General features: G+C 63.9%; 44 protein-coding genes and 1 pseudogene. 24 read left to right on the plus strand and 21 right to left on the minus strand.

The genetic code is table 11. The features are described from left to right. Nucleotides 1-107: 107 nt before the first annotated feature. The 4 genes from NCS58_RS24825 to NCS58_RS24840 all read right to left on the minus strand — a co-directional run bounded on the left by NCS58_RS24825 (nt 108) and on the right by NCS58_RS24840 (nt 3,155). Nucleotides 108-431 (minus strand): outer membrane protein assembly factor BamE, encoded by a 324-nt coding sequence (locus tag NCS58_RS24825; protein WP_250477749.1) that lies wholly within the window; start codon nt 429-431, stop codon nt 108-110. A 59-nt stretch (nt 432-490) separates the two neighbouring features. Continuing rightward, entirely contained in the window at nt 491-1,252 is a 762-nt protein-coding gene (locus NCS58_RS24830; protein WP_061119223.1) for a phosphatase PAP2 family protein, read from the minus strand. A gap of 41 nt (nt 1,253-1,293) precedes the next feature. After that, nucleotides 1,294-1,986, minus strand: coding sequence for a hypothetical protein (locus NCS58_RS24835; RefSeq protein WP_061119224.1), 693 nt, complete (start codon nt 1,984-1,986; stop codon nt 1,294-1,296). 275 nt (nt 1,987-2,261) lie between these two features. Continuing rightward, nucleotides 2,262-3,155, minus strand: a complete 894-nt coding sequence (locus tag NCS58_RS24840) for a DUF2167 domain-containing protein (protein ID WP_250477750.1) — start codon at nt 3,153-3,155, stop codon at nt 2,262-2,264. Between the two features lie 646 nt (nt 3,156-3,801). On the opposite strand from NCS58_RS24840, the gene cyoA reads away from it, so the two are divergent. From cyoA to NCS58_RS24880, 8 genes are all read left to right on the plus strand, one after another. Then, nucleotides 3,802-4,689: a ubiquinol oxidase subunit II gene (cyoA, locus tag NCS58_RS24845; RefSeq protein ID WP_061119226.1), complete on the plus strand. Its 888-nt coding sequence runs from the start codon at nt 3,802-3,804 to the stop codon at nt 4,687-4,689. 3 nt (nt 4,690-4,692) lie between these two features. Further along, a complete protein-coding gene (gene cyoB / locus NCS58_RS24850; RefSeq protein WP_061119227.1) occupies nt 4,693-6,702 on the plus strand; it encodes a cytochrome o ubiquinol oxidase subunit I in 2,010 nt (669 codons plus the stop codon). Continuing rightward, nucleotides 6,702-7,310 carry a cytochrome o ubiquinol oxidase subunit III gene (cyoC, locus tag NCS58_RS24855; RefSeq protein WP_250538902.1) on the plus strand — a complete coding sequence of 203 codons (609 nt, stop codon included), beginning with the start codon at nt 6,702-6,704 and terminating at the stop codon, nt 7,308-7,310. Before cyoB ends, cyoC begins: the two co-directional genes overlap by 1 nt. Beyond that, complete coding sequence (gene cyoD / locus NCS58_RS24860; protein ID WP_061119229.1) at nt 7,310-7,642, plus strand: cytochrome o ubiquinol oxidase subunit IV; 333 nt, start codon at nt 7,310-7,312, stop codon at nt 7,640-7,642. Before cyoC ends, cyoD begins: the two co-directional genes overlap by 1 nt. A gap of 189 nt (nt 7,643-7,831) precedes the next feature. Beyond that, nucleotides 7,832-8,359 (plus strand): 2,4'-dihydroxyacetophenone dioxygenase family protein, encoded by a 528-nt coding sequence (locus NCS58_RS24865; RefSeq protein WP_061119230.1) that lies wholly within the window; start codon nt 7,832-7,834, stop codon nt 8,357-8,359. 51 nt (nt 8,360-8,410) lie between these two features. Beyond that, the gene (locus NCS58_RS24870) at nt 8,411-9,712 is read left to right on the plus strand and encodes an MFS transporter (protein WP_061119231.1); all 1,302 of its coding nucleotides are present in this window, start codon (nt 8,411-8,413) and stop codon (nt 9,710-9,712) included. Between the two features lie 10 nt (nt 9,713-9,722). After that, complete coding sequence (locus tag NCS58_RS24875; protein ID WP_061119232.1) at nt 9,723-10,451, plus strand: SDR family NAD(P)-dependent oxidoreductase; 729 nt, start codon at nt 9,723-9,725, stop codon at nt 10,449-10,451. A 10-nt stretch (nt 10,452-10,461) separates the two neighbouring features. Further along, the gene (locus tag NCS58_RS24880; RefSeq protein ID WP_061119233.1) at nt 10,462-11,259 is read left to right on the plus strand and encodes an IclR family transcriptional regulator; all 798 of its coding nucleotides are present in this window, start codon (nt 10,462-10,464) and stop codon (nt 11,257-11,259) included. Here NCS58_RS24880 and NCS58_RS24885 read toward each other — a convergent pair. Beyond that, nucleotides 11,256-12,710: an AarF/UbiB family protein gene (locus NCS58_RS24885; protein WP_061119234.1), complete on the minus strand. Its 1,455-nt coding sequence runs from the start codon at nt 12,708-12,710 to the stop codon at nt 11,256-11,258. The genes NCS58_RS24880 and NCS58_RS24885 overlap by 4 nt on opposite strands. A 150-nt stretch (nt 12,711-12,860) precedes the next feature. Between NCS58_RS24885 and NCS58_RS24890 the strand changes: the two genes are divergently transcribed. Together NCS58_RS24890 and NCS58_RS24895 are read left to right on the plus strand one after the other, a co-directional pair. Beyond that, a complete protein-coding gene (locus NCS58_RS24890) occupies nt 12,861-13,784 on the plus strand; it encodes a serine hydrolase (RefSeq protein ID WP_250538903.1) in 924 nt (307 codons plus the stop codon). Between the two features lie 363 nt (nt 13,785-14,147). Next, the gene (locus tag NCS58_RS24895; protein WP_061119236.1) at nt 14,148-14,558 is read left to right on the plus strand and encodes a hypothetical protein; all 411 of its coding nucleotides are present in this window, start codon (nt 14,148-14,150) and stop codon (nt 14,556-14,558) included. On the opposite strand, the gene NCS58_RS24900 is transcribed toward NCS58_RS24895, so the two are convergent. Further along, nucleotides 14,534-15,001: a response regulator gene (locus NCS58_RS24900; RefSeq protein WP_250477751.1), complete on the minus strand. Its 468-nt coding sequence runs from the start codon at nt 14,999-15,001 to the stop codon at nt 14,534-14,536. The genes NCS58_RS24895 and NCS58_RS24900 overlap by 25 nt on opposite strands. Before the next feature lie 214 nt (nt 15,002-15,215). Between NCS58_RS24900 and NCS58_RS24905 the strand changes: the two genes are divergently transcribed. After that, complete coding sequence (locus NCS58_RS24905) at nt 15,216-15,455, plus strand: hypothetical protein (RefSeq protein WP_061119238.1); 240 nt, start codon at nt 15,216-15,218, stop codon at nt 15,453-15,455. Here NCS58_RS24905 and NCS58_RS24910 read toward each other — a convergent pair. Further along, entirely contained in the window at nt 15,452-15,613 is a 162-nt protein-coding gene (locus NCS58_RS24910; protein ID WP_250477757.1) for a hypothetical protein, read from the minus strand. The two genes, NCS58_RS24905 and NCS58_RS24910, sit on opposite strands and share 4 nt — an antisense overlap. A gap of 80 nt (nt 15,614-15,693) precedes the next feature. Between NCS58_RS24910 and NCS58_RS24915 the strand changes: the two genes are divergently transcribed. Further along, nucleotides 15,694-16,248 (plus strand): universal stress protein, encoded by a 555-nt coding sequence (locus NCS58_RS24915; RefSeq protein WP_061119240.1) that lies wholly within the window; start codon nt 15,694-15,696, stop codon nt 16,246-16,248. Here the strand turns inward: NCS58_RS24915 and NCS58_RS24920 are convergent. Beyond that, the gene (locus NCS58_RS24920; protein WP_061119241.1) at nt 16,227-16,973 is read right to left on the minus strand and encodes an IclR family transcriptional regulator; all 747 of its coding nucleotides are present in this window, start codon (nt 16,971-16,973) and stop codon (nt 16,227-16,229) included. The two genes, NCS58_RS24915 and NCS58_RS24920, sit on opposite strands and share 22 nt — an antisense overlap. Before the next feature lie 122 nt (nt 16,974-17,095). On the opposite strand from NCS58_RS24920, the gene NCS58_RS24925 reads away from it, so the two are divergent. Further along, a complete protein-coding gene (locus tag NCS58_RS24925; RefSeq protein ID WP_061119242.1) occupies nt 17,096-18,280 on the plus strand; it encodes a fumarylacetoacetate hydrolase family protein in 1,185 nt (394 codons plus the stop codon). Nucleotides 18,281-18,296: 16 nt separating this feature from the next. Here NCS58_RS24925 and NCS58_RS24930 read toward each other — a convergent pair whose 3' ends face one another. The 3 genes from NCS58_RS24930 to NCS58_RS24940 form a co-directional block, all read right to left on the minus strand. Beyond that, on the minus strand, nt 18,297-19,280 hold the full coding sequence (locus tag NCS58_RS24930; protein ID WP_061119243.1) for a substrate-binding domain-containing protein: 984 nt from the start codon (nt 19,278-19,280) through the stop codon (nt 18,297-18,299). A gap of 87 nt (nt 19,281-19,367) precedes the next feature. After that, nucleotides 19,368-19,772: a DUF302 domain-containing protein gene (locus tag NCS58_RS24935; protein ID WP_061119274.1), complete on the minus strand. Its 405-nt coding sequence runs from the start codon at nt 19,770-19,772 to the stop codon at nt 19,368-19,370. A gap of 2 nt (nt 19,773-19,774) precedes the next feature. Then, a complete protein-coding gene (locus NCS58_RS24940; RefSeq protein WP_061119244.1) occupies nt 19,775-20,281 on the minus strand; it encodes a GAF domain-containing protein in 507 nt (168 codons plus the stop codon). Nucleotides 20,282-20,631: 350 nt separating this feature from the next. Here NCS58_RS24940 and NCS58_RS24945 point away from each other — a divergent pair, with 350 nt between their 5' ends. From NCS58_RS24945 to lpdA, 7 genes and pseudogenes are all read left to right on the plus strand, one after another. Continuing rightward, entirely contained in the window at nt 20,632-21,873 is a 1,242-nt protein-coding gene (locus tag NCS58_RS24945; RefSeq protein WP_250477752.1) for an ROK family transcriptional regulator, read from the plus strand. Continuing rightward, complete coding sequence (locus NCS58_RS24950) at nt 21,863-23,407, plus strand: sugar ABC transporter ATP-binding protein (protein ID WP_061119246.1); 1,545 nt, start codon at nt 21,863-21,865, stop codon at nt 23,405-23,407. Before NCS58_RS24945 ends, NCS58_RS24950 begins: the two co-directional genes overlap by 11 nt. 25 nt (nt 23,408-23,432) lie before the next feature. Then, nucleotides 23,433-24,470 carry an ABC transporter permease subunit gene (locus NCS58_RS24955; RefSeq protein ID WP_061119247.1) on the plus strand — a complete coding sequence of 346 codons (1,038 nt, stop codon included), beginning with the start codon at nt 23,433-23,435 and terminating at the stop codon, nt 24,468-24,470. A 73-nt stretch (nt 24,471-24,543) separates the two neighbouring features. Then, a complete protein-coding gene (locus NCS58_RS24960; RefSeq protein WP_061119248.1) occupies nt 24,544-25,491 on the plus strand; it encodes an ABC transporter substrate-binding protein in 948 nt (315 codons plus the stop codon). Between the two features lie 270 nt (nt 25,492-25,761). After that, nucleotides 25,762-25,935, plus strand: a pseudogene (locus NCS58_RS24965) (nitrogen fixation protein NifQ); the annotation flags it as partial. A 57-nt stretch (nt 25,936-25,992) separates the two neighbouring features. Continuing rightward, complete coding sequence (locus NCS58_RS24970; protein ID WP_061119249.1) at nt 25,993-26,394, plus strand: winged helix-turn-helix domain-containing protein; 402 nt, start codon at nt 25,993-25,995, stop codon at nt 26,392-26,394. A gap of 225 nt (nt 26,395-26,619) precedes the next feature. After that, nucleotides 26,620-28,392 carry a dihydrolipoyl dehydrogenase gene (lpdA, locus tag NCS58_RS24975; RefSeq protein ID WP_086961242.1) on the plus strand — a complete coding sequence of 591 codons (1,773 nt, stop codon included), beginning with the start codon at nt 26,620-26,622 and terminating at the stop codon, nt 28,390-28,392. Here lpdA and NCS58_RS24980 read toward each other — a convergent pair. Continuing rightward, nucleotides 28,389-31,844 (minus strand): response regulator, encoded by a 3,456-nt coding sequence (locus tag NCS58_RS24980; RefSeq protein WP_061119250.1) that lies wholly within the window; start codon nt 31,842-31,844, stop codon nt 28,389-28,391. The genes lpdA and NCS58_RS24980 overlap by 4 nt on opposite strands. A gap of 345 nt (nt 31,845-32,189) precedes the next feature. Here NCS58_RS24980 and NCS58_RS24985 point away from each other — a divergent pair, with 345 nt between their 5' ends. After that, nucleotides 32,190-32,498: a DUF4148 domain-containing protein gene (locus NCS58_RS24985; RefSeq protein WP_061119251.1), complete on the plus strand. Its 309-nt coding sequence runs from the start codon at nt 32,190-32,192 to the stop codon at nt 32,496-32,498. A 96-nt stretch (nt 32,499-32,594) separates the two neighbouring features. Here NCS58_RS24985 and NCS58_RS24990 read toward each other — a convergent pair whose 3' ends face one another. The 4 genes from NCS58_RS24990 to NCS58_RS25005 all read right to left on the minus strand — a co-directional run bounded on the left by NCS58_RS24990 (nt 32,595) and on the right by NCS58_RS25005 (nt 36,707). Next, the gene (locus NCS58_RS24990; protein WP_061119252.1) at nt 32,595-32,981 is read right to left on the minus strand and encodes an META domain-containing protein; all 387 of its coding nucleotides are present in this window, start codon (nt 32,979-32,981) and stop codon (nt 32,595-32,597) included. A gap of 75 nt (nt 32,982-33,056) precedes the next feature. Continuing rightward, nucleotides 33,057-34,172, minus strand: coding sequence for a trypsin-like serine protease (locus tag NCS58_RS24995; RefSeq protein WP_250477753.1), 1,116 nt, complete (start codon nt 34,170-34,172; stop codon nt 33,057-33,059). An 827-nt stretch (nt 34,173-34,999) separates the two neighbouring features. Beyond that, nucleotides 35,000-35,356 carry a hypothetical protein gene (locus NCS58_RS25000; protein WP_250477754.1) on the minus strand — a complete coding sequence of 119 codons (357 nt, stop codon included), beginning with the start codon at nt 35,354-35,356 and terminating at the stop codon, nt 35,000-35,002. After that, nucleotides 35,331-36,707 (minus strand): hypothetical protein, encoded by a 1,377-nt coding sequence (locus NCS58_RS25005; RefSeq protein ID WP_250538904.1) that lies wholly within the window; start codon nt 36,705-36,707, stop codon nt 35,331-35,333. The genes NCS58_RS25000 and NCS58_RS25005 overlap by 26 nt, the downstream gene beginning before the upstream one ends. A 170-nt stretch (nt 36,708-36,877) precedes the next feature. Here NCS58_RS25005 and NCS58_RS25010 point away from each other — a divergent pair, with 170 nt between their 5' ends. Next, nucleotides 36,878-37,624, plus strand: coding sequence for an SDR family NAD(P)-dependent oxidoreductase (locus NCS58_RS25010; protein ID WP_061121955.1), 747 nt, complete (start codon nt 36,878-36,880; stop codon nt 37,622-37,624). 124 nt (nt 37,625-37,748) lie between these two features. Here NCS58_RS25010 and NCS58_RS25015 read toward each other — a convergent pair whose 3' ends face one another. After that, nucleotides 37,749-38,426: a CBS domain-containing protein gene (locus NCS58_RS25015; RefSeq protein WP_250490601.1), complete on the minus strand. Its 678-nt coding sequence runs from the start codon at nt 38,424-38,426 to the stop codon at nt 37,749-37,751. A gap of 751 nt (nt 38,427-39,177) precedes the next feature. On the opposite strand from NCS58_RS25015, the gene NCS58_RS25020 reads away from it, so the two are divergent. Further along, a complete protein-coding gene (locus tag NCS58_RS25020; protein ID WP_061121956.1) occupies nt 39,178-40,272 on the plus strand; it encodes a glycosyl hydrolase in 1,095 nt (364 codons plus the stop codon). Nucleotides 40,273-40,585: 313 nt separating this feature from the next. Then, nucleotides 40,586-41,032: a hypothetical protein gene (locus tag NCS58_RS25025; protein ID WP_250490602.1), complete on the plus strand. Its 447-nt coding sequence runs from the start codon at nt 40,586-40,588 to the stop codon at nt 41,030-41,032. Here the strand turns inward: NCS58_RS25025 and NCS58_RS25030 are convergent. The 4 genes from NCS58_RS25030 to phbB form a co-directional block, all read right to left on the minus strand. After that, nucleotides 41,029-41,688: an HAD family phosphatase gene (locus NCS58_RS25030; RefSeq protein ID WP_061121957.1), complete on the minus strand. Its 660-nt coding sequence runs from the start codon at nt 41,686-41,688 to the stop codon at nt 41,029-41,031. The genes NCS58_RS25025 and NCS58_RS25030 overlap by 4 nt on opposite strands. A 146-nt stretch (nt 41,689-41,834) precedes the next feature. After that, nucleotides 41,835-42,164 carry a hypothetical protein gene (locus tag NCS58_RS25035; protein ID WP_061121958.1) on the minus strand — a complete coding sequence of 110 codons (330 nt, stop codon included), beginning with the start codon at nt 42,162-42,164 and terminating at the stop codon, nt 41,835-41,837. Between the two features lie 169 nt (nt 42,165-42,333). Continuing rightward, nucleotides 42,334-42,552: a hypothetical protein gene (locus tag NCS58_RS25040; protein WP_061121959.1), complete on the minus strand. Its 219-nt coding sequence runs from the start codon at nt 42,550-42,552 to the stop codon at nt 42,334-42,336. A gap of 113 nt (nt 42,553-42,665) precedes the next feature. Further along, nucleotides 42,666-43,409, minus strand: coding sequence for an acetoacetyl-CoA reductase (phbB, locus tag NCS58_RS25045; RefSeq protein WP_061121960.1), 744 nt, complete (start codon nt 43,407-43,409; stop codon nt 42,666-42,668). Nucleotides 43,410-43,621 lie beyond the last annotated feature (212 nt).

A 43,621-nucleotide genomic window follows, 5' to 3' on the forward strand; every position in this document is an offset into this window, starting at 1 on the left:
GCGACCGGGTCGTCAAATCCCGCCCTAAACGGTACACCGTTCGTTATCTAAGAAAAGACCTTAACTGAACGGCATTACCACGCGTGGGGTTTTTTCATTCCTGGGGTTCAGCGAAGGCCGACTTGCTTGGCGCGCTGCACGTTGCACGCCGCGTGTTCCGTGAATACGACGCGGTTCTGATTGTTGTAATAGACCGACCACCGGTCGGTGCCATGCTTCTGGAAGGCATATTCGGTGCACGGCGAATACCAAGGCCCCCAGTTTCCGTCGGGCGGCCCGAGACTGTCTTCGACGTCCGCGCGCGTCATGCCGATTTTCACGCGGCTCATGTATTGCTGCGGATCGGGATCCTTGCTGAGGACGGAACATCCGTTCAGGCCGACCACGATCAGGACCAGCCCCACTGCGCCACACGCCTTCGATTTGAGCATCGCTTCAGTCCTCGCAAAAGGTCTGAAGCTACCGACATCGCTCTGGCGGAACAATCGACTTAATCTGAAAGTGCGGGCGAGCGTCGCCGCGCCAGTTCCGCCACGCCGATGCACGCCGCCAGCCACGCGCCGCCCGACGCGAAACCGCCGATCACATCGCCGGGAAAGTGCACGCCGATCACGACGCGGCTCGTGCCGATCGCGAGCACGATGAAGCACGCCAGCGCGACGATGAGCGGATCGCGGCGCGTGGGCGCAAGGCGTAGCAGCACGTACGCGCACATGCCGTAGCAGACGATCGATCCGAACGTGTGGCCGCTCGGGAACGCGAAGCTTTCGGGCAGCGGCACCGTGGAGCCGGTGGGGCGGCCGCGGCGCATCATCGCCTTGAGCGCATGGTTGAGCAGGCCGCCCGCGCTCGTAACCGCGGCGAAATACACGGCGAGACCGAAGCGGCGCGTGAAAATCAGCGCCACGCACATGAGCGCGCACAGCAGCGTGAGAAACCAGGGATCGCCGAGATGCGTGAGACTGGCGAACCATCGCGCGGCGAGTGCGGGCGTGCCGTCGCGCACGGCGTCGAGCACACGCTGATCCGCCGATGAAAACGCCGTGCCGTGCGCAATGCGCATTGCAATGGCGACGAACACCGCCGCGCCCAGTGCGGCCGTCACGGACGCCGCGACCGCGACGGTGGTGCCCGACGCCCGCCTGTCCCGCGCGGCATAGGCCGAGGCGCAGGCCGCGATGGAAGGAACGACGAAGAGCACGATCGCGATGATCGCGACCGCATGGCGTTGCGCGAGCGCCGTGTAATCCATGATGTCCTGTTTCTCCCGAATTGCCCGGCGCTCGTGCGGATTCAGGACGCGGCTGCGCTCCCCTCCGCCTCGAACGGCCTTTCCCACCCGAACGCCTGCACACGCGCGACGGGTTGGTCGACGACAAGCACGCCGCAAATTCCGCCGGGCATCGGCAGCGTGAGGCCGCGCCAGTCGGGCGGCGAGGCGTCGTCGTGCATTGTGCCGTGTGCCGCGCGCAGTCTGCCGATCCGCGCCGCTTCGCCCCACATGAGCTGTCTGGCGTCCGTGTCGTGGGCGCCGGTCGTCTCGACGGTCAGGCCGAGCCCTATTCTCGTCGATGCCACCGCGATCACGATCCAGATGCCCGAGTACGCGACATCGACATGAATCGTGCCCTCGACGAGCGGGTGCGTGACGACGATGCGTTCGCCGGGTTCGTCCTCCACGCCCACCTGGTCGGGCTCGCAGTGCAGCATGTGCGAGAGGACGAGACGCAGCGTCGCGCGCGCGACGCCGAAGCGCCGCCCGAGCGCCGAGTTCGGATGCAGGCGCGCGCGTTTGCGCTCGGCCGGACTGAGCCAGTTCCCAATATTCGACGCCGACGCAAAGCGGAATTCGCTCGGCACCAGCCATAGACAGACCTCGCCGGGCGCCGGCGGTTCGTGGGCCTGCACGCGCGACTTGGCGAGATCGTAATAGCGCCACGGAACTTCCGCGGCGTGAAGCTGGGAGATTCGGTCGGTGGAGGGCATGCGCGCCAGCGGAGACCGCGGCGCGCAAAACGCGCCGGAACGCTCCGCATTCAGGAACGAAACTTACATTTTCGGCGCCTGAAGCTTATGGGACGCTTAGGTGACGGATATCACCGCGGCTGGGGTGCACGCGGAATATTGTCAGACGCAGGCTCCGAATGGTAAGGAGCGTCGCACGAAACGCCTATCCGCCGTGAGGATGAAGCGACGATGTGCCGCTAGTCGAAACGGCCTAGCTCGAGCGTGCGCCGCCGCGGAGCGCGCATGACTGCCCGCTACGCATCCGGCGTCGTGTGCGAATCAGGCTTCGGCTTGCGCTTGAACCACTTCACGAGACCGCCGCCCAGTGCGACGACCGCCAGCGCGATGACCTTGAAGAACTTCGCGGCGAACGCAGCGATCAGCGCGAAGAGGCCCAATTTCTTCATCGCAACACCGCCTATCAGCGCCGCGAGGCCGTATTCCGCCAGCTTGTCGGTCTTCGCGTCGAAGTCGGCATAACGCTTGCCGCTGTTGAAATCGAGGCCCGCGAGCAATGCCTGCACGGCGCGCTTGTCCTTGTCGATCGTGGTCTTGTCGGTGATCAGATCCAGACTTATGTAACCTTCGCGCCCGAGCGCGTACGTGTTGTAGTTGATCGTCTGCGGCGCGCCGGCGGGCTCGTCTTTCGAGCGCGACGCCATCGACCAGATCAGGTGGCGCTTCGCGGCGTCATAATGCGGGCGTTCCACCCATCCGATGATTTCGACCGGAGCAATACCTCGCTCCTCACGGTCCGCATTCGCCGCCTCGGTGCCTTTCTTCAGGGACTTGTAGAGATCGTCGACGTTCCAGTCCCTAGCCTCGTCGTCCCTGATATAGCCCGAGGCGATGTAATCGACATCGACGATCCATTCGTCATCGTTGGTCGGCACGACCAGACCAATGCGATCCGGGTCCTCGCTGTTGCCGTTCGCTTTCATCAGCCGGTCGGCCTGGGCCTTGGGGATGAACACCTCGCCGTTCCCGATCTTGAGTTTGGCCTGGTCTCTCAGAGGAATGTCGGCAGGTCCTACGATTGCCGCAGCCTGCGCCGCCTTCCACGCCATTTCCAGTTCGCGTTTATTGTTGGCCGAACTATCCGCGTGCGCGGATGCGACCGTCCACTGCAATGCGATTCCAAGGAGCATGCTTGCTCCGAACGACTTCATGCGTTGAATTTTTGCGTCCATATATTTATAACGATTGCAGTCCTCAATCTTTCTCGTGTGCAACGGCGCTGCGCGGATCTTTCGGCATGGACGCGCGTACACGGCGGGGCGTTCGCCACGCCATGTGGGTACGCATGGCAGTCGTTCGCAGATAGCGGGAGGCGTTCCCTCTTGAGGTAGCTTCGCTGGCGCAGGCATTCTGATGCCGGGCTCAGGCAATAAAAATCAGCACATTCCGAGTCGAAGGCTTGGAGGACCTGACTCGGATACCGCTCGCGTCGCGGTGCGGCTTGCGAGCCGAGCGCGCGCCCGCACGCACGAAGAGAATTGGCTTGCCGCATAAGCGTCGGCATGGCGTATTGCGGCGGGTCGCCGCGCGCTCCCACGCCACGCTTTATGACACCCGCGACCTCATCCGTTCGTTGTAGACTCCCCTACCCTCTTCCGGACACACCGGCAAGGCCCCATCCTGCGCGACACCCTGTCGCATCGGTTTGATCTGAAACAATTTTCCAAACATTCGCGCCATCGCGAAAAATCGCGCGTGGCATGATCTTGACGCGGCGCAAAGCCGTGCAGTGGCGTTCTTCCCGGGACGCTTCGATCATAGAAACCAGCGAATGCAATGAATGAAAATACCCAACGTTTAGCAGTGCCATTGTTATCGGGGTTGATAGCCAGTCTCTGTCTTTCGGGATGCAAGCTGGAGGTGTTGGACTCGAAAGGCGTGATTGGCGCAGCGGAATCTTCGCTGATCGCCACCGCGACTTACGCCATGCTTCTGGTCGTCGTCCCGGTGATTCTGCTCACCCTGTTCGTCGCATGGCGCTATCGGGCGTCCAACAAGAACGCCACCTACGCGCCGAAGTGGGCGCACTCCACGGCCATCGAAGTCGTCGTCTGGATCATCCCCGCGATCATCATCCTGTATCTCGGCATCCTGACGTGGAAGACCTCGCACGAGCTGGATCCTTATAAGCCGCTCGAATCGAACGTCAAGCCGATCAACGTCGAAGTCGTGGCGCTGGACTGGAAGTGGCTGTTCATCTATCCGGATCTGGGCGTCGCGTCGGTGAACCAGCTCGCGTTTCCGGTGGGCACGCCGGTGAACTTCCGCATCACGTCGGATTCGGTGATGAACTCGTTCTTCATCCCGCAACTCGGCAGCCAGATCTACGCCATGGCGGGCATGCAGACGCGTCTGCATCTGCTGGCCGATCACGCGGGCGACTATGCGGGGATCTCGGCGAACTACAGCGGCAAGGGCTTCTCCGACATGAAGTTCCGCGCGCTGGCGATGTCCAACGCCGACTTCGACGCGTGGCTCAAGCAAGTCAAGAGCGCGCCCGAGGCGTTGAGCATGGACGTCTACGCCGGCGTCGCACGCCCGAGCGAGAAGGTTGCGGTACGCTACTTCTCGACCGTTGATCCGAAGCTTTTCAAAAACATCGTCGCCAAATACAACAATGGCCGCTTCGATGTGAATGGCGAAAATTGTGTAACAAAGGGGTAAGCCATGTTCGGCAAATTAACGCTTGAGGCGATCCCGTACCACGAGCCCATCATCATGGGGGCGACCGTCTTCATGGCGATCCTCGCACTCGGTACCGTCGCCCTTATCACCAAACTCGGAAAGTGGAGCTGGCTCTGGCGCGAGTATCTGACTTCGGTCGATCACAAGCGCATCGGCGTCATGTATCTGATCGTCGCCGGGCTGATGCTCGTACGCGGTTTCGCCGACGCCGTCATGATGCGCATTCAGCAGGCCATTGCGCTCGATGCACCGGGCTATCTGCCGCCGCATCACTACGACCAGATCTTCTCGGCGCACGGCACCATCATGATCTTCTTCATGGCCATGGCGCTGCTGGTCGCGTTCTTCAACCTCGTCGTGCCCCTGCAGATCGGCGCGCGCGACGTGGCCTTCCCGTTCATCAACTCGCTCTCGTTCTGGATGACGGCCGTGGCCGCCATCCTGATCAACCTGTCGCTTTTCATCGGTGAGTTCTCGTCGACGGGCTGGCTCGCGTATCCGCCGCTTTCCGAGACGCAGTTCAGTCCGGGCGTCGGGGTCGACTACTACATCTGGGCGTTGCAGTTGTCCGGCGTCGGCACGCTGCTGACCGGAGTGAACTTCTTCGTCACGATCGTGAAGATGCGCGCGCCCGGCATGACGTGGATGAAGCTGCCCGTCTTCACCTGGACGGCCTTCTGCTCCAACGTGCTGATCATGGCGACGTTCCCGATCCTGACCGTGGCGCTCGCGCTGCTGGCGCTGGACCGCTACATGGGCATGCACTTCTTCTCGAACGACGGCGGCGGCAATCCGATGGTCTACCTGAACCTGATCTGGGCCTGGGGTCACCCTGAGGTCTACATCCTGGTTCTGCCCGCTTTCGGCATCTACTCCGAAGTGGTCGCCACTTTCTCGAAGAAGCCGCTCTTCGGCTACAAGACGATGGTCTGGGCGACGTGCTGCATCATGGTGCTGTCGTTCCTCGTGTGGCTGCACCACTTCTTCACGATGGGCTCGGGCGCGAACGTCAATGCCTTCTTCGGCATCATGACGATGATCATCTCCATCCCGACCGGCGTGAAGATTTTCAACTGGCTCTTCACGATGTACCGCGGCCGCGTGCAGTTCACCACGCCGGTGCTGTGGACCATCGGCTTCGTCATCACCTTCACGCTCGGCGGCATGACCGGCGTGATGCTGGCCATTCCCGGCGCGGACTTCGTGCTGCACAACTCGCTGTTCCTGATCGCGCACTTCCATAACGCGATCATCGGCGGCGTGGTGTTCGGTTACTTCGCAGGCGTGCAGTACTGGTGGCCGAAGGTGTTCGGCTTCAAGCTCGACGAAAAGCTCGGCCGCAACGCGTTCATCTGCTGGTTCGTGGGCTTCTTCGTCGCGTTCGTGCCGATCTACATCCTCGGCTTCATGGGCGCGACGCGCCGCCTGAATCACTACGACAACCCGGCATGGCAGCCGTTCTTCATCGTCGCCGCTATCGGTGTCGGGATCATCGCGCTGGGCGTCGTGTTCCAGGTCTTGCAGATCGTGGTGAGCATCATCCGCCGCAATCAGCCTGCCTATCGCGACATCACCGGCGATCCGTGGAACGGCCGCACGCTCGAGTGGACGATCAGCTCGCCGCCGCCCGTCTACAACTTCGCCAATATCCCGGCTGTGCGCGCACTCGACGATTTCGCCGATGCCAAGGAACATGGCCGCGTCGACACGCGTCCGTACCGCGACATCCACATGCCGTCGAACACGAGCGCGGGTCTCGCAATCGGTCTCTTCGCCCTCGCATTCGGCTTTGCCGCGATCTGGCACATCTGGTGGCTGGCGGTCGTGGGTCTCGTTGGCGTCGTCGCGACGGCGATCGGCTATAGCTTCCGTGAGAACGCGGGCTTCATCATCCCGGCTGCGACCGTGAAGTCGACCGAAGAGCGCAATCGCCCGCCGAAGTCGCCTGTGAAGGCCGGCGCGGAGCGCGAACTCGAACTGGAGGCAATGTAATGTCGCAATCGACACTTTCCGCGCAGCACGCGCACGGCCATGAGCACGAGCACCAGTCGCATTCGGTGTTCGGCTTCTGGGCCTACCTGATGACCGACTGCGTGCTGTTCGCGTCACTCTTCGCGGCCTTCGCAATGTTCGCGATGCAGACAGCAGGCGGCCCGACGGGCAAGGATCTTTTCAACCTCACGGACGTCGCGTACGAAACGGCGCTGCTTCTCACGAGCAGCCTGACCTTCGGTCTCGCGATGATCTCGGCGACTCGCAGAAAGTCGGGCGCAGCGCTCGCGTGGCTCTTCGTCACGTTCGTGCTGGGCGCGGGCTTCCTGTGGCTGGAAGTGCACGAGTTCGCGCATCTGATCGCTGAAGGCGTGGGTCCGCAACGCAGCGCGTTCTGGTCGTCGTTCTTCACGCTGGTCGGCACGCACGGCTTGCACGTCACCATCGGCCTGATCTGGCTGGTCGTGCTGGCGGTGCAGATCGCGAGCAATCCGGAGATGAACGAGCGCGAGTTGCGTCGTCTCGCCTGCCTGAGCCTCTTCTGGCACTTCCTCGACATCGTCTGGATTTGCGTGTTTTCCTTCGTCTATCTCGGGAGCGTCGTCTGATGGCACATGCTCATACCAACTCGAGCGATGTCCCGCACGTCACCGTGCGCGGGTATCTCATCGGCTTCGTGCTGGCCGTGGTGCTGACCGTGGCGTCGTTCTGGGCCGCAACGTCGGGCGCATTCAAGGGCGAGAGCGGCATCGTCGCGCTCGCGGTGCTGGCCGCGGTGCAGGTCATCGTGCATGTGGTGTTCTTCCTGCACGTGAACGCGTCGAAGGGACAGCGCTGGCATGCGATGTCGTTTGCTTACACCATTCTCATGTCGTTCATCCTGATCGTCGGCACTGTCTGGGTGATGCATAACGTGCATATGTTGATGATGGCGCGATAAGCCTCTCGGACTCACCGAGCGAATCGAAAGGCGGGCCCGCTTGCGGGTCCGCTTTTTTTTCGTTTGCGATCCGGCCGTCATCCTGCACGAATTCAGCATCCGGTGAAGAATCTTGACAATCTTCCCGACGAGGCCGATTATTTGTCCATAATTTGAATCTATGATCCACATTATGGACAAGGAGACGCGATGACCGCGCCAAAACCCACGGCGGACGCCATGACGCCGTATCAACTGCCCTTCCCGAAAGAAGCTCAAAAGGAAATCGTCGTCCCCTGCGCGATTCCCGCCGACGAGCGCGAATGGGTCCCGCAAGCGGAAAACGTCTGGTTCCGTCCGCTGTGCCTGAACGTATCGACCGGCTACTGGATGAACCTCCTGCGCGTGCGCAAATCCGGCGTGCTGTCGCGCCACCGTCACCCGCAAGCCGTTCACGGCATGGTGCTGAAAGGCCGCTGGCGCTATCTCGAGCATGACTGGGAAGCGACCGAAGGCAGCTACGTCTTCGAGCCGCCCGGCGAAACGCACACGCTCTACGTGCCGGAAGACGTGGAAGAGATGATCACCTACTTCCAGGTGAACGGCGTGATGTTCTATTGCGACCCGTACGGCAACTACACCGGTTACGAAGACGTGTTCACCAAAGTCGACATGTGCCGCAAGCACTATGAGTCGGTTGGTCTCGGCGCGGATTTCGTCGACCAGTTCATTCGCTAATTTCCCGAACCACCTCTCGCAGACTCAAAAGAGCATCCGGAGGAGACAACAATGCTGGAAAAATCACCGCGCCTGAAGCGCATTCAGGTCGTCGCGATCGCCTTTCTGATGCTCGCGGGCATCGTGAATTATCTCGATCGCAGCACGCTTTCGATTGCCAATCACTCGGTTACGCAGGAGCTCGGCCTCTCTGCCTCGCAGATGGGCTTGCTGCTCTCCGCGTTCTCGTTCGCCTATGCATTCTCGCAGTTGCCCATCGGCGTGATGCTCGACCGCTTCGGCGCGCGCATCATGCTCGGCCTCGGCATGTTCGTGTGGTCGGTCGCGCAGTTGTTCGGCGGCCTCGTGACGAACCTGCATCAATTCCTCGCGGCGCGCATTGCGCTCGGTATCGGCGAGGCGCCGCAGTTTCCGGCGGGCGCTAAGGTGGTGTCGGAATGGTTTGCGCAACGCGAACGCGGCAAACCGACGGGGATCTTCGTCACGTCATCGACGATCGGCCCCGCGCTCGCGCCGCCGATCCTTACCGTGCTGCTGCTGTCGTTCGGCTGGCGCAACATGTTCGTCATCATGGGCGCGCTCGGCATCGCGGTGTCTATCGGCTGGTACATCGTCTATCGCAATCGCCGCGACGTGAAGCTCGACTCGGACGAACTCGCGCATCTGACCGAAGGCGAGCCGACGCAGCGCAAGGAACGCAACATGACGTTCGCGGAATGGCGCGGCCTCTTCGGAAAGGCGACCACGTGGGGCATGATTTTCGGCTTCATGGGCGTGATCTACATGGTGTGGCTCTATCTGACGTGGCTGCCCGCATACCTCGAACATGAGCGTCATCTGACGATCGCGAAGACGGGCTGGATCGTGACGATTCCGTATCTCGCGGGCACGCTCGGCATGCTGTCGTCGGGCTTCATCGCCGATGGACTGATGGCGCGCGGCGTCGCCCCGATCCGCAGCCGCAAGTGGCCGATCTGCTCGGGTCTCATCGGCGGTGCGCTCTTCACAGTGCCGGCCGCGTTCACGCCGAACCTCACGCTCGCGATCGTCTATCTCTCGGCTGCGATGTTCTTCGTCAACATGGCGAGCGGCGCGGCCTGGGCGCTCGTTTCCGTCGCGGCGCCGCGCCACATGGTCGCGTCGCTCGGCAGCATCCAGAACTTCGGCGGCTATTTCGGCGGCTCGTTCGCGCCGTTCATCACCGGTCTCGTGGTCGACAAGACGCACTCGTTCGTGAACGCGTTCCTGATCAGCGCGGGCGTCGCGTTCGCCGCCGCGCTCGTCTACATGTTCGTCGTGCGTTCGCCGATCGAAGATACCGAGCAGCAGGCCGAACCCATTCCCGCCGTCTGACCTTCACGATATGACTTTTCAATCTGATCTCTTCAAGGGCAAGACCGTCGTCGTGACCGGCGGCACCCAGGGCATCGGCGCGGGCATCGCGCAACAGTTCGCGGCGCTCGGCGCGCGCGTGGTTGCAGCCGGTCTCGCGCCGACCGATGCCCAGCGCGACGCGTTGGGCAACGGCATCGAAGTGGCCGCGCTCGATGTCGCCGATGCCGCCAGCACCGCCGCGCTCTTCGCCACGCTCGACACGCTCGACGTGCTCGTCAATTGCGCCGGCATGATCCGTCGCGGCGACGAGCACGATATCGAAACGTTCGAGCGCGTGATCGCCGTGAACCTCAACGGCACGATGCGCATGTGCTCGGCCGCGCGCCCGCTGCTCGCGAAGACCCGTGGCGCTATCGTCAACACGGCGTCGATGCTGACGTTCTTCGGCGGCGGCCTCGTGCCCGCGTACAGCGCGAGCAAGGGCGGCGTCGCGCAACTGACGAAGTCGCTCGCGATCGCCTACGCCGCCGACGGCATCCGCGTGAACGCGGTCGCGCCCGGCTGGATCGCGACACCGCTCACCCAGGCGCTCCAGGACGACGACGGCCGCGCGCAAGCGATCCTCGAACGCACGCCGATGAAGCGCTGGGGCTTGCCCGAAGACGTCGCGCGGGTGACGGCGTTTCTCGCGTCGCCGGGGGCGTCGTTCATGACGGGCGCGGTCGTTCCCGTCGACGGCGGCTATCTCGTGGCATGATTCGCGGATCATGCCATCAGACACCACTTCCCTCGACGCCGCCAGGGCAACCGGCACCGCCGCCTTTTCGAAGTTCATGGCGGTGCTGCAACTCATCGCCGATGCCGACGAGCCGCCGACCATCGCGCGTCTGACGGCCGCGAGCGGCTATCCCCGCCCGACGGTGTATCGCATCGTCGGCGCGTTGCTTGCCGAAGGGCTGGTCGTCGAGAACGCGCGCGCCGGATGCTACGCGCTCGGCCCGCGTCTGATGTCGCTCGCAAGCCGAAGCTGGGAGCGCTCGGATCTGCGCATCGCCGCCGCCGACGCATTGCAGACCCTGCGCGACGCGACGCAGGAAACCGTGCATCTGGCGGTGCGCAGCGGCTCGGAGATGGTGTACGTCGAGAAGCTCGAAAGCCCGCACGCGGTGCGCATGGCTTCGCGCATCGGCACGCGCGTGACGCTTTATTCGAGTTCCGTCGGCAAGGCGTATCTGTCGACACAATCGCCCGCTGAACGTGACGCGCTCCTGCAAGGCATCGCGTTCGCGCGCTTCACCCCGAACACGATCGTCGAGCGCCAGGCACTCGACGCCGAACTCGACGCGACCCGAATGCGCGGCTACGCCGAAGACCGCGAAGAAAACGAAGCGCAGATTTTCTGCTACGGCAGTGCGATCGTCGGTGCGAACGGCGCGACGCTCGGCTGCGTGAGCGTCAGCATTCCGCTGTTCAGAAAGAGCGCGACCCCGCTCGAAACCTACATCGCGCCGCTGAAAGAAGCATGCCGCGCGATCGCGGAGCGCATGAGCCCCGGCACGCGCTAACGAGACGTCGTGCCGCGCGTGCGTTGCGCGGCCGCCGCGCGATTCGCGATGAGCGACGGCAGACGCGGCAGCGTATGCGGCCAGTGCGTCGCTTCATGCGCGAGGCGCGCCGCCAGACTTCTGAAGCTCAACTGATCGGCGGCAAGCCGCACGATGACCTTGCGCGCGATCTTCCACACATCGACATTCGGCGCGACGTCCTGCGCGACGCGCTCGATCCTTTCCGCCGCTCTCGAGAGCAACACCGCCCGCGATGCAATGCGCCCGTGCGCCGCGCTGAACATGTGCTCGGCAGGCGCCTGGCCGACCGCGGCAAACAGATGCGCGACGCCGGCGCTGCGCCTTGCATGCGGCGAGGCGAAACGCTCCGCCTCACGCCGATACGTCGCCTCGACGCGCACTTCGTGAGTCGTCGCGTTCGCCTCGGGCCGGCCGTGCTCGAGATGGGCGCGGGCGGCCGCCTTGTGATCGCCTGCCATGAGCGCATGCGACACGCCGACGAGAAAATCGCGTTCGTGGGCGGCGAAGATCGTCATCGGGTTATCGGCTTCGAGAACGATCTGGCCGCGCGTGTCGGGCTCGACGCTCACGCGCGCGCCCACCGCATCCAGCCCCGCGTGATACAGCCCGACGCCTAACGCCATGTCGAAGAAGGCTTCGATGAGCGTCGCGAGGGCATCGGCCTGATCGAGCCCACATGATGCGAGCGCATCCGCATCCGACAGCGCCGCCGTTTCGATCGCGCGCGTGGTCAGCACCACATCGTTGCAATAGTCCCAGAGCACTTCGGGCACGGCGAGGCGATTGTCGTCGCGCAGGCGGAAGCGCAAGTAGCTCTGATCGGCCGCGCGCTGACGCAGGTCGATCATGGCATCGACGCTCTCTCGCGCGCGGCTCACCCACTCCACCGGACGCAGGTCGCGCGCCTTCGCCGAGCGCCGCTGCGCGAAACGCGCCGCCGCGAGCGCCAAATCCAGATCGTCTTCGAGTTCGCCATAAGCGTCCGCGCGCAATAGCGTGACGCGCACGGGCAACGCGCCGATGCGCGCGACGTGCGTCTGCTCCGCGACACCCGAGCGCAAAGGCATGTCGCAGAGCGCCGTGAGTTCGAAAGCGAGCGTGGCGGGAAACGCCGCTTTGCAAGCCGCGCGAAAGCGGGCTGCATCGTAGGGCGTGAACAGTCCATCGAGCTCGGAAAGCGCGACGCGCACCGCCGTTTCAGCGAGCGCGGGATGACGCGCGAGCGCGCCCGATGCGTTTTCCAGCACGCGCGAAAGCTGCGAGAGCGCGGGCACACCGGCGCCGAGCGGCGCGGCGCGCGCGCCATGCGACGCGAAGAAGCGCGCGACGCGCGTCATTGCGGCGCCGTCATCGGTCAGATGCGTCTGCTGGCTTTCGTGGACGAACGCCCGGCCAAGGCGCCAGAGCGTCGCGAGTCGTCGGACGAACAAATTGAGGGCTCGCTGAAAGTGAGTTGAAACCGCTGGAAGAGGGCAATACCGTCGTGCCTGGCATCCGGATTGCTCAATGTGTAACACGATTCGTTTGCACCTGCACGACGATCGGTATTTGATTCGACATCCTTTTTATTCTTTTGGCTCATGAACGTTGCTAACGATTCATTGCAACGCGCGCTGAGTGCGCAAAGCGGCGTGCGCAGCTTCGTCGTCGCGCACGATGATCGCATCGTGTTCGAGCATTATCGGCGGGACGTTGCGCCCGAATGTCTGCAAGACATCAATTCCGTCACGAAGACTGTCGTGGGACTCGCGGTCGGCGCGGCGCTGCATGAAGGCGTGTTGCCGCCGCTCGACACGCCCGTCTGCCGCATTTTGCCGTCGATGCGCGAGCCTGCCTTCGATCCCCTTGTCCAGCGCGTCACGTTGCGGCATCTGCTGACGATGACATCGGGCTTCGAGTGCGACCCGAGCGTCATCGACGATTGCGTGCTCGGTCCCTGCGACCGGTTTCGCCCCGGCGACAGTCGTCTGCGCTTCATTCTGTCGCGGCCGATCGCCCGGCCCGGCGCGCGCTTCGCCTATGACTCGCATGCGGTCCAGTTGCTATCGCTCGTGATCGAATCGGTGACAGGGCGCACGCTCGCACGCTATGCGCGCGATACGCTGTTCGCGCCGCTCGGCATCGCGGCGAGCGAATGGATCAGCGACGAGGAAGGCCACACGTTCGGCGGCCGCGGGCTCATGCTGCGCACGTCGGACATGATCAGGCTCGGCCTCCTGATGATGCATCGCGGCGCATGGCGCGGCACGCGGCTCGTCGACGAGACGTTCATCGACGAAGCCATGTCCGTGCAAAGCGACGGCGGCCCGCCGATGAACGACGCGCAATATGGCTACCTCTGCTGGATCGCTCCGCGTTACGTCTTCGCGGCTGGACACGGCGACCAGTTCATATTCGTCGCGCCCCGCCAGCGGATCGTCGCGGCCACGACCTGCGATAGTCACGACGCGCCAACGGGCGTGCGCGACCTGTTCGTCCGTCATGTGCTGGACGCGGCCCGATGACCGAAGCGGCCGGCGTTTCGATTTCCGCGCCAATCCGTTTCGGGCGCAAATGCCGCAGTTGAGCATTATCGGCTCAAGGACGTGCCGGTAAGCATCGAAGAGCCGCAACATCCGGATTTGACGCGGCACTAAACTAAGCCCGGACGCGCCGACAAATAGAACGCCCCTGCATGCCACACAGGGGCGTTTTGCTTTTTCGAGCGCGATAACAGTCGGCGCCAGTGTATCTTTTTGTTGATACACAATTCAGATCAATCTGATTACGGTATCTTATTAATAGGCATAGCCAGACGTATCCATTCAACACCAAGGCAACGTCGAGTGCCCGTCAAGAAAACTCATAACGATCAACCGAGAGGCGTCATGCAACACCCTTCCGAGCCGCCGATGGCGAAAGCGATGTTCATCCTTGGACAGATCGGCGCGATCATCTGCCATGAACGCGGGCCGTGCCCGCAAACAGCCGTGCTGACGAAGATGGCCTCGCGTCCCGCTGAGGGCTTTTCGATCGCCGTCGCGAGAATGAACGAAATGTGCCTCCCGCGACGGGGACATCGCCGCGCGCTGCTGCAATGGAAGCACAAGGAGATCCGCCGTCTGGGCAAGATGCTGCCCGATCCGCTGCCGACTGCCGCATCCGCGCATACGCAGATGCCGTTCTGGGCCGGTTATTGCCAGTACTGGGAAGACATGCTGAAAGATCACATCCAGGGGGATATGGACGAGCTCCCGCCGAAGCGCGTCGACATTCAGCGCACGCGCACCGATGCGTGATCGCCTTCGCCTTCCCGCATCGAGAAATAGTCGCGCAGCACCGCAATCATGCCGTCGAGCTCCGTCGGCTTGACGAAGTAGCCGTTGAAGCCGGTTTGCTGCGCGCGCGTCAGATCCTCCATATCCGTTCGGCTCGTATGCGCGATCAGCAGCATCGAGAGATCGATCGCGCGGATCGCCTCGGCCGCTTCCCAGCCATCGCCGAGCGGCATCATCAGATCGAGCAGCACGACGCCCGGCCGCCATTTGCGCGCGAGCGACACCGCGTCGAGGCCCGTGTGCACCGCGCGTACCGTGAAATCGGCGTCTTCGAGGGCAAGACAGATCGCGCGCGTCGCCTCCAGATCGTCATCGGCAATGAGCACGCGCGGCTCTTCGTGGTGCGTCGCGCGAGGCGGGATGCGCCACAGCGCTCGCGAAGGAACACGGTCTTGTCGTTGCATGTTTGGGCCTCGGAATAAACGAGGATGACAGCAACGATCGTTCCCTCGCAGCTTTCCTGAAGTCATCGTCAGGCGGCGTGCGGCTCGCCAACGTTACACTTCGGGAATTCCCGGTGGCTGTCGCGGCGCGCCGATGCACGGGCGCCGTGCAGGATCTTCATCGCCGTGCATGAGTGTCGACGATGGTGCACATCCCCAAACGAGAGGCTAAACGATGTTCGTCGTGTATTGGCTCGGCGGCAACCCTGATACCGAAGGTGCGGCATGCTTCAAAAGGTTCGATGCAAACGCGCTCGCCGACGCGCTGCGCTACGCGGAAGCCCTGCGCAAGCGCCAGGCCGATGGCGAAGACATCAGCTTCGTCACGTTATGCAGTGAAAACCCGCATGCGGTCGGCAAGCCGGGCGTCGCCGATCCGCCCGCCGACTACGACTGGAAAAAACGCCGCCGTTAATTTTGGGCGGTGGCCGCTGAGATCGCCTTCCCGGGCGAAAAGGAGAACGTCAGCGGAATGAACAGGAACGCGAAGATCGCGCACGGGGCGAAAACGTCGAGATACGCGAGGATCGTCGCCTGCGTGCGCTCGCGGATCATCGCGGTGGCGAGCGACATGCAGCGACGACTCGCGCTCATTCGCAGCTAACTTTGCGCGCCGATCATCCGGTCTGAGCGATACACACCGGAGAGTCATCATGTACAAGCACATTCTCGTCGCGGTCGGCACGAGCCTCAGCGAAAGCGCCCTCACCACCGCCATCACGCGCGCCCGCGACTGCAATGCGCGGCTCACGGCACTGCATATCGTAGATCAGATGCCGTGGTGGGCGATCGTCACCGCCGACAGCAATCCCGGCGACACGCTCCACGTGATCGACGACCACGCGCGGGCCGTGACACGCTATGCGGCGCGACTGATCGACAGCGCGGGCATCGACGGCATCGCGCGCAGCGTCACGCAGCCGCTCGACGGCACGAGTGTTGGCGAGCTGATCGCGAACGAGGCCAAAGCGGCGGGCGCGGACCTCATCGTGCTCGGCGGCGAAGCGGACACCGGCTGGCGCCACGGCGAAGCACGTCTGCGCGACGTGGTCTGCTCACACGCACGCTGCGACGTGCTGATCGCGGCGCACGCGCCGGCGCCGGTGCGCGCGGAGCAGGAAGCGGAATCGATCGGCACGCGCCTCACCGCTTCGACGGGCCGCATGGACGCGCGCGCGTCGCATCGTCAGAGCGCGCCGCGCAAATGAGCCGCGAGTTGCACGATGCCGATCGAGATCTGCTTTTCACGTTTCGCATCGAGCCGGCCGAGCGGCACGCTCGTCGATACCGCGACGCGTTTGCCCGCCGGCGTCGTCCCGACGTAAGCCGCGAAGCACGCAAGTCCTTCAGCGACTTCCTCGCGCTCGACAGCGAGCCCGCTCTTGCGGATCGACGCGAGTTCGCGCAACAGCGCCGCGCGCCGCGTGATGGTGCGCGGCGTCACCGCTTCAAGACGCTCGGGAAGGCGCCCGATCACGGCTTCATCGGCCATTCCCGCCAGCAGCGCCTTGCCGAGCGCGCAACAGTGCGCGGGCAGGCGCGAGCCGAGATCGGACACGAGCCGCACCGGACGATGCGCATCCTCCCGCGCGATGTAGACCACCTCCACGCCGTCGAGCACCGCGAGCTGCACGACCTCGTTGTGCTTGTTGATGAACGCACCCGCGCCTTCGCGAAAGGCGGCCTGCAGCTTGTCGTGACGCACATACGCGTTGCCGAGTTCGAACAGACGCACGCCGATCATGTAGCCGTCGTCATGTTTTTCGATCCATTGCATGCGCGCGAGCGTTTCGAGCATCAGATAGAGCGTGCTGCGCGAGAGGCCTGTCTGTTCGGCAAGCGACGCGGCGCGCACCGGTTTCGCGGCGGCGGCGAGGGCATCCAGAATGTCGCTCGCGCGGCGCAGCGCGGGGACGTCGTAGGCTCTTTCCATGTGCGGGCTCGGACATTGCGTCCGGCCATATTCCAACAGGTTGGATAAATAATCAACCCGATGGACACCGTCCCGGACGCGGGCTACGATCGGCTTTCCTTTCCCGCCGGTCATCCGCATTCATGCAAACCGCCAACGTCTCCTCCTTTTTGCCCGAAGATTTCGCCGATGCCGTGCTGATCGGCCGTGTCTGGCGTCCCGCGCCCGTGAACGGCCCCGCCGTCGTCGCCGTGCGCCGGGGCGAAGTGTTCGACATCACGCGCGCCGCGCCGACGACCGCCGACCTCTTCGATAACGCCGATGCGCTCGACATCGCCCGCAACGCTGAAGGCGAACATCTCGGCAACGTCCAGGACTTGCTGCAAGCGACGCTCCAGGGCGCCTCCGATGCCCCGCGCCTGCTCGCGCCGTGCGACGTGCAGGCCGTGAAAGCATGCGGCGTCACGTTCGCGGTGAGTCTGCTCGAACGCGTGATCGAGGAGCAGGCCGGCGGCGACGCGAGCCGCGCGCAGGAAGTACGCGACACGATCAACAAGCTGATCGGCGCGGATCTGTCGAAGATCAAGCCGGGTTCGGAAAGCGCGGCGAAGCTGAAGGCCGAACTGGAGCGACGCGGCGCGTGGTCGCAATACATGGAAGTCGGCATCGGACCGGACGCGGAGGTGTTTTCGAAGTCGCAGCCGATGTCGTCGGTCGGGTTCGGCGCGGACGTCGGCCTGTATCCCACATCGCAATGGAACAACCCGGAGCCGGAGATCGTGCTCGCGGTGAATGCGCGCGGCGAGATCGTCGGCGCGACGCTCGGCAACGACGTGAATCTGCGCGACATCGAAGGCCGCAGCGCGCTGCTGCTCGGCAAGGCGAAGGACAACAACGCGTCCTGCGCGATCGGCCCGTTCGTGCGGCTGTTCGACGAACGTTTCACCCTGGATTCGGTGCGCGCATCGAGCGTGTCGCTGCGCATCGAAGGCGCGGACGATGGCTTCGTGCTCGAAGGCGTCAGCCACATGAGCGAAATCAGCCGCGATCCGGCCGATCTCGTCACGCAGACGCACGGCGCGCATCATCAGTATCCGGACGGCTTCATGCTGTTTCTCGGCACGATGTTCTCGCCGATCAAGGATCGCGATACGGAAGGCGGCGGGTTCACGCATCATCTCGGCGACGTCGTGACGATTTCGACGCCCAGCCTCGGGGCGCTGGTGAATACGGTGAGGTTGTCGACCGAGATCGAACCGTGGACGTTCGGCGTGCGCGCGTTGTATCAGAGTCTCGCGGCGCGGGGCTTGTTGGGAAAGGCGGGCTGAGCGCGTCCGGAGCGCCTCACGACGCCCCGAACCGAAACCCCTTCGCCTGCGCCTTCGTCACCAGTTGAACCGGCGTCTCCATGTACGGCGACAAATCCCTTTGCCGCCGCTTCTCGAGCAACGCCTTCACCGCGACGTCCACGCCGAACACCGCCTGCCGCGCGCCGAACTGCTCGACTGTCGCGAGCAGGCGGCCGTCATCGAGCATCGGCTGCACGGCATCGATGTTGTTGTAGCCCGTCACCAGCACGCGGCCCTTCTTGCCGGCAATGCGAATCGCGTCGATGGCGCCCATCGCGATATTGTCGTTCGCGCAGAGCAGGCCCCGCACGTCCGGATGCGCATACAGCATCTGCAACGCGACCGACTTGCCGCTCGCCACGGTCCAGTCGCCGCTGGCCGTATCGGCGATACGCATGCCCGCCGCGTTCATCGTCTCTTTGAAGCCGAGCGTGCGCTGCCGCGCGTTGAGATCGTTCGACGGCCCCTCGATGATGCCGACCTCGTCGCCCGCCTTCAGCTTCGAGCCGAGATACGCGCCGACGAGCTTCGCCCCGCGCCGGCTGTCCGGCCCGACGAACGGAATCGTGATGTTCGCCGCTTCCTGGGCGGCTTCGTCGAATGGATTGTCGATCGCGATCACGATGATGCCCGCCGCGACGGCCTTCGCGGCCGCGGGCAGAAGCGCCTTCGAGTCCGCGGGCGCGATGACGATCGCGTTGACTTTCCCCTCGATGAGCGTTTCGACGATGTGCGCCTGCCCGGCCACGTCGTTGTCGGTGAGCGTGCCGTTCGTCGCGAGGTCGAGTTGCGATGCGTAATGCCGCTGGTAGTTCCGCGCGCCTTCGATCATCGACACGACGAACGGATCGTTCAGCGACTTCATGACGAGCGCGACGCTGGCCTTGTCCGACGCCGCGCGCACGTCGCGCGCAGGCGCAAACCCGCACGCGCTCAGGGCGCAAGCGGCAAGCAGGCGTCGGCGAACAAGGCTCGTCATGAACTGTTGAGACGGATGAAAACGTCCCATTGTAGACGCAGGCGCCGGGCCGCCGAACGCGGCCCCACCGCCGGCAAGGCCTGGGTTTCAGCGCGCCGCCGCTTCCACGAGCGCGGCCACGCCGCTGACGGGCTTCATCGCGTCGGCGTCGAGTCCATGGCGCGCGCGCAGATACTCCGTCGCGTTATAGGACAGCCACGCGCGGCCGTTGGCGTCTTCCCATGACAGCACCTTGAGGGGCAAATCGAGCGCGGCAGTCGGCACGGCCTGCATGAGCGGCGTACCCGCCTGCGGATTGCCGAACACGAGCAACTGGCTCGGCGGCATCGTGAGGCCGGCGCGCGCCGCGTCGCCGCTGAAGTCGATGCGCGCGAAGAGCATCAGACCGCGCGCGCGGATCAACGCTTCGAGCCTGTCGGCGGCCGCAACGGCTCCGTGCGCGCTCGCAATCGTGACGACACCGTTGTTGTCGAGCGGCCCTGTGGACGTCATTTTCAGCGCTTCGCCCGCCCGCTCCAGGCGAGCGCGACGAACGCCGTGCACAGCGCTTCCATGCCGAGCGCGTCTTCATCGTCGAAGCGGTTCGGCACGGGGCTGTCGACATCCCACACGCCGATCAGCGTGCCATCGCTCGCGACGAGCGGCACGACGATCTCCGAGCGAGACGCCGAATCGCACGCGATATGGCCCGGAAACGCATGCACATCCGGCACGACCTGCGTGCGCCGCTCACGCGCCGCCGTGCCGCAGACGCCGCGTCCGAGCGCGATGCGCACGCACGCCGGCTTGCCCTGAAACGGCCCGACGACGAGCTCCGCGCCATCGAAGAGATAAAAGCCGGCCCAGTTCAGATCGGGCAGCGTGTGATAGACGAGCGAGGAAAAATTTGCGGCATTGGCGATGAAGTCGTTTTCATCGGCGATGAGCGCGCGGGCTTGCTGCAGCAGGTCGTCGTATTGCGCGGCCTTGCTGGCGTGCGTAGCTTGGGAAAGCGAGAACATGACGCGGCGGAGAAAATGTCGAAAAGTGTCGCCGACGATAGCACATCGATCCACCCGCCGCTTCGCGGGCGCCGCTCACCGAAAGCTGGTTTCTGGTCACACGTAAGCTCGCCGGAAAGCTTCGGCGCGCGGCTTGGCACTGGCGATTGCATCGCCTAGTGTGGAAGCGCACCGGGTCCGCGATTTGCGGCGACCGGGCATCGCGCGTCATGCGATGGCCTCTTCAAAGCGTACTTAAAAAAGCAGCTCCGGGATTTCCCTTCTTTACTTCAAAGCGCTGCCAGTCTTAAATAAATCAACTTGATTTAATTAATGGCCGCGATTCGATGGCCGTCCTTCGGAGACAGCGCGTGAAATCCCCAAGCGGCAGAGGCAGCAACTCCGCGACCGTGCGCCGATACAACGAGCGGCTGCTTTTGCAGGCGCTTCGGCGCACCGAGCCGGCATCCAAAGCCGAGCTCGCGCGTCACGCGAATCTCACGAGCACGGCGGTCGGCAGCATCGTCGAGTCGCTCGAAAATGCGGGACTGATCGAATACACCGGGCGCCGTCTCGAAGGCCAGCGCGGCCAGCCCGCGTCGCTGATCCGGCTCGATCCGCGCGGCGCGTTCGGCATCGGCGTGCGGCTGGATCGCACGGGCATCGAGACCGTGCTCGTCAATTTCGCCGGCGACGTGCTCGCGCGCAGCGCACTCGATGCCGTGCTGCCGCATCCCTCAGAGGTGCTCGAGATCGTGCGGCGCGACATCGGGAAGATGCTCGACCTGCTCTCCGCCCCGGAGCGCGAGCGGCTGGCGGGCGTCGGCATCGCGCAGCCGTTCAATCTCGGAAGCTGGCTGCGCGAACTCGGCCTGCCCGCCGAAACCTTCCGCGCATGGGACGAAACCGATTTCGCCGATGAACTCAGCCGCGCGCTCTCACTGCCCGTCTTCAGCGAAAACGACGGTAACGCCGCCGCGACCGCCGAGCTTTTCTACGGGCACGGCCGACGCTGCGACGACTTCGTCTATCTGTTCCTCGGCTCGGCGATCGGCGGCGGCATCGCGATCAACGGCGACTGTCTGCGGGGCGCGTCGGGCAACGCGGGCGATATCGGCGTGATTCCCGTGCCGCCGAGCCGCCTGCCGTCCGCCCCGCAGCCCGCAGGCCAGTGGGACATCCTGCTGTCGCGGGCGTCGCTGAACGCGCTCGTGCGCCATCTCAACTACTGCGGCGCGGCCGCGGACAACCGCATCGACTTGCAGGCGTGCATCGAGCGGCATCTTCCCGCCGTCGACGAATGGATCGACGACTGCATCGAGGCGCTCGCGCCCGCCCTGCGCGCGACGCTCTGCGTGCTCGACGTGCCGATGGTCGTGATCGATGCCGACATCGACGGCGGCCTGCTCGACAAGCTCGTCAAGCGCCTCTCGACCACGCTCGCCGCCAACGCGCCCGAAGCGCGCGGCACCCCGACGCTCGTGCGCGGCTCCTTCGGCCCGGATGCGGGCGCGATCGGCGCGGCCACGCTGCCGATGTTCTTCAACTTCTCACCTCGCGCGGCCATTCGCCACGCGGGCATCAAAACGCAAGAGGTGAACCATGCCGCATGACCCTTCCAGCCGACCGCCGCTTCTCGAGATGCGCGGCATCAGCAAGACCTTTCCCGGCGTGCGCGCGCTCAACGACGTGCGTCTGTCCGTCTATCCCGGCGAAGTGCACTCGTTGATGGGCGAAAACGGCGCGGGCAAGTCCACGCTGATGAAAATCCTGTCGGGCGCCTATCAGGCCGATGCGGGCGGCCAGATTCTCATCGACGGCAAGCCGGTCACCATCGACGGGCCGCTCGCCGCGCGCGCGCTCGGTGTCGCCGTGATCTATCAGGAGCTGAGCCTCGCGCCGAATCTCTCCGTCGCGGAGAACATCCACGCGGGACGCGAGTTGCGGCGCGGCGGGCTGGTCGACCGCAAAGGCATGGAGCGCGGCTGCGAGGACGTGCTCAAGCGCCTCGGCGCGAGCTTCAAGCCGCACACGCTCGTCGGCGACCTGTCGATCGCGGAGCGGCAACTGGTCGAAATCGCACGCGCCGTGCATGCGCAGGCGCGCATCCTCGTGATGGACGAGCCGACCACGCCGCTTTCGTCGCGCGAAACAGACCGTCTTTTCGAGCTCGTGCGGCGGTTGCGCGAGGAAGGCATCGCGATCATCTACATCAGTCACCGGATGGCGGAGATCTACGAACTGTCGGATCGCGTCTCGGTGCTGCGCGACGGATCGTACGTCGGCACGCTGATGCGCGAAGATCTGTCCGCCGACAGCCTCGTGAAGATGATGGTCGGCCGCGACATCTCCGGTTTCTACAAGAAGCAGCACGCGCCCTACGATCCGGGCAACGTCGTGCTGTCCGTGCGCGATATCGCCGACAACAATCGCGTGAAGGGATGCAGCCTCGACCTGCACAAGGGCGAAGTGCTGGGCATCGCGGGGCTCGTCGGCGCGGGGCGCACGGAGCTTGCGCGCCTCATCTTCGGCGCGGAAGAAAAGACGCGCGGCGAAGTGTCGATGCACGGCAAGCCGGTGAAGCTGCGCACGCCGCGCGACGCGATCGACGCGGGGCTCGTCTATCTCACCGAAGACCGCAAGGGCCAGGGCCTCTTCCTCGACATGAGCGTGCGCGACAACATCAACATCACGGTCGCCGGGCGCGACGCGAAAGCCGGCGTGATGGATCTTCCGCGCGGCAACACGCGCGCAAAGGACGCGATCGCCGCACTCACCATCCGCGTGCCGAACATGCGCGTGAACGTGGGCGCGCTGTCGGGCGGCAATCAGCAGAAGGTGCTGCTGTCGCGTCTGCTCGAAACCAAGCCCGACGTGCTGATCCTCGACGAGCCGACGCGCGGCGTCGATATCGGCGCGAAGTCGGAGATTTATCGAATCATCAACGATCTCGCGCGCTCCGGCGTCGGCGTGATCGTCATCTCGAGCGAGCTGCCGGAAGTCATCGGCGTGGCGGACCGCGTGCTCGTGATGCGCGAAGGCGAAATCGCGGGCGAACTCGGCGGCCATTCCGGCACGCCGATCTCACAGGAAGGGATTATCGAACTGGCGACGGGCTCGAAGGTCGCGCTCGATCAGGCGGCTTGAGACACCAAGGGAATCGGAGAGAGACATGGCAAACACGACGAAACACCACGAAACGGGCAACGCGCCGGTTGCGAAGGCCGAGAGCACGACGCAACGGCAGAGCCGCATCGAGCATCGCGAACGCATGCAGGTGCTGATGCGCACCGCGGGCATGCTGCCCGTGCTGATCCTGCTGTGCATTGGCTTCGGCATCGTGACGGACGGCTTCTTCAGCTTCCAGAACCTGTCGATCGTCGCGCAGCAGGCATCGATCAACATCGTGCTCGCGGCGGGCATGACCTTCGTCATTCTGACGGGCGGCATCGATCTGTCGGTCGGCTCGGTGCTCTCGGCGGCGGCGGTCACCGCGCTGCTCGCATCGAATATTCCGGGCTGGGGATGGCTCGGCATTCCGGCGGCGCTCGCGGTCGGCCTCGGCTTCGGCGTCATCAACGGTCTGCTGATCGCGCTCCTGAGACTGCCGCCGTTCATCGTGACGCTCGGCTCGCTCACCGCGGTGCGCGGCATCGCGCGGCTCATCGGTCACGACACGACCATCTTCAATCCGCAACTGTCGTTCGCGTTCATCGGCAACGACACGCTCTTCGGCGTGCCCTGGCTCGTGATCATCGCGATTGCGGTTGTGATCGTGTCGTGGTTCGTGCTGCGCCGCACGGTGCTCGGCCTGCGCATTTATTCGGTCGGCGGCAATCCGGAAGCGGCGCGTCTTTCGGGTATCAAGGTGTGGGGCATCCAGCTCTTCGTCTACGCGATCTCGGGCTTGCTCGCCGGGCTCGGCGCCGTGATGTCGGCCGCACGCCTCTATGCCGCGAACGGCCTGCAGCTCGGCCAGTCGTACGAACTCGATGCGATCGCCGCGGTCATCCTCGGCGGCACGAGCTTCGTCGGCGGCGTGGGCTCGATCGTCGGCACGCTGGTCGGCGCGCTCATCATCGCGGTGCTGACGAACGGTCTCGTGCTGCTCGGCGTGTCGGATATCTGGCAGTACATCATCAAGGGCCTCGTGATCATCGGCGCGGTGGCGCTCGATCGTTACCGTCAACGCGGCTCGGCTCGCACCTGATTTCCGCTATTCGGGCGCATTCGGGTCCGCGTGCGCCCGCCCTCGAAAAAAGGACCAACTGGAGACAACAAACATGCGCAAACACAATAAGCTTTTCGCCAGCGTCGCACTCGCTCTCGGTTTTACCCTGTCGCTATCCGCGCACGCCGCCGACAAGCAACTGAAATCCGTCGGCATCACGGTCGGCTCGCTCGGCAACCCGTACTTCGTCACCATCTCGAGGGGCGCGGAAGCGAAGGCCAAGGCGATCAACCCGAATGCCAAGGTGCAGGCGGTGTCGTCGGACTACGACATGAACAAGCAGTTCACGCAGATCGACAACTTCATCTCGGCTCACGTCGATCTGATTCTGCTGAACGCCGTCGATCCGAAAGCGATCGAGCCGGCCGTGAAGAAGGCGCAGAAGGCGGGCATCGTCGTGATCGCGGTCGACGTCGCGGCGGCGGGCGCGGACGCAACCGTGCAGACCAACAACGTGCAGGCCGGCGAAATCTCCTGCGATTTTCTGGCGAAGAAGCTCAACGGCAAGGGCAACGTCGTGATCGAGAACGGGCCGCAGGTGTCGGCGGTGATCGATCGCGTGAACGGCTGCAAGTCCGTGCTCGCGAAGAATCCGGGCATCAAGATCCTGTCCGACGATCAGGACGCGAAAGGCTCGCGCGAAGGCGGCATGAACGCGATGCAGGGATATCTCACGCGCTTCCCCAAACTCGACGGCGTGTTCGCTATCAACGATCCGCAAGCGATCGGCACGGACCTCGCGGCGAAGCAGCTGCACCGGAACAACATCGTGATCACCTCGGTCGACGGCGCGCCCGATATCGAGACGGCGCTCAAGTCCGACACGATGGTCCAGGCATCGGCGAGTCAGGATCCGTGGGCGATGGCGCAGCAGGCGGTGAGCGTAGGCTATGACCTCATGAACGGCAAGAAGCCGAGCAACACGACGATTCTCTTGCCGTCCACGCTCGTCACGCGGGAGAACGTCGGCAGCTACAAGGGCTGGTCGTCGCCGCGCTAAGGCATCGACATCTGATCGGCACGACTCGCAGCGCGCTCGGCGTGTCCGGCGCGCTCGACCGGTCCACCGCGATCAGGCGCTTGCGCGCCACGTCCACCGCGACGCCCCGCGGCGCTTCGAAACCGTCGGCGACGACCGTCGACCGGCCGCGTTTCGAGAAGCTCGATCTTGCCGCATTGCGCGACTTCGCGTGCGATGATCATTTCCGCAGCGTCGCTGCGGCCCGGTCATCTGTGGCGCGACCTCGGCCTCTTTTGACGCGACGACGTCACCGGCATGCTCGCGCGTCACTATCCCGATCTCATCGCACGCAACGTCGCGAACCTGCGCTGGAAGAAGTGTCTCGTGCGGCAAGTCGCGCTCGCGAGAGTCGCCGCGCCGACATGGGCGCCGGGCTGTCCCGGATGCGAGGATTTCGCCTTTTGCTATCCGCACAACCGATAACACCGGCGCCGCCGCAATGAAACGCCCGTCCGATTTCCTTCGTGTATTCTCTCGGGCATGGCGACAACCCTCAAAACGACGGAACGCGCGAAGGAGACGGGCACGGCGGGTCAGCCGGCCGAAGTTCGCTTTCGCATGCGCATCACGAAAGGCGAAACGATCGCCATTGGGCCGGGCAAGATTTCGCTGCTGGAAGCGGTGCGCAAGCACGGCTCGATATCGGCGGCAGCGCGCAGTCTCGACATGTCGTACCGGCGCGCGTGGTTGCTCATCGACGAACTCAATCGTTCGCTCAAAACGCCCGCGACCATTTCCGAACAAGGCGGCCAAAGCGGCGGCGGCTGCGTGCTAACGCCGGTCGGCGAGAGCATCATCCGGCTTTATCGCGATGTCGAAACGCAGGCGCAAGCGGCCTGCGCCGCGCAGATTGAATCGCTCACGCAGTTGCTCAAGCCCTGACCGTGTCACAGGCAGAACGCCGACGGCGGCGGTGCGCTCGCGTGCGTGTTCTGCGCGCTCGCGCCTGGCCGCGCGACGAACTCCACGAAGCATCCCGCGCGCAGGCTCCGGACAGGGCGTATCCTACGACTTCGGCGCGCCGGCCCGGCCCGCAAAGCCGCATCCGCGAAACACGCAACGCCTGACGTTTCCAATCGCGAGAAATCGCCCACAAGGAGAATCTGAATGGCCAGGGTTGAAGTCAAGGTTCCGCAGCTTTCCGAATCCGTCACCGAAGCGACGATGTTGCCGTGGAAGAAGAAAGCGGGCGACGCGGTGACGCAAGACGAAATCCTCGTCGAACTGGAAACGGACAAGGTGGTGCTCGAAGTGCCCGCGCCCGCCGCCGGCACGCTTGCGGAAGTGGTGAAGAAGGAAGGCGACATCGTGCACGCCGACGAACTGCTCGCGATCATCGATACGGAAGCGAAGGCGTCCGCCGCTGCACCCGCCCCCGCACCGGAAAAGCCCGCCGTTCAACCCGCGCAGGCGAGCGCCGCCGCGCCCGCCCCCGCCGCCGCTTCAGACCAGAAGGCCGACTTCGATGTCATCGTTATCGGCTCCGGCCCCGGCGGCTATATCGCCGCGATCCGCGCCGCGCAGCTCGGCCGCAAGGTCGCGTGCGTCGAGGAATGGATCAACCACGCCGGCAAGCCCAAGCTCGGCGGAACGTGCCTGAACGTCGGCTGCATTCCGTCGAAGGCGCTGCTCGCATCGAGCGAGCAATTCGAGAAGGCCCAACTGCATTTCGGCGATCTCGGCATCACGATGGACAACCTTGCCGTCGACGTCGACAAGATGGTCGGGCGCAAGGAAGCGATCGTCGAGAAGATCACGGGCGGCGTCGAGTTCCTGTTTCGCAAGAACAAGATCACGTGGCTCAAAGGTCACGGCAAGCTCGCGGGCAAAGACGGCGCCAACTTCAAGATCGACGTGAGCGGCGACGGCAAGAGCGAAAGCCACACCGCGCAACACGTGATCATCGCGACGGGCTCGAAGGCGCGTCATCTGCCGAACGTGCCGGTCGACAACAAGATCGTCTCCGACAACGAAGGCGCGCTCGCTTTCACCTCGGTGCCGAAGAAGCTCGCCGTGATCGGCGCGGGCGTGATCGGGCTGGAGCTCGGCTCCGTGTGGCGCAGGCTCGGCGCGGAAGTGACGATTCTCGAAGCGCTGCCCGAATTTCTCGGCACGACCGATGCCGCGCTGCAAAAGGAAGCCGCGAAGCTCTTCAAGAAGCAAGGTCTGACGATTCACCTCGGCGTGAAAATCGGCGGCGTGCAGACGACGGATTCGAGCGTCTCCATTTCCTACGAGGACAAGGACGGCAATGCGCAGACGCTGGAGGCGGACCGCCTGATCGTGTCGATCGGCCGCGTGCCGAACACGGACGATCTCGGCCTCGATTCCATCGGCCTGTCAGCCGACGAACGCGGCTTCATTCCCGTCGACGGTCATTGCGCGACGAAAGTCCCGAACGTCTACGCGATCGGCGATGTGGTGCGCGGCCCGATGCTCGCGCACAAAGCCGAAGACGAAGGCGTGCTGGTGGCGGAGATCATCGACGGTCAGAAGCCGCACATCGACTACAACTGCATTCCGTGGGTGATCTACACGCATCCGGAAATCGCGTGGGTCGGGCAGACGGAGCAGGCGCTGAAGGCCGAAGGCCGCGCGATCAAGGCCGGCCAGTTCCCGATGCTCGCGAACGGCCGCGCGATGGGTATCGGCGAGACGGACGGCTTCATCAAGATCATCGCCGATGCGAAAACCGACGAAATTCTCGGCGTGCACATCATCTCGGCAAACGCGTCGGACCTGATCGCCGAAGCGGTCGTGGCGATGGAATTCAAGGCGGCGAGCGAGGATATCGGGCGCATTTGCCATCCGCATCCGTCGTTGTCGGAAGTGATGCGCGAGGCCGCGCTCGCCGTCGACAAGCGCGCCCTGAATATTTAGACGCGCCTCGGCATCCACACGCGCAGCAGCGAGTAAAGCCGGTCGATGTCGATCGGCTTCGCCAGATAATCGCTCGCGCCCGCCGCGAGACATTGCTCCTGATCGTCCTTCATCGCCTTCGCCGTGATCGCGATGATCGGCAGCTTCCTGAAACGCGCGTCCTCGCGGATGTGCCGTGTCGCTTCGAGTCCGTCCATGCCGGGCATCATCACGTCCATCAGCACGACGTCGATGTCGGGATGCTTGTCGAGCGCTTCGATCGCCTCGAAGCCGTTGCGGCCGATATCCACCTTCAGCCCCTGATGCTCCAGCGCGCTCGATAGCGAGAAGATGTTGCGGATATCGTCATCGACGAGCAGCACGCGGCGGCCATCGAGCACGCGATCGCGCGCGCGCGAGACGTGCAGCATCGCCTGGCGATCCGCCGACAAGTCCGTTTCGACCTTGTGCAGGAACAGCGTCACCTCGTCGAGCAACCGCTCCGGCGAGCGCGCGCCCTTGATGATGATCGACTGCGAGTAGCGCATGAGTTCCGCTTCCTCGTCGTGCGTGAGGTTGCGCCCCGTGTAGACGATCACCGGCGGGAACGAATACGCGTCGATGCCGGCCATCTGCCGCAGCAGGTCGCCGCCGTGCATGTCGGGCAGCTTCAGGTCGATGATCATGCAGTCGAAAATCGTCGTCTTCAGCAGTTCGAGCGCCTCGCGGCCGAACTCGACCGGCGTGATTTCCACATCCGTATCGCTGATCAGCTCGACGATGCTCTGACGCTGCCGCGCATCGTCCTCGACGAGCAGCACGCGCTTGATTTTCTGGCTGCTCTTCTCTTCGAGCCGCTGGAAGATCGCCGTCAGTTGCTCGCGCGTGGTGGGCTTCACCGCGTGACCGATCGCGCCGAGATGCAGCGCGGCCTCGCTTCTGTCCGATGCCGACACGACATGCACCGGAATGTGCCGCGTCTTCGGATTCGCCTTGAGTTCCTGCAATACCACGAGCCCCGAGCGATCCGGCAGGCCGATGTCGAGCAGGATTGCCTTCGGGGCGCTGTCCTGCGCGAGCTTGAGCGCCTCGCTCGCCGTCCCGCTCACGATGCAGCGATAACCCAGTTCGTGCGCGAGATCGAGCAGCACCTGCGCGAAGTCCGGTTCGTCTTCAACGACGAGAACGAGGCGGCGGCCGGGGGCGGAGTCGGTGCGATCGTCGTCGATGACGTGGACCACTTCGATCGGCTCCCCGGCCGGCGCAGGTTCGTCGATGGCGGCCGGCGCCTGCTCGACCGCAACCGGCAACGCGCCCGCGCCGTAAGCGACGGGCATCGTCAGCGTGAACGTGCTGCCGGTGCCCTGCGCGCTGCGCACTGCGATATCGCCGCCGAGCAGATGCGCAAGGCTGCGCGAAATCGACAGGCCGAGACCCGTGCCGCCGTAATGGCGGCTCGTGGTTCCGTCGGCTTGCTGGAACGCTTCGAAGATCGCTTCGAGCTGGTCCGGTGCGATGCCGATGCCCGTGTCCGTCACGACGAACTGCACCGTGGCCCTGTCTGCTGTTCCGCCCGCGCGCTTGAGCGTGAGCGACACCGTGCCCGCATCCGTGAATTTCAGCGCGTTCGACAGCAGGTTCCTCAGGATCTGCTCGAGGCGCCGGAAATCGGTCGTGAGCGTCGGGTATTCATCGATCTCATTGCGAAGCTCGAGCCTGAGCCTCTTCTGCCGGGCGAGCGGCTCGAACGTGCGCGAGAGCGTGTCCATGATCCGCTGCAAGGGCACCTCTTCGATATGCAGATCGAGCTTGCCCGCCTCGACCTTCGAGAGATCGAGAATATCGTTGATGAGATTGAGCAGATCGTTGCCGGCGGAATAGATCGTCTGCGCGTACTTGATCTGATCGTTCGTAAGATTGCCGGCCTTGTTCTCGGCGAGCAGCTTCGCGAGAATCAACGAACTGTTGAGCGGCGTGCGCAGTTCGTGCGACATGTTCGCGAGGAACTCCGACTTGTAGCGGCTCGCGCGCTGCAGCGCTTCGGCGCGCGTTTCCAGTTCGCCCTGCGCGGCATTGAGCGCGACGTTGCGTTCGTCGAGCACGCGCGCCTGTTCCGCGAGCTGATCGTTCGTCTGCTCGAGCTCCGCCTTCTGATTCGCGAGATAAGCCTGCGCCTGCGAAAGCGCCGTCGTCTGCTGCTCGAGTTCCTCGTTGGTCGTGCGCAGTTCTTCCTGCTGCATCTGCAGCTCTTCATTCAACTGCTGCGTTTCTTCGAGCACACGCTGCAGACGCTCGCGATACTGCGCCGCCTCGACGTAATCACCGACATTGCCCGCGATCGTCTTCAGGAACTGCTGGTCGCGCTCGGTCAGCGCGTGCATCGCACCGAGTTCGATGGCGCCGTTCGCCTGGCCTTCGTTTTCGATCGGCACGATGACGAGACTGACGGGCACGCTCGCGCCGAGCGCCGAGGTCACCTTCCAGTAGCCGGCGGGCACATCGTGCATGCTCGTCAGCTTGCGCGCGTGCACCGCCTGTCCGACGAGGCTCTTCACGCCCGCAAGCGAGTCCGGCACCGGCGCGCTGTCGGGATCGAAGCCGAAGCTCGCGGTGCGCTTCAATGCGCCATCGCCTTCGCGCACGTAGAATGCGCCCATCGATACCTTCAGATAGTCTGCGAGAAAATCGAGAATCGTCTGGCAAAGCTGAGCGAGCGATTGCTGGCCGATCACTTTTTCCGCGAGCTGCGTCTGCCCTTCCTTCAGCCACGCCTGCTCCTGCAGCGCGCGCGTCTGGCGCTCCTGTTCGCCGATCGCCGCACTGAAGGCATTGGAAAGCTGCATCAGCTCGCGCCTGCCGAAGATCGCCAGAATCGCGGACAACGTCAAACTCAGAAACAGAAATACGGCGACGGTGATGGTCGTCAGTTGCTTCGCGGACTCCACGCGCTGCAGCCGCAACGTCTGTTCGATGTTGAGAAACGCGGCGAGCTCGCGCTCGGTCTCCGCGCGTTCGCCCGAGCCGCGTCCCGCGCGCACGAGTGCGAATGAATCCTGGGCGTGGCGGCGCGCGTCGATCAAGTTGTCGGCGACCTTGTCCCATTGCGCCTGCAACGCGCGGATGCGAATCAGGCGGTCGACTTGCGGTGCGTTATCGGAGACGAGACCGGCGAGCGTGTCGATATCCGCGACGAGCTTCGGCTTCGCGGTTTCGTAGGGCGCGAGAAACGCTTCGTCGCCGGTGATGAGATAGCCGCGTATCGCGCTCTCCTTCTCGCTGACGAGGCGGCCGATTTCCTGCGCGTTGCCGATCACGCGCTCGGAATGCTCGACCCAGTTGATCCCCGACAGCAGATACAGCACGAGCACGACGAACGCGATCGCCGTGACGACACCGGTGCCGAGCGGCAGTGCGATGTTGCGAAAGAGAATGCGACGAAAACTGGCCTCGTCGACACCAGACCGCGATGGCATAGACAGCTCCGAATAAGCGTGAACGTCGCGCCGGCCGATGTCTCGAAGCAGCGCCCATGACCGCGACGATCGCGAAAGTTGTAGTTCTTGTTTCAGCCGCTGCGCATCATAACCGGTTCGGCTTCGCCGCGTGGCGGGCCTCGGACGGTGCGCGGCGGGTTAGCACTGTATCGCTTTTCGGCACGTTCGTTCGGATACTTTCAGCTCGCTGAACGTTTGAACGTACCGCCTTACAATGACGCGGCGGCATTCGGCATACGTGTCGCCGCAGCCACGAGGACGGCATCATCGGCCCGGGAAGTGATTGCTGGTTGCTTGTTGATCAACCTATCTTTGGAGAGGAATATGAAAGCAACGCTTGGCAGCAGACTCGCCGTCTCGTTGATGGTGTCCGCTTTCGGCCTGACGATTGCGCCGCTCGTGAGCGCGCAGGATAACGCCGCGACGACCGCCACCGGCACGACGCAGACCGCGCCAGCCACGAAGGCGGAGAAAAAGGCCGCACGCAAGCAGGCACGCGCGAAGAAGAACGCGGAGTTGAAGAAGCTGGAAGATGCGGGCTACAACCCTGCGAAGCGCGACGACGCGAATTATCCGCAGGACATTCAGAACGCGCAGAAGAAGGCCGGCATCGGGGCGGGCGCGAGTCAGTAGGTTTCTTTTGTGAAGCCGCCTCGGTTATCGGCGCTCGGCGATCGAGGCGGCGTATCGCGCGATACATCGTCGGAGAAGCGCTCGCCGGCTTGCCTGTCAAGGCGTCTTCTTGAATGAAGCCCTGGAAAACCGTGCGTCCGCGGGCAGCGTCAGTGTGCCGTTTTCGATGTTGCCCGACCGAAGACGCGGCATCGGATCGCTCATATCGAGCGGCAGCCGCAGCGCGTGCTCGGGACAGCCACGCCGCGTCGAGCCGATGCTTCCCGGCTGGTCGAGGCGGCCCGAGAATTCGTTGCAGCCGTCGAAGCCTTGAATTGCTTGTCCTTCGATCGTGAAGCGGGGCAGCGCTTTCTCGTCTGTCGACGAAGGCGCGATCAGTTTCCAGCTTCCCTGCAAGTCGGCGACGTTCAACGGCTCTGCGATCGACGCCGTGCTCCATAAGAACGCCCCAGCGATCAGCCATGTCTTCGGGAGCCGCGGCATCGCGTCCTCCTGTCGTCGAGGTAAAGAGACGATGGCCCGTCGTCCGTTCGAACCGGCGAGCCACCGAAGCCGAGGCTAGTTGCAATATCCCTGCGACGCGAACGTACCGCCGCCGGGCGCCGCACCGCTGCACAGCGTATTCAGCAGCGATGCGATATTGCCCGAACCGTAATTGCCATACGTGGCGTTCGGATACTGCGTGTTCTGACGGAACTGCGACGCATAGTTATCCTTGGGCGCGTTCGGATCGGACGATCCCCACGATGTCACGCCGATGATCGCGAGATTCGACGAATTGCCCACCACGGCGCCGCCGGAGAGAACCGCATCGCGTGCCCGGAAGTTCACGATCCACGGTCCGCCGCTTGCGCCGCCCGTGAGATTGCTGCCCTGCCAGAGTTGCGATGCGCCGCTGACCGTCGTCGTGTAGGTCGGGCCATCGGTGCGCTGCATGATCGCGCCGCTGTCGAGCAACGCGGGATAGCCGAAGGTCGTCACGGCCGCCGTCTGAAGATTGCCGGTTTTCGACGACGATATGAAGGAATAGTTGTTCCAGCCATAGTTCAGATATCCGGTGATGTCGCCGATGAATTGATTCGATGCGTTCTTCGCTATCGCGATCACCGCGATATCGTTGTTGCGCGCCGAACCCGATCCGGTGTCAGTGCCGTTCGCCCATGTCGATGGCCGCACGAGCCCGGCCCAGGTCCATCTGCCATAAGGCGCGATCTGCGCTGCGGTGGCTCCGGAAGCGCCGTAATGTCCCGGGATGAACTGCCAGCCCGAGAAGAGCGAGCTCCCGCTGCCGAACCCCTGGACGCAGTGCGCTGCCGTAACGATGACGCTTCTGCGAATCAGGCTCGCGGTGCAATATCCCGCGGAGAACGTGAGCTTGCCGATCGCGCGATAGGGATAGGTCGTGCTGAGGTAATTCGCGCTCGTGGTGCCGGAGGCGCTTTGATTGCCGTCCTGCACGCGGCCGGTGGTATAGGGGATGCCGAAATCGCCATATGCTCTCGTCTGCGCATTGCTCACGATGCCGCTTTGCGTGTTCACGCCCGCCGCATAAGGTTCCGGACCGGTGTTCGGGACAATCGTGGATGTGTCCGGAGGCAGAAGTACGTTGACGACCGGCTTGAGACTCGATACATCCGTCATCGCGGCGCGCGAGGCGGCAGGATTCGTATTCACGATGACTTCATCTTCCGCATGTGCAACGTTTGCGCTCACTATCGACAGCGCGACAACCGCTGTCACCTCCACGCAGGCGACTCGTTTCGATCTTTGCATGACACCCTCCGGTTGATGAATACGATGTGTCTGATGAACATCGACTTTTCGTTGTTTGGTATTCCTAATTCTTATGAACATGTCCGTGGTCTGATTCGTCAGATGCTTGCGGGTGTCATTGCTTACGTCGAATGGAGATGACCCGGGTTCCGGCGCGCGCTTAACTTGGACGAATTCAAACGCATGCCGTGCAATCGATCAGGAAAGCGAACAATAAATAACTCTAGTTCAAATTCTCGCCGATCTCGATCTGGTCTTTCGTCAGCGGATAGTGTCGGCGTCCTTCCGTCGTCTGACCGGTCGCGCGTTTGCTTTTGATCCGCGCGGGCATGGTCCGATTGGATATGCGGTTCACTGCACAGAGCTCGCTTGACGACAGCCTTTCCATACAGATAGCCTACACGCAGGCTATAAACAGCTTTCGAAACGAAATCAGCGACAAGCCCCTTCTGCGCGGCTTCCGGATCAGGCTGCTTCTTCGACGCTCGACGCGGACGGTCGCAACGGCCGTCATTCCCGGTCATGACTTCGGCGAGCCAGATCGCGACGGGCGCACATATTCCGGCGCTCGCAATCGGCCGCAAACGTTCTCTGCGCGTTCGCGCACGGCGTGAAACGACGACGCCCTCGCCTCCGGTTGCGTACCGCACAGAACGCTACGTACAGCCTGTCATTCTTGCCCCACATCGCGTTTGACTCTCCAGGTGGACGCGTGGCGAAGAAACACTTCAAGGGGCACAGATGAGTAATCCTAAAAAATTCAAATTCAATACCGCAATCAAGCTCAGCGTGATCGTGATCGCGGCGGCCATGTCGAATCTCGCGTCGGCGCAAACGGCGGGGAATCCTTGCAGCAACCAGACTTCAGAGGGGTGTGTGCTGATCGGCCCCAGTGCCGTAATGACGGTTGCAGCGACGGACTCGTCGACGAGCGTAGCGCCGTCGACGACACCGACGGTCGATACGGTGTCGGCCGTCGTGCCTTTGCTCGAGGGCGGCCGCGGCGGACAGGGATCGCCCGGTGCGGGCTCGAGCGGCGGAAATTCCAGCGGGTCTGGCTCAGGCAGCGGTTCCGGGACAGGCACCGGCTCGGGACAGGGTTCGGCCAGCAGCGGTCCGGGCTCGACGGCGGGCGCTGGCGGCACGAACTCGGGCGGCGGAGGCAAGGGAACGGGATCGACCGGGAGCGGCAACGGCAGCTCGGGCCCGGGTGGTGGCGATTCCGGCGGCGGTGATTCGGGAGGAGACACCGGCGGCGATGGTCACGGACATGGTCATGGGCACGGTCACGGTCACGGCGATGGTGACGGCGATGGCGATGGTCACGGCCACGGGCATGGTCACGGCGATGGTGACGGCGATGGTCATGGTCATGGTCACGGCGACGGTGACGGCGATGGTCATGGACATGGTCATGGCGACGGTGATGGCGATGGTCATGGACATGGTCACGGCGACGGTGATGGCGATGGTCATGGCCATGGACATGGTCACGGCGACGGTGACGGCGATGGTCATGGACATGGTCACGGCGGCGGTGACGGCGATGGCGATGGTCACGGCCACGGGCACGGTCACGGCGATGGCCATGGCGACGGTCATGGTGATGGCCACGGCGACGGTCACGGTGATGGCCATGGGGACGGCCATGGTCATGGCGACGGTGACGGGGGACACGGCCATGGTGGAGTCGGCCACGGCGACGGCGGACACGGCGACGGCGGCCACGGCGACGGCGGACACGGCGACGGTGGCCACGGTGATGGCGGTCATGGCGACGGTGGCCACGGCGACGGTGGTCACGGAAATGGCTCGGCTGGTGGTCATGGCAGCGGTCACGGCGGTGGCGACGGCGGCGGTGGTGGCAACGGCGGCGGCCATGGTGGTGGTGGCAACGGCAACGGCGGCGGCGGCGGCAACGGCGGTGGCGGTGGCGGTAACGGCGGCGGCCATGGTGGCGCCGGCAACGGCAGTGGCGGCAACGGCGGTGGCGGCCATGGTGGTGGCGGTAACGGCGGTGGCGGTGGCAACGGTGGCAACGGTGGCAACGGTGGCGGCCATGGTGGTGGCGGTAACGGTGGAGGCGGCGGTAACGGCGGCGGCCATGGTGGTGGCGGCAACGGTGGCGGCGGCAGCGGCGGCGGCGGCAGCGGCGGCGGCGGCCATGGTGGTGGCGGTAACGGTGGCGGCGGCAACGGTGGCGGCGGTAACGGCGGCGGCGGTAACGGCGGCGGCGGTAACGGCGGCGGCGGTAACGGTGGCGGCGGCCATGGTGGTGGCGGTAACGGTGGCGGCGGCCATGGTGGCAACGGCAGCGGCGGCAACGGCAACGGCAGCGGCGGCAACGGCAGCGGCGGCAACGGCAATGGCGGCAACGGCGGCGGCGGCCATGGCGGCGGCGGTCACGGCGGTGGCGGCAACGGTGGCGGCGGCCACGGCGGCCGTTAATCAAGCAGTGCAAGGAAGAACCGATGCCCTTCGCCGGGCATCGGTTTTTTTTCATCGATCAGCGAGACGGACCGTTACCCGCATCCGGACCACGATGAGCAGGATCATCACGACGCGCGCGGACTATCCCCTCCTCACGCGCGAGAAAGGACCCCGCCATGCACGCTCGTATCCTCGACCTGAACGGCCGCGTCGCCCTGGTGACCGGCGGCTCACGCGGCATTGGCCGCGCGATTTCGCTCGCCCTTGCGTCTTGCGGCGCGTCCGTAGCGGTCAACTATCGCCAGCGCGATAACGAAGCCGCCGATGTCATCGCGGAAATCGAACGCATCGGCGGCCGCGCGATCGCGGTACGCGCCGACGTATCGCTCAGCGGCGAGGTCGACGCGATGATCGCCGACGTCGAGCAACGCATCGGCCCTATCGACATACTCGTGAACAACGCCGGCACCGCGACGATGATCGACATCGACGATCTCACCGAGGCTGAATTCGACCGCACGCTCGCCGTCAATCTGAAGTCGGCGTTTCTGTGCACGCAGGCCGTGCTGCGCGGGATGCGCGCGCGGCGCTGGGGCCGCGTCGTCAATCTGTCATCGGCGGCGGCCCGCGGGCCGGGTCTCGTGGGCATCCATTACAACGCATCGAAGGCTGGTCTCGAAGGCCTGACGCGCGGCTATGCAGGCCGGCTCGCGCGCGACGGCATCACCGTCAACGCCGTTGCGCCCGGGCCGATCGACACCGAAATGGCCGGGCCGCTCAAGGCATCGAACGTCGCCCAGAGGCTGCCCGTCGGCCGGCTGGGAGAAGCGAGCGAAGTCGCGGATGTCGTGATGATGGTCATTGGCAATGCATTCATCACCGGGCAGACGATACCCGTCAACGGCGGCGCGAGCTTCATCTGATCGATGAGGACTGAAGGCTCGCGCGATGATGTTCCAGCGGATGGGGGATGCGAACGTCGATCGGCCGCTCCGGATTTGGAACGGTTCACCAAAAAGATCGATCGGCTTCGAACCAAGCGCGCCGCTAGCCCAGCGGCGGGGCGGCTGCGGGCGCACCGCTGTGCGTGACGACTCCCTTGACGCCCGGCGCATTCTCGGCCGCCACGCGAATGGCGTTCGCTTCATCCTCGCTCATGACACGCGTCCACAGATGCACGGTCCCGTTCTCCACGATGATGTTCTCCCGAGGCAGCGCCCAGGGATGGTCCGCCATTGCGGCGAGAACCGCCTCGCGAATCGAGTGATCGCTGATATCGGCATCGACGGGTAGTTCAGGCGCCATCGTCACGAGCGCCCGGATCAGATTCGCGCGGCTCACGACGCCGACGACCTTGCCGTCGCGCATCACAGGCACGCGCTTGATGCGCTTGCGTTCTAGCAACTCGGCAATGTCGGCGACGGGACACGTTTCGGTCACGGTGGCGACATCGGTGCTCATCACATCCCTGACCTTGCGCGCGTGCTCCTTGACGTACTGGCTCGCCAGTTCACGTGTCGATGCCACCAGTTCGAGCCACCACGCGCGCTGCCTGGCGCCGGTCCCGATCTCCGCGCGATGCATCAGATCGCCCTCCGTGACGATGCCGAGCAGCTTGCCGTCCTCGTCGATCACGGGCATCCCGCTGATGCCCGCGAATACCATCGTTCCTGCGGCCTGGCGCACGGACATGTCGGGCGTCGCGGAAACGATCGATGTCGTCATGATGTCGGCAGCTCGCACGTTCATCTCCCCAGGGCAGACAACAGCGTTCTGAATCAGAGCGATGACGCCAGCGGCGCACGCCCATCGTGGTCCGGCGCGTGATGCGATTCCGCATCCGGAGTCTTTTGGAAGATACAACAGATCGGGCTGCAGTTCATGCATTCGGCCAGACCATAAAAATCTCTAGCGGCGATACACCGCCAAAGACGACCAGACGAATCTCCACTCGTACGAAGTAATTTTTTCTGCCAAGGTGAAGCAACGAAAGATTTTTTTACTTTGACAGGATTTACATTCATCTCATAAGACGATAACCTTGCTGCCGTTAGTCAGGTTTTCGGCAACGCTTGCCGATGTTACGCAGAGACCCGATATTTTCGGCAAGTCTGACCGAAACTGCGCAAACGTCACCTAACACCAGACGACGCCGCCTTCGAACTGAGCTCGCTTGTCATTTCGTAAGGCCCAAGCGGGCAATCGCAAACGTTTGCCCGACTCCGCCATCCGGAGCGCTTGCTGTACTGCGCACTGGACCAGCTAAGTGATTCCGTGCCGTTCGGCTTTGCTCCTCAGCGCCTCAATTTTGGCGTCGGGCAGGCGGATTTGGCCTTGGTGCGTAGTTCGGATGCCTAATTAATGCCACCCGAACGCAGCGCGGATAGCGCGATACACACTGTGAACCACTGAGCAGGTCCAGCAGCGTCCCGGATTTTACGAGCCTTACGCTACTCAATTAGCCATGCTAACTGTAATGACGAATCGAAATCACACCTCTGCCCGCACCTACAACTTTTTCTCGGCGCGCAAGGCCGCGGCAATCGCGACAGCGGTTCTCACGAGTGTGCTGCTCGCCGCCTGCGGAGGCGGCGGTGACAGCGCCCTCGACGACGCAACCGCAAAGAGCGCCGCGCCCGAATCGACGGCCAAGGCCGCGACCAGCACGTCCATCTTCTACGGCGCCAACGGCCGGAACACGAACGGTGGCGCGTACGACACGACGCCCGTAGCGACGCAGCTCGCGCAACTGAAGGACATCGGCGCGACGATCTATCGTAACGACGTGTACAGCCTGAGCTCGGCGAAGGTCATCGCGAAGATGGCGCAAACGATGGCAGCCAGCGGCGTGACCGTGTACCCCGTGATCCTGCTCGGCACCGGCTTCAATTCCGAGCAGGACGCGTACAACGCAGCCTACACGCTCGGCCAACAGGTTGCGGGAACATACAAGTACAAGTACTACGAAGTCGGCAACGAACTCGAGGCGCAAGCGCTCAACGGCAACGTCGACGGCACGAGCTGGACGCACTACAGGAACCAGCCTTACGTCCTCGCGCGCGGCGTGATTCGTGGCCTGATCGCGGGCGTCAAGTCGGTGGACGGTTCGGCGAAGATCGTCGTGAACGGCACTTGGCTGCACTACGCCTTCTTCCAGATGCTGATGGACGGCTCGCAGCCTGACGGCACCCGCGGCCACCCGACCGTCAGCTGGGACGTCACCGCGTGGCACTGGTACTCGAACCAGGGCAACATGACGCGCGCATGCGGCGGCACGGGTTGTTACGACATGCTGGGCGTGCTCCATTCGTTCGGCAAGCCGGTGTGGATCAACGAATTCGGCGTGCGTCCGAACTACGGCACCGATCAGCAGATCGCGAATTACATGGCCGGCAATACGATGATGGCGCAGTTCCAGAGCGTTGCATCGAAGTACAACATTCAGTCGATCCAGGCGTTCGAACTCTATGACGACAACGAAGGCGACTTCGGTCTGATGAAGTCGGACGGCCAGACGACGAAGGCCGCTTACTGGGCGTACAAGAACTTCGTGGCCGGCCACCCGATGTAAGTTGCGCGGGGTTCCGTCACCCCGTCGAATAGTTTTCTCGCCTCTTCCGGCATCTCTTCACGAGCGACCCATTGTGGTCGCTCGTGGCGTTTCAGGCCCTGAAATCAGGCACTTTTCCCGACGACGCCGTTCTGCGCTTATCGGCGCGACGATATGACTGGTATTCAGTCGCAGCGCCTTGTCGGCGAATGCGGTCCGCCCTAACCTGCAAGAGAGCCAGCCCTTCCGATAGCTGCGGGTCGGCCATTCCCATGCGATCCATACACCGCCTGGTCTTGCCGTTGCGCAAGACGCAGGCCCTATTGGAGAAGATATGCGCGCCAATCTGCAATCCGTCATCGAACGAGACGAGTCATTCGCCGGCATGCCCCGAAGTACGCCGGTCGCTATCGACGATCGCGTGCGATCCATACTTTATTGCGGTGGAACAGGCGCCGCATCGATCGTGGAAATCGCGAGGCGGCTTGCATCGGCGGGGCGCAAATTCGAGGTGCACAACTTCGTGCAATCGGCCGACCGCGCGGCTCTGCTCGAAGAATTCGACGCGCTGCGCGAGCACGGCAAGGTCTATCATCATTTCGACCTGCCGGATGACCTATCCGCGCAAACGAGCGCCTTCGCCATGAGTCCGACTCACGCAAGCACGCAGATCTACTGCAGCGGGCCGCCCGCTTTCATGGATCGGGTCGAGCGTCAGGCGCGCGACTGGGTGTACGCGGCCAACATTCACAAGATCGGTCTCGACGACCGAGCCGCTTAGTTTGAGAACAGCGCCGGATCGAGACCCAGCGCCTCAGCCAGTTCTCGCGGCGATCGCACGACCTGTGCTTGCGCGGGGAACAGCGCGGCGCCTTCATCGTCGAAAGGCCACGCCAGAACACGCATATGCGCGGCGATTGCGGCACGCGCGCCGGTCGGGCTATCTTCCACGGCGATCACTTCTTCGGGGGCCAGACGTAGCAGCCAGGCTGCGCGCTCGTATGGCTCGGGGCTCGGCTTGCCGTTGCGCACATCGTTGACGCTGATGGTCACGAGCGATGGCTCTTCGATGCCGAGCGCGCGCAGATTCGCTTCGAGCAGCATGCGCGATGCGTTCGACACGATTGCCTGCGTGATGCCCGCGGCTTTCGCGGCGCGATACACGTCGAGCGCGCCGGGGCGCGGCACGAGCGCGGGCGCACCGTCGAGATAGGCGCGTGCGCGAAACGCGGACCAGTCCGCGTAATCCACCGATAAGCCGAAGCGCTCACAACACAGTGCATGCACTTCGCGTCCGGTCTTCCCGAAGATGAGCGGATGCATCTCTTCGCCCGCCTCCACGCCATGACGCGCGAGCGCCGCGATCAGCGTGCGCAAATGAAGCGACTCGCTTTCCGCGAGCGTGCCGTCCATGTCCCACAAAATGGCTTTGATCAAAGCTTGATTCGTCCTTGTCGTTCGGTTGAGTCCGAGTGCGGTAAGGGCGCAGCCTATCACGACGCCATCGGCTCGCGCGTGGCATGCATGAGCTCGTCGAGCAGGCAAAGCCGATCGCGCGACGCTGATGTCGACTGAAGAATCGCTTAGCCGCGCGCGGCGTTCTCAGGCACGCAACTGAACGAAACGGTCGACGTCTGTTCTTCGAGGGAGCGCACGCCGCTCGTCGCTTCGGACTTGATCGCGACGCGCTGCGAGCGTTGCTTGCAGTAATCCACAGCGGCATCCATCGCCGCGTTGCGCGCGGTCACCCACGACATGCGCGTGCCTGTCGCCTTGCCGGTCACCGTGTAAGTGTTGGGTTGCGCACCGGCCGTGACGCCGTTGGTCGTGCCGCATGCGACAAGCAGACAGGCGAGCAAGAGCGCACCGAGCGCGCGCGGCGTCGAGCGCATTGATCTTAAGTAAGAGAACATGCTTGCGGATCGTGAAAATTGAGATACCGCCCGAATGGTACAAGCGCCTGCGATTTTCTTCACAAATCACAGGGCAGGCGCGATGTATTCGAGTCCGGCGCAAGCGGCCACGCGAGCTTTCCTGCGCGCATTTTCACGATCGACCGCGTGTGCGATCGGTTGTTCCCGTTCAAGCCTGAGCGATACGATCCAGCAAGCGCTGCAGGCGCGAATGCTGAGAGGGCGCGAGCCCCGGCGTGGCGATCGCCTGCACGACGCGTCCGCGCCAGTATGTCTTGGAGAAGAGCGAATTCGCGCCTTCGAGGCTCAGCACTTGCTCGAGATGGTCGATCGCCGAATCGAGATGACCGACGCTATAGAGAGGCATGCGTGCGCGGATGTCGTTCATGGCGCGGTCTGTCGGAGAGCGAAGCTTTCGGATGAGGATTTGATTCGATGCGCGACGTCGTGACGAACACGCGCCGCGCAAGGACTGACGTTCTATCGATGCACACGCAGGCGTCAGCTCATGTGCTGGCCGCCGTTGATCGCGATGTTCGAGCCGGTGACGAAGCCGGCGTCGTCGGAGCACAGGAACGCGACGAGCGCGGCGACTTCTTCGGGCTTGCCCAGACGGCCTGCCGGAATCTGCGGAAGAATCTTCGTATCGAGAATCTCCTGCGGGATCGCGGTCACCATCTTGGTCGCGAGATAGCCTGGCGAGATCGTGTTCACGGTGACGCCCTTCTTCGCGACTTCGAGCGCGAGGGACTTCGTGAAGCCGTGCATGCCGGCTTTCGCGGCCGCGTAGTTCGTCTGGCCGATCTGACCTTTCGAGCCGTTCACCGACGAAATATTGATGATGCGGCCAAAGCCGCGCGACACCATTTCTTCGCAGACCGGCTTGGTCATGTTGAAGACCGAGTCGAGATTGGTGCGCAGCACGGCGTCCCAGTTCACCTTTGTCATCTTTTTGAAGGTCGTGTCCTGGGTGATGCCGGCGTTGTTCACGAGGATATCGATCGGGCCGACTTCGGCCTGGATCTTCGCCACGCAGTGCTGGGCGGAATCATAGTCGGCGACGTCCACGCCGTACGCGCGGAAGTTGTAGCCCTGGCGATCCATGCTCGCGAGCCACTCGCCGACCTTTGCGTTGCCCGGCGAATGCGTCACGACGACCGCGTAACCGGCGTCGTGCAGCTTGATGCTGATGGCTTCGCCAAGGCCGCCCATGCCGCCCGTCACCAATGCGATGCGCTTAGTCATTCAGATACTCCTCGTCAATTTCTCTCAGGTTAATGAAGCTCGGAATGGCACCGGCGCTGCGAGCTCGCCTCGACGCTTATAGTGTGTGGATGTCGCGTCGGGCCTCGTGTTCTGCGCCGGTGTACTTGCTTTCGTTACAGACGTTCCACCGCCAGCGCCACACCCATGCCGCCGCCGATGCACAGCGACGCCAGGCCCTTCTTCGCATCGCG

The sequence above is a fragment of the Caballeronia sp. INML3B genome (assembly GCF_023631305.1).
Classification (GTDB): domain Bacteria; phylum Pseudomonadota; class Gammaproteobacteria; order Burkholderiales; family Burkholderiaceae; genus Caballeronia; species Caballeronia turbans.

Bases quoted from the DNA above. Each gene is read 5' to 3' on its own strand.
- NCS58_RS24825 (WP_250477749.1), bottom strand. From the start codon at position 431: ATGCTCAAATCGAAGGCGTGTGGCGCAGTGGGGCTGGTCCTGATCGTG.
- NCS58_RS24830 (WP_061119223.1), bottom strand. From the start codon at position 1,252: ATGGATTACACGGCGCTCGCGCAACGCCATGCGGTCGCGATCATCGCG.
- NCS58_RS24835 (WP_061119224.1), bottom strand. From the start codon at position 1,986: ATGCCCTCCACCGACCGAATCTCCCAGCTTCACGCCGCGGAAGTTCCG.
- NCS58_RS24840 (WP_250477750.1), bottom strand. From the start codon at position 3,155: ATGCTCCTTGGAATCGCATTGCAGTGGACGGTCGCATCCGCGCACGCG.
- cyoA (WP_061119226.1), top strand. From the start codon at position 3,802: ATGAATGAAAATACCCAACGTTTAGCAGTGCCATTGTTATCGGGGTTG.
- cyoB (WP_061119227.1), top strand. From the start codon at position 4,693: ATGTTCGGCAAATTAACGCTTGAGGCGATCCCGTACCACGAGCCCATC.
- cyoC (WP_250538902.1), top strand. From the start codon at position 6,702: ATGTCGCAATCGACACTTTCCGCGCAGCACGCGCACGGCCATGAGCAC.
- cyoD (WP_061119229.1), top strand. From the start codon at position 7,310: ATGGCACATGCTCATACCAACTCGAGCGATGTCCCGCACGTCACCGTG.
- NCS58_RS24865 (WP_061119230.1), top strand. From the start codon at position 7,832: ATGACCGCGCCAAAACCCACGGCGGACGCCATGACGCCGTATCAACTG.
- NCS58_RS24870 (WP_061119231.1), top strand. From the start codon at position 8,411: ATGCTGGAAAAATCACCGCGCCTGAAGCGCATTCAGGTCGTCGCGATC.
- NCS58_RS24875 (WP_061119232.1), top strand. From the start codon at position 9,723: ATGACTTTTCAATCTGATCTCTTCAAGGGCAAGACCGTCGTCGTGACC.
- NCS58_RS24880 (WP_061119233.1), top strand. From the start codon at position 10,462: ATGCCATCAGACACCACTTCCCTCGACGCCGCCAGGGCAACCGGCACC.
- NCS58_RS24890 (WP_250538903.1), top strand. From the start codon at position 12,861: ATGAACGTTGCTAACGATTCATTGCAACGCGCGCTGAGTGCGCAAAGC.
- NCS58_RS24895 (WP_061119236.1), top strand. From the start codon at position 14,148: ATGCAACACCCTTCCGAGCCGCCGATGGCGAAAGCGATGTTCATCCTT.
- NCS58_RS24900 (WP_250477751.1), bottom strand. From the start codon at position 15,001: ATGCAACGACAAGACCGTGTTCCTTCGCGAGCGCTGTGGCGCATCCCG.
- NCS58_RS24905 (WP_061119238.1), top strand. From the start codon at position 15,216: ATGTTCGTCGTGTATTGGCTCGGCGGCAACCCTGATACCGAAGGTGCG.
- NCS58_RS24910 (WP_250477757.1), bottom strand. From the start codon at position 15,613: ATGTCGCTCGCCACCGCGATGATCCGCGAGCGCACGCAGGCGACGATC.
- NCS58_RS24915 (WP_061119240.1), top strand. From the start codon at position 15,694: ATGTACAAGCACATTCTCGTCGCGGTCGGCACGAGCCTCAGCGAAAGC.
- NCS58_RS24920 (WP_061119241.1), bottom strand. From the start codon at position 16,973: ATGGAAAGAGCCTACGACGTCCCCGCGCTGCGCCGCGCGAGCGACATT.
- NCS58_RS24925 (WP_061119242.1), top strand. From the start codon at position 17,096: ATGCAAACCGCCAACGTCTCCTCCTTTTTGCCCGAAGATTTCGCCGAT.
- NCS58_RS24930 (WP_061119243.1), bottom strand. From the start codon at position 19,280: ATGACGAGCCTTGTTCGCCGACGCCTGCTTGCCGCTTGCGCCCTGAGC.
- NCS58_RS24935 (WP_061119274.1), bottom strand. From the start codon at position 19,772: ATGACGTCCACAGGGCCGCTCGACAACAACGGTGTCGTCACGATTGCG.
- NCS58_RS24940 (WP_061119244.1), bottom strand. From the start codon at position 20,281: ATGTTCTCGCTTTCCCAAGCTACGCACGCCAGCAAGGCCGCGCAATAC.
- NCS58_RS24950 (WP_061119246.1), top strand. From the start codon at position 21,863: ATGCCGCATGACCCTTCCAGCCGACCGCCGCTTCTCGAGATGCGCGGC.
- NCS58_RS24955 (WP_061119247.1), top strand. From the start codon at position 23,433: ATGGCAAACACGACGAAACACCACGAAACGGGCAACGCGCCGGTTGCG.
- NCS58_RS24960 (WP_061119248.1), top strand. From the start codon at position 24,544: ATGCGCAAACACAATAAGCTTTTCGCCAGCGTCGCACTCGCTCTCGGT.
- NCS58_RS24970 (WP_061119249.1), top strand. From the start codon at position 25,993: ATGGCGACAACCCTCAAAACGACGGAACGCGCGAAGGAGACGGGCACG.
- lpdA (WP_086961242.1), top strand. From the start codon at position 26,620: ATGGCCAGGGTTGAAGTCAAGGTTCCGCAGCTTTCCGAATCCGTCACC.
- NCS58_RS24980 (WP_061119250.1), bottom strand. From the start codon at position 31,844: ATGCCATCGCGGTCTGGTGTCGACGAGGCCAGTTTTCGTCGCATTCTC.
- NCS58_RS24985 (WP_061119251.1), top strand. From the start codon at position 32,190: ATGAAAGCAACGCTTGGCAGCAGACTCGCCGTCTCGTTGATGGTGTCC.
- NCS58_RS24990 (WP_061119252.1), bottom strand. From the start codon at position 32,981: ATGCCGCGGCTCCCGAAGACATGGCTGATCGCTGGGGCGTTCTTATGG.
- NCS58_RS25010 (WP_061121955.1), top strand. From the start codon at position 36,878: ATGCACGCTCGTATCCTCGACCTGAACGGCCGCGTCGCCCTGGTGACC.
- NCS58_RS25015 (WP_250490601.1), bottom strand. From the start codon at position 38,426: ATGACGACATCGATCGTTTCCGCGACGCCCGACATGTCCGTGCGCCAG.
- NCS58_RS25020 (WP_061121956.1), top strand. From the start codon at position 39,178: ATGACGAATCGAAATCACACCTCTGCCCGCACCTACAACTTTTTCTCG.
- NCS58_RS25025 (WP_250490602.1), top strand. From the start codon at position 40,586: ATGCGCGCCAATCTGCAATCCGTCATCGAACGAGACGAGTCATTCGCC.
- NCS58_RS25035 (WP_061121958.1), bottom strand. From the start codon at position 42,164: ATGTTCTCTTACTTAAGATCAATGCGCTCGACGCCGCGCGCGCTCGGT.
- NCS58_RS25040 (WP_061121959.1), bottom strand. From the start codon at position 42,552: ATGAACGACATCCGCGCACGCATGCCTCTCTATAGCGTCGGTCATCTC.
- phbB (WP_061121960.1), bottom strand. From the start codon at position 43,409: ATGACTAAGCGCATCGCATTGGTGACGGGCGGCATGGGCGGCCTTGGC.